27 protein-coding genes (1 of these 27 cut by a window edge) are annotated in these 57,671 nt (G+C 73.5%); 14 read left to right on the forward strand and 13 right to left on the reverse strand.

Annotated elements, in window-relative coordinates:
• Nucleotides 1–1,288: the 5' portion of a molecular chaperone DnaK gene (gene dnaK, locus HFP48_RS21370; protein ID WP_006945114.1), read on the reverse strand. The gene continues 557 nt to the left of window position 1, outside the view; 1,288 of the gene's 1,845 nt are visible here — the first part of the coding sequence; the start codon lies at nucleotides 1,286–1,288; its stop codon lies beyond the left edge, outside the window.
• Nucleotides 1,289–1,529: 241 nt separating this feature from the next.
• Between dnaK and HFP48_RS21375 the strand changes: the two genes are divergently transcribed.
• A complete protein-coding gene (locus tag HFP48_RS21375; protein WP_168579990.1) occupies nucleotides 1,530–2,027 on the forward strand; it encodes a hypothetical protein in 498 nt (165 codons plus the stop codon).
• Nucleotides 2,028–2,099: 72 nt separating this feature from the next.
• Here the strand turns inward: HFP48_RS21375 and HFP48_RS21380 are convergent, their stop codons facing one another.
• The 4 genes from HFP48_RS21380 to HFP48_RS21395 all read right to left on the reverse strand — a co-directional run bounded on the left by HFP48_RS21380 (nucleotide 2,100) and on the right by HFP48_RS21395 (nucleotide 8,813).
• Entirely contained in the window at nucleotides 2,100–3,002 is a 903-nt protein-coding gene (locus HFP48_RS21380; protein WP_168579991.1) for a hypothetical protein, read from the reverse strand.
• A 153-nt stretch (nucleotides 3,003–3,155) separates the two neighbouring features.
• Nucleotides 3,156–4,607 carry a dynamin family protein gene (locus tag HFP48_RS21385; RefSeq protein ID WP_006945111.1) on the reverse strand — a complete coding sequence of 484 codons (1,452 nt, stop codon included), beginning with the start codon at nucleotides 4,605–4,607 and terminating at the stop codon, nucleotides 3,156–3,158.
• Nucleotides 4,604–6,430: a dynamin family protein gene (locus HFP48_RS21390; protein WP_029545575.1), complete on the reverse strand. Its 1,827-nt coding sequence runs from the start codon at nucleotides 6,428–6,430 to the stop codon at nucleotides 4,604–4,606. Before HFP48_RS21390 ends, HFP48_RS21385 begins: the two co-directional genes overlap by 4 nt.
• A gap of 118 nt (nucleotides 6,431–6,548) precedes the next feature.
• Nucleotides 6,549–8,813 carry an IniB N-terminal domain-containing protein gene (locus tag HFP48_RS21395; protein WP_168579992.1) on the reverse strand — a complete coding sequence of 755 codons (2,265 nt, stop codon included), beginning with the start codon at nucleotides 8,811–8,813 and terminating at the stop codon, nucleotides 6,549–6,551.
• Between the two features lie 246 nt (nucleotides 8,814–9,059).
• On the opposite strand from HFP48_RS21395, the gene HFP48_RS21400 reads away from it, so the two are divergent.
• The 5 genes from HFP48_RS21400 (at nucleotide 9,060) to HFP48_RS21420 (ending at nucleotide 17,746) form a co-directional block, all read left to right on the forward strand.
• Nucleotides 9,060–10,874 carry an Hsp70 family protein gene (locus HFP48_RS21400; RefSeq protein WP_168579993.1) on the forward strand — a complete coding sequence of 605 codons (1,815 nt, stop codon included), beginning with the start codon at nucleotides 9,060–9,062 and terminating at the stop codon, nucleotides 10,872–10,874.
• 3 nt (nucleotides 10,875–10,877) lie between these two features.
• Nucleotides 10,878–13,346: a LuxR C-terminal-related transcriptional regulator gene (locus HFP48_RS21405; RefSeq protein WP_168579994.1), complete on the forward strand. Its 2,469-nt coding sequence runs from the start codon at nucleotides 10,878–10,880 to the stop codon at nucleotides 13,344–13,346.
• The gene (locus tag HFP48_RS21410) at nucleotides 13,337–14,893 is read left to right on the forward strand and encodes a hypothetical protein (RefSeq protein WP_168579995.1); all 1,557 of its coding nucleotides are present in this window, start codon (nucleotides 13,337–13,339) and stop codon (nucleotides 14,891–14,893) included. The genes HFP48_RS21405 and HFP48_RS21410 overlap by 10 nt, the downstream gene beginning before the upstream one ends.
• A 92-nt stretch (nucleotides 14,894–14,985) precedes the next feature.
• Nucleotides 14,986–16,314, forward strand: a complete 1,329-nt coding sequence (locus HFP48_RS21415) for a S1 family peptidase (RefSeq protein WP_006934299.1) — start codon at nucleotides 14,986–14,988, stop codon at nucleotides 16,312–16,314.
• 130 nt (nucleotides 16,315–16,444) lie between these two features.
• Nucleotides 16,445–17,746 carry a S1 family peptidase gene (locus tag HFP48_RS21420; protein WP_065922206.1) on the forward strand — a complete coding sequence of 434 codons (1,302 nt, stop codon included), beginning with the start codon at nucleotides 16,445–16,447 and terminating at the stop codon, nucleotides 17,744–17,746.
• A 382-nt stretch (nucleotides 17,747–18,128) separates the two neighbouring features.
• Here the strand turns inward: HFP48_RS21420 and HFP48_RS21425 are convergent, their stop codons facing one another.
• The gene (locus HFP48_RS21425; RefSeq protein WP_065922205.1) at nucleotides 18,129–18,803 is read right to left on the reverse strand and encodes a hypothetical protein; all 675 of its coding nucleotides are present in this window, start codon (nucleotides 18,801–18,803) and stop codon (nucleotides 18,129–18,131) included.
• A gap of 483 nt (nucleotides 18,804–19,286) precedes the next feature.
• Between HFP48_RS21425 and HFP48_RS21430 the strand changes: the two genes are divergently transcribed.
• Nucleotides 19,287–22,646: a heterodisulfide reductase-related iron-sulfur binding cluster gene (locus tag HFP48_RS21430; RefSeq protein ID WP_168579996.1), complete on the forward strand. Its 3,360-nt coding sequence runs from the start codon at nucleotides 19,287–19,289 to the stop codon at nucleotides 22,644–22,646.
• A gap of 139 nt (nucleotides 22,647–22,785) precedes the next feature.
• On the opposite strand, the gene HFP48_RS21435 is transcribed toward HFP48_RS21430, so the two are convergent.
• The 3 genes from HFP48_RS21435 to HFP48_RS21445 all read right to left on the reverse strand — a co-directional run bounded on the left by HFP48_RS21435 (nucleotide 22,786) and on the right by HFP48_RS21445 (nucleotide 25,442).
• Nucleotides 22,786–23,730 (reverse strand): type IV toxin-antitoxin system AbiEi family antitoxin domain-containing protein, encoded by a 945-nt coding sequence (locus HFP48_RS21435; protein WP_044475797.1) that lies wholly within the window; start codon nucleotides 23,728–23,730, stop codon nucleotides 22,786–22,788.
• Nucleotides 23,731–23,890: 160 nt separating this feature from the next.
• Nucleotides 23,891–25,042 (reverse strand): alkane 1-monooxygenase, encoded by a 1,152-nt coding sequence (locus HFP48_RS21440; protein ID WP_168579997.1) that lies wholly within the window; start codon nucleotides 25,040–25,042, stop codon nucleotides 23,891–23,893.
• Between the two features lie 196 nt (nucleotides 25,043–25,238).
• Nucleotides 25,239–25,442 carry a cold-shock protein gene (locus tag HFP48_RS21445; RefSeq protein ID WP_003938894.1) on the reverse strand — a complete coding sequence of 68 codons (204 nt, stop codon included), beginning with the start codon at nucleotides 25,440–25,442 and terminating at the stop codon, nucleotides 25,239–25,241.
• A 146-nt stretch (nucleotides 25,443–25,588) separates the two neighbouring features.
• Between HFP48_RS21445 and HFP48_RS21450 the strand changes: the two genes are divergently transcribed.
• The 5 genes from HFP48_RS21450 to HFP48_RS21470 all read left to right on the forward strand — a co-directional run bounded on the left by HFP48_RS21450 (nucleotide 25,589) and on the right by HFP48_RS21470 (nucleotide 31,995).
• Nucleotides 25,589–26,854: a pyridoxal phosphate-dependent aminotransferase gene (locus HFP48_RS21450; protein ID WP_029545602.1), complete on the forward strand. Its 1,266-nt coding sequence runs from the start codon at nucleotides 25,589–25,591 to the stop codon at nucleotides 26,852–26,854.
• 318 nt (nucleotides 26,855–27,172) lie between these two features.
• A complete protein-coding gene (locus HFP48_RS21455) occupies nucleotides 27,173–28,513 on the forward strand; it encodes a YibE/F family protein (RefSeq protein WP_230304516.1) in 1,341 nt (446 codons plus the stop codon).
• A 115-nt stretch (nucleotides 28,514–28,628) separates the two neighbouring features.
• Complete coding sequence (locus tag HFP48_RS21460) at nucleotides 28,629–29,891, forward strand: fused response regulator/phosphatase (protein ID WP_006934322.1); 1,263 nt, start codon at nucleotides 28,629–28,631, stop codon at nucleotides 29,889–29,891.
• Between the two features lie 11 nt (nucleotides 29,892–29,902).
• Nucleotides 29,903–31,555, forward strand: a complete 1,653-nt coding sequence (locus HFP48_RS21465; RefSeq protein ID WP_050035753.1) for a sensor histidine kinase — start codon at nucleotides 29,903–29,905, stop codon at nucleotides 31,553–31,555.
• On the forward strand, nucleotides 31,552–31,995 hold the full coding sequence (locus HFP48_RS21470) for a response regulator (protein ID WP_006934327.1): 444 nt from the start codon (nucleotides 31,552–31,554) through the stop codon (nucleotides 31,993–31,995). Before HFP48_RS21465 ends, HFP48_RS21470 begins: the two co-directional genes overlap by 4 nt.
• Nucleotides 31,996–32,032: 37 nt before the next feature.
• Here the strand turns inward: HFP48_RS21470 and HFP48_RS21475 are convergent, their stop codons facing one another.
• Together HFP48_RS21475 and HFP48_RS21480 are read right to left on the reverse strand one after the other, a co-directional pair.
• Nucleotides 32,033–32,458, reverse strand: coding sequence for an ATP-binding protein (locus HFP48_RS21475; protein WP_006934328.1), 426 nt, complete (start codon nucleotides 32,456–32,458; stop codon nucleotides 32,033–32,035).
• Between the two features lie 68 nt (nucleotides 32,459–32,526).
• Nucleotides 32,527–33,951, reverse strand: coding sequence for a chaperone protein (locus HFP48_RS21480; RefSeq protein ID WP_168579998.1), 1,425 nt, complete (start codon nucleotides 33,949–33,951; stop codon nucleotides 32,527–32,529).
• 155 nt (nucleotides 33,952–34,106) lie between these two features.
• On the opposite strand from HFP48_RS21480, the gene HFP48_RS21485 reads away from it, so the two are divergent.
• Nucleotides 34,107–34,622 (forward strand): protein tyrosine phosphatase, encoded by a 516-nt coding sequence (locus HFP48_RS21485; RefSeq protein WP_102799605.1) that lies wholly within the window; start codon nucleotides 34,107–34,109, stop codon nucleotides 34,620–34,622.
• Here HFP48_RS21485 and HFP48_RS21490 read toward each other — a convergent pair.
• Both HFP48_RS21490 and HFP48_RS21495 read right to left on the reverse strand, forming a co-directional pair.
• Nucleotides 34,593–36,281 (reverse strand): polysaccharide biosynthesis tyrosine autokinase, encoded by a 1,689-nt coding sequence (locus tag HFP48_RS21490; RefSeq protein ID WP_168579999.1) that lies wholly within the window; start codon nucleotides 36,279–36,281, stop codon nucleotides 34,593–34,595. The genes HFP48_RS21485 and HFP48_RS21490 overlap by 30 nt on opposite strands.
• Entirely contained in the window at nucleotides 36,281–55,270 is an 18,990-nt protein-coding gene (locus HFP48_RS21495) for a non-ribosomal peptide synthetase (RefSeq protein WP_168580000.1), read from the reverse strand. The genes HFP48_RS21490 and HFP48_RS21495 overlap by 1 nt, the downstream gene beginning before the upstream one ends.
• A 268-nt stretch (nucleotides 55,271–55,538) precedes the next feature.
• Here HFP48_RS21495 and HFP48_RS21500 point away from each other — a divergent pair, with 268 nt between their 5' ends.
• The gene (locus tag HFP48_RS21500) at nucleotides 55,539–57,320 is read left to right on the forward strand and encodes a DUF4012 domain-containing protein (protein WP_168580619.1); all 1,782 of its coding nucleotides are present in this window, start codon (nucleotides 55,539–55,541) and stop codon (nucleotides 57,318–57,320) included.
• Nucleotides 57,321–57,671: the final 351 nt, after the last annotated feature.

Consider the following 57,671-nt stretch of genomic DNA (forward strand, 5'->3'; position numbering starts at 1 on the left):
AGCCGAGCAGCTTGTTGTGCGCCGCGATCTCACGCTCACCCTGGAAGACCTGGATCTGCACCGACGGCTGGTTGTCGTCAGCCGTGGTGAAGGTCTCGGAGCGCTTCGTCGGGATGGTGGTGTTGCGCTCGATGAGCTTGGTCATCACGCCACCCTTGGTCTCGATGCCGAGGGACAGCGGGGTGACGTCGAGCAGCAGCACGTCCTTGACCTCGCCCTTGAGGACGCCGGCCTGCAGGGCGGCGCCGACGGCGACGACCTCGTCCGGGTTCACGCCCTTGTTGGGCTCACGGCCACCGGTCAGCTCGCGCACCAGGTCGGTCACGGCGGGCATGCGGGTCGAGCCGCCGACCAGGACGACGTGGTCGATGTCCTTGACGGAGATGCCGGCGTCCTTGATGACCTGCTGGAACGGCGCGCGGGTGCGGTCGAGCAGATCCGAGGTGATCTTCTGGAACTCGCTGCGCGAGAGCTGCTCGTCGAGGAACAGCGGGTTCTTGTCCGCGTCGACCGTGATGTACGGCAGGTTGATGGACGTCGACTGCGAGCTCGACAGCTCGATCTTCGCCTTCTCCGCGGCCTCGCGCAGACGCTGCAGGGCCATCTTGTCCTTGGTCAGGTCGACGCCGTGCTGTGCCTTGAACTTCTCGACCAGCCAGTCGACGACGCGCTGATCCCAGTCGTCGCCACCGAGGTGGTTGTCGCCGGAGGTCGCGCGGACCTCGACGACGCCGTCGCCGATCTCGAGCAGGGACACGTCGAAGGTGCCGCCACCGAGGTCGAAGACCAGGATGGTCTGTTCCTTCTCGCCCTTGTCCAGGCCGTAGGCCAGCGCCGCGGCAGTCGGCTCGTTGACGATGCGCAGCACGTTCAGGCCGGCGATCTGCCCGGCCTCCTTGGTGGCCTGCCGCTGTGCGTCCTCGAAGTAGGCGGGGACGGTGATGACGGCGTCGGTGATCTCCTCACCGAGGTAGGCCTCCGCGTCCCGCTTCAGCTTCATGAGCGTGCGCGCGCTGATCTCCTGCGAGGTGTACTTCTTGCCGTCGATCTCCACGGTCCAGTCGGTGCCGATGTGACGCTTGACCGAGCGGATGGTGCGGTCGACGTTGGTGACCGCCTGGTTCTTGGCGGGCTGGCCGACCAGCACCTCGCCGTTCTTGGCGAAGGCGACGACCGACGGGGTGGTGCGCGATCCCTCGGAGTTGGCGACCACTACGGGCTCGCCGCCCTCCAGAACGGAAACGACGGAGTTGGTGGTTCCGAGGTCGATACCGACCGCACGAGCCATAGTGTTTCTCCATTCTTCGCTGCGGCACACCGGTGTGCCGCATAGGTGTCCTTGCACAACCTGAGCCGGATCGGCTCAGCTGAGCGCAGTCGACTCAAGCTTGCACCCGCCCGGAATCCCGAGTCAAGTCAAAGTTGAGCCTGTGACGCTCAAGTTGTCTGCTTCCTCCAACGGCAGACCGCCCCGCGGTGTTCCCTTTGTGACTCGGATCACAAGAATTGCGGGAGGCTACGATCCCGGGGTGAGCACGCGCCCGCAGCCACCCCGCCCGGAGTTCTCCGTCACCCCGCTGCACCCCACCGCCTCCCCCGCACCGCCCGTCGGCGCCGCGGTCTCGGCCTGGGTCCTGTCGTTCGTCGTCTTCGCCGGACTGCTCGGCGCCGTCCTCCTCGACCGCGAACCCGTCCGGGACGCCCTCGAGCACTCGCTGCGCAGCGCCAACCCCGGCACCACCGCCGAGAGCATCGCCGACACCGTCGCCCTCACCCTCGCCGGTTTCGCCGCCGCCGGCCTGCTCCTCGTCCTGCTCGCCGTCGTCTTCCTCGAACTCCTGCGCCGCGGCCACCCCCGGGCACCCCTCGCGCTCGCCGTCGTCTCCGCCGCCACCGTCGTCACGGCCGTCGCCGCCCGCAGCGTCCTCGCCGACGCCGGCGACGCCACCGCCGGCGTCCTGCTGTGGGCTCCCCTGCTCTGGGCCGGGCTCACCGTCGTCGGCGCCGTCGCGGCCCGGCGTCGCTGACGCCGGAGCCAGCCACACAGCTGTCGGACATCGACCACCGTCGCAACCGCTGTCGATGTCCGGGAGTTGTGTCTACCGTCGGGCACGTTCGGCAGCCCGAGCCAGCCGCTCCAGCACGACGTCGAACCGGAACAGTTCGGCCCACGTCCAGCGCACCACTTCGAGACCCAGCTCCCGGATCGCATCCTCCCGCAGCTTCTCCCGCCGTACTACGTCGGCGGCCACACCCGGTGCCCCGCTTCCGTACTTGCCCATGCCGTCGAACTCGCCGACGATGCCGGGGTCCTCCCAGAAGAAGTCGACCCGGGCGACGAAAAGGCCCGCGGGCGTGCGCAGCTCGTGCTGCAGTTCCGGCGGGCGGGTACCTGCCTCACGCATCCGCAGGCGGCTGAGCGACTCGCCAGGGCTCTCGCTACGCCCGTCGAGGAGACCGGCGATCCGGCGCGCCGCGGCGATTCCCGCCCTGCTCCCGGCCGCGTCGAGCGCGGCCCGGAGGTCGAGTGCCGGGTGCATACGCATCGCCGAATCCCCGATCACCACCGCCTGCTCGGGCGGCAGGGTACGTGCGAGGTCGACGACGGTCCGGGCTGCGGAGGTGACGGGCACACCGTCGACGATCTCGACGTCATCGACGGCCAACAGTGCCGCGTGCGAGTGCAGATGCGTGGTGCGACGCGCACCCGTGGGACGGTTGTGCGTGAGGTGGACCCGGGAAAGGTCGGCGTCCCAGACGTCGAACCCGTGGACGATCGCCGCCGAAACATGGCTGATCGCGGCTCTCGATCCGAGCGCACACCGGACGGCGCGAATCCGGGCACGGTGCAGCTCGGTCGCGTCGAGCGTTTCAAGGACGGTGCGGGAAAGGTAGGCACCGGGAGCGATGCGCTGGAGTTCGCCCGTGCGCAGCGCCTGGCGAAGTTCTGCCTCCGTGGTCCCGGAGGCGAGGGCGGCGGAGCGGAGGATCGGATCGACCATGGCGTCGAGTCTGAGATCGATCCGGCCCGGTCGAGGCGACACGGAACCCGCAACCGCGAATCTGTGGATGAGTGCTCCGACTGTGGACAAATGTGTCCACATGCGTCTCGGACTTCGACAACCGTCGCGACCGTTGTCGAAGTCCGAGACCTGTCAGCCTGCGACGTCGGCGAGGATGCCTTCCCCGCTGCGCGCCGCCACGCTGCACGCGTTCGCGGTGAACCGGTCGAGCAGGGGATGCTCGGCGCGGGCACGCCAGGTGCGGACGGCGGCGACGCCGGCGGCGTGGATCTCCGCGGCGGTCGCGTCCGGCCCGAGACCCAGCCGCTGGGCAGGGCCGATACCGAAACCGCCGATCAGCCGCTGCAGTTCGAGCAGGTCGTTCTCGCTCAGCGCGACCCGGGTCGAGCGCAGGCGGCCGAGCAGGCGCAGCTCGGTGAAGCCGTGGACGTCGGCGAGCAGCCGCTGCACCGAGGCGAGCAGCGGGCCGTCGCGGTGGGCGCGCAGGACCCGTTCGAGCGACATCAGCGCCGAATGCGCCTTGAGCTGATCGGCGCGCTGGCCGAACTGCACGTCGATCACCTGACGCAGTTCGTCGAGCCCGCTGCGCGCCACCAGTTCCGCGGCCAGCGTCGGCGAGTCCCGTACCCCGAGATGGATCAGCGTGACGGCCATGCGGATCCCGAACAGGCCGAACCGGTCGACCAGGTGCGCCCGCGTCCCCGGATCGACAGGCAGCGCGATGTCGGGGCGCGCGAACCGATCCGCCGACAGCATCGCCACCTGAAGATCCTGCGACGGCACCTGCGCGAGCGCCTCGAACGCGGCGAACTCGCTCTGCCGCAACGTCCGCGCGCCCAGCGCGAGCAGCCCCGCGACCGGCACGACGGCCTGGCACAGTCCGGTGCGCTCGAGCTCGCCCGCGAACCGGGCCGCGACCTCCTTGGCGGACATCATCGCGTCCATGCGGCCGGCGCCGACCTCGTCGGCGCGGGAGACCACGCCGATCACGCCGAGCGGACCGGACTCGCCGCCCACGTGCTGGCCGATCCGGCCGAGGAACTGCACGTCGGCGGCACCGAGGGTGCGCATCAGGTAGACGACGGCGTCGGCGCCGGACGCTTCGTCGTCGGGGGTCAGCAGCTCGAACGTCCGGGCCGAGACGTCCTGTGACAGCGACGACGTGCCCGGAGTGTCGATGATCGTGGTCTGGGCGAGCGCACTGGCGGGCCACTCGACGTCGATGCGGTCCACCCGGTCCGCGGTCAGCTCGCCGAGGTCGAAGGTGAGCCGGCCGTCGCGGCGCTGCACCGGCACCGGGAGGATCCGGTCGCCGTCGTAGCGGGCGGTGACCGAGGGGGTCGAGCCGCTGCGGTACCACGTGACGACGCGCGTGCACTCGGTGGCGTCGGTGGGGGCGATGTCCTGCCCGACCAGGGCGTTGAGCAGCGTCGACTTGCCGGCCTTGAGAGAGCCGGCGAGCGCGACGCGCAGCGGCTGCTCGAGCCGCGCCGCACACAGCGCGAGCTGCTCGGCGGCGCGCGGGTCGCCGCCGTACCGGGCACGCGCGTGGGCGACGAGCTCGCGGGCCTGCTCGACGCTCACGCGCCGGCCCCGGCCAGCTGCGCGGCCCGCTCGCGGAGGGTCGTCAGCGCACGCACGTGCGTCTCGAGTTCGGCGATGCGGCGCTGCCGCTGCGCCTCCTCGACCGTCGCGGCCTCCTGCGCGGCGCGCAGCGACTCGGACAGCGACCGCAGCGTCTGCTCGGCCAGCTCGGTGAAGTGGTCGCGCAGCTGGCGCTGGATCAGCCGGAGCCGGTCCTTCGACTCCTTGCCCACCTGGAAGCCGACGTCGTCGGTGAACTTGCGGACGGCGACCTTGGCGTCGGCGCGGCGCTTGGCGATGCGCGCCTGCTTGTCGTCGCGATAGGCCTTGGTGCCGAGCACAACTCCCGCCCCGACGGAGATCGGGTTGACCAGCGCCATTCCCATGAGCGTGGTGATGAGCCCGAACATGAGCACGCCGCCGTAGGAGCCCTTCATTCCCACGAGCATCTTCTGGCCGACGCCGATGCGGCCCGACTCGAGGTCCGAGAGCCGGGAGACGGGCTCGAGCAGCCCCTCGAGGTCGCCGAGGCGCAGATCCGGCAGGTCCACCGCACCGCTGTCGGCGAAGTGCCGGGCGACGACCTCCGCGAGCCACACCGAACGTTCGTGGGCCCACACGAAGTTGTCGCCCACGGATTCGGCGACCTGCTCGCCCAGCCATTCCCCGATCCGCGGCCATTCCTCACCGGGGTCGCATTCGTCGACGGTGGCCTCCGCCTCGCGGGTGACCCGGCGCAGCCGGTCCCGCAGGTCGTGGTCGATGTCGGCGGCGAGGTCGGCGATGCCGTCGGCCAGGGTCTGCTGCCACTGGGCGGCCCGGGTGCGCAGCGCCTCCGCGGCGGTCTTGGCGCGCTGCAGTTCTGCGACGGCCGCCGCACCGGTCTCGGGGTCGCGCAGCGCCGCGAGCTCGCTGCCCAGGCCGAGCGCGACGTGTTCGACGACCGACTTCACGTCCAGCGCGACGGACCGCCGGGCGGCGTCGGCGCCGCGCGCGACGACCCGCTCACGGAGGAACCCGTACACCGATTCGAAGCCCGACTCCTCGTGCAGCGACGCGTCGTCGAGGCGCAGGGCGTGACTGCGCAGCAGCGACGAGACGGGCAGCAGGGGCACGTCGAGGCCGGCGCGCTGCAGGTGCCCGCGGTCGGCGGCGACGATCTCGCGCCAGTGCGGGTACAGGTCCGTCTTGGTGATCAGCACCGCTGCGGCCGGGCACAGCTGCAGCACCTGCCGCAGGAAGCTCAGCTCCGGCTCGGTGAACTCCTGGCTGGCGTCGGAGACGACGAACACCGCGTCGGCCGCCGGAAGCAGACCCAATGTTGCTGCGGCGTGCGGGTTTCCGTGCCCGCCGACACCGGGGGTGTCGACGAGGACGAGACCGTCGGCGAGCAGCGGGCTCGGCACGTTCACCTCGAGCCGCAGCACTTCCCGGCCGCCCGCGCGCGGCGTGCCGGGCGTGACGTGCTGCAACTCGTCGATGGGCAGGTCCACCCGGACGGGATCGCGGCCGGGCTCGGCGAGCACGAGTTCGGCGAAGGTGCGGTCGGCGTTCTGCACGACGGTGGGCACCGCGGTGGTCTCGTCGTCGCCGACCGAGCACACCTCGAGGTTGAGGAGCGAGTTCACGAACTGGCTCTTGCCCTGTTTGAGCTGGCCGACGACGACGACCCGCAGCCGGGGGTCGACGACGCGAGTGCGCGCCGCCTCGAGCCTGGCGGCGAGGTCACCGCGCTCGGCGGCGCGGATGTGTTCGGCGGCCGCGTCGATCAGTTCGACGAGGGCCGCGCGGCGAGCGGCGGCATCTGCGGACGACGTGTGCATGGTGATCGCTTCGACTCGCCTTCTGTCGGAGTGCGGGCTGCACCGAGATTATGTCCTCCGCGACGAACGCCGGCCCCGCGTGGTGCACGCGGGGCCGGCGCCGGGTCCGTGCGGTGGGTCAGCCGAGGAAGGTGTCGAAGTCGGAATCGGTGCCGACACCGGCGCCGGCGTCGATCCCGCCGTGCAGATCGGCGTCGGCACCGGTGTCGGCGGAACCGAACAGGCCACCGGTGCCGCCCGCGCTGCCGAAGACGTCGCCGGCGTCGATGGACGACCACGCGTCCGTCGTGCCGTCGAGGGCTCCCGAGAGCTGGCCACCGAGCTGCGAGGTGCCCTCGGCCGCGCCGCCGAGGCCCGTACCGAGCGCACCGCCGGCGTCCGTGGCTCCCTCGAGCCCGCCCGTGACGGCGCCGCCGACCTGCGACGCGCCGCCCGCGGCGCCGTCGAGGCCGCCGCTCAGGCTGCCGCCCAGGTCGGTCGCGCTGCCCAGGCCGCCCGCCAGGCCACCGGTCAGCTCGCCGCCGAGGTCCGCGGCACCCTCCAGGCCACCGGTCAGGCCGCCGCCGAGGTCCGCCCCGAGATCCGCGGCGCTCCCGAGCCCGCCGGTCAATCCACCGGCCAGGTCCCCGCCCAGGTCCGCTGCCCCGTCGAGCTCGCCCGACAGTCCACCGGCCAGCCCGCCACCCAGGTCCGCTGCCCCGTCGAGCCCGCCGGTCAATCCACCGGCCAGGTCCCCGCCCAGGTCCGCTGCCCCGTCGAGCCCGCCCGTCAACCCACCGCTCAGGCCGCTGCCGAGTCCGGCGCCGAGGTCAGCGACGGTATCCAGTCCCCCGGACACGTCGCCGGTGAGGCCGCCGACCGCCTCGCCGCCGCCGGCGAGCTGCCCGCCGAGGTCGAGCGCGCCGTCGAGGGCGTAGCCGAGCTGGCCGGTCAGGTCCGCGTCGGCGCCGAGACCGCCGCCGAGGGTGGTGGCCAGCTGGGAGCTCAGGTCCACGGTGGAGTCGAGCGTTCCGCCGAGGCCGGCCTCGAACACCCCACCCAGCGCGGAACCGAGGTTCGCGCCGGCTTCCCCGCCGACGGAGAACGCGGAGCCGAGCACCGCGGAGAGGGTGCCGTCGGCGCTCGATTCGACGGTCGTCGACAGGTCGAGCGCGACGTTGAGGGCGTTGCCGAGCTCCAGGGTCGCGGAGTTCTCGAGACCGAGCGCGCCGCCGAGGAGGCCGCCGACCGCGGTGCCGAGGTCCACGCCGCCGGAGGCGTCGCCGCCGAGGAGGGCGCCGAGGTCGATGCCGCCGACCAGCCCGCCGTCGGCACTGCCCTCGAGTACGGCGCCGAGGGTGCCACCGAGATCACCGGCGACGGAGCCGCCCGCCTCGAGCAGCGCGGACAGGGAGGCTCCGAGTCCCGCGGTCACGCCGGTGAGGGCGTCGAGGCCACCGCCGAGGTCCAGGCCACCGGCGAGCCCGGTACCGACCTCGAGCACGGATTCGAGGGCGCCGCCGAGCTGTCCGGCGAGGTCGGTGCCCAGGCCCAGCGTGCCGCCGAGGGTCGCGCCGACGGCCGTCGCGAGGTCCGCGCCACCGGCGAGGGCCGCCTCGACCGCGGTGGAGAAGCCGCCGCCCGCGGCGAGCGCGGTGTCGAGCAGACCGCCCAGGGCCCCACCGAGCTGGCCGCCGAGCTCACCGCCGACGCCGAAGGCGGCCTCGAGCGCACCCGACAGGTCCAGGGCGGTCCCGGCCGTCGCGCCGAGCGCCGCGTCGAGCGCTGCACCGAGGTCCGCGACGACGCCGGTCGCGGCGTCGAGCCCGAGGCCGCCGGCGAGGGCGCCGGAGAGCGCCGCGCCCAGGTCCAGGTCGCCCGCCAGGTCGAGCGCGCCGGAACCGATGCCGCCGAGCGCGCCACCCGCGCCGAGGGCCGCTCCGAACGCCGCACCGAGCGCGGCACCGAGATCGCCGCCGAGTTCCAGGGCCGCGCCCAGCGTGCCGGCGAGATCGGCGGCCAGCTCGGCCGCGAAGTCGGTGTCGAGGCCGAGACCGCCGCCGAGGCCACCGCCGACGGCACCCGCCAGGCCGAGCCCCGCGCCGCCGGCGAGACCGAGGCCCGCGCCGCCGGCCAGGCCACCGGTGAGACCACCGGCCGCACCGGCACCGATCGCGCCGGCCGCACCCGCCGCCCCACCGAGCGCCGCGGTCAGCTCGGCGGCCGTCCCCGCGAACAGTCCGCTGTCGGCGACCAGGGGCGCGACGGCGACGATGTCGGCGTGGCACACGTCGGCGAGACCGGCCTGGGCCAGGGCGGCGTCGGGGTTCGCGCAGTAGCGGGCGAGGGCCTCTTCGTCGCGCAGCAGGCTGAGGATGAAGTCGAGCACAGCGTTGGTGGACATCGCATCTCCTGAGGTCGGTGTTCTGCGATTCACGCTACGAACGGCCCGTCCCCCGCCCAAGGGGGCGGAGTCCCCCATCGGTCCGGGGCCCGTACGGGGGCGGGGGTTAGGGGATCGGGACGGATAGGGGGATCGCCCCCGCGCCGGGGCCGAAGGTCTCGAATCGGGCTAACGACATCGTGTCCGATTACGACATCCAACGCGACACGGCGGATCCGTCCGCCCCGACCAGGGGAGCGAAACGACATGGCAACAGGACTCGGAGTCACGATCGGTTCGGCGGACTCGGTGGCGGCCACCGCGTTCGATCGCGCCGACACGTACCGCCCGGTCGTCCTGTCCCGCGCCAGCGAGCTGCACCTTCCCGCCGACGACGCGCCGCACCTCGGTCGTCGTCCGGCCGCGCCGGGTTCGCTGGTGTTCACCGACTTCGTGAGCCGGGTCGGGGATCCGGTGGGGGTGCTCGCCGACAACGGGGCGTCGTACTCCGGGGAGGACCTCACCGCCACGGCGATCGGCTGCCTGGTGCACGAGGCGTCGCGTGACCTGCCGGAGGCGCCCACGATCACGGTGGCGCATCCGGCGCCGTGGGCCGGCTACACCGTCGATGCGTTGCGCGATGCGCTGTCGCGGGCCGGTCTGCCCGACGTGACGCTGATGCCCGAACCCGTCGCCGCGGTGCGCTGGCTCGACGCCGCCCAGGGCCCCCTCGGCGACGGCGTGGTCGTCGTCTACGACCTCGGCGCCCGCACTCTCGACGTCTCGGTGCTGCGCACCGGCGCCGAGCCGGTGCTCCTCGGCCGCCCGATCGGCAGCGAGGACGTGTGCGGCGGTCACCTCGACCACCTGGTCACCACCCATCTGCTGGACACCGTGCGCGACGACGTCCCCGACTTCGATCCGTTCGCCGCCCCCATGACGGCGGCGCTGGCCGAGCTGCGTGCCCGCGCGACGGCCGCGAAGGAACAGCTGTCGACCGACACCGAGACGGTCGTCGCGATCGACCTGCCCGGCGTGCGGCGGGACGTGCGTCTCGTCCGCGACGAGTTCGAGGAACTCGCCCGCGGCCCGCTGCAGGCGTCGATCGCGCTGGTGCACGAGGCGCTGCGCGGCGCCGGGGTCGAGCCGTCCGACGTGGGGCGGGTGCTGCTCACCGGTGGCGGCGGCGCGATCCCCCTGGTCGCCGAGCTGATCTCGGCGGAGCTGGGCATTCCGGTGGTCGCCGGCCCGCGGCCCGCCCACACCGCCGCCCTCGGGGCGGCCCAGCCGCCGGTGAGCTCCGCGGCCGCGGCGACCGTCACCCCGCCGGCGGACGACGATGTGCCCACCACCGCGCTGCCCGTGACGACCCTGCACGACCGGCCGACCGAGACGGTCTCGCCGGTTCGCCCGGCGATCGTCCCGGCCCCCGCCGCCGCGGCGGCGGCGCCGGCGCCTTCCCGTTCGCGGCGCTACGTGCTCGCCGTGGTCGCGGCCGCTGCGCTCGTCGTGCTCGGCGCGGGTGGTCTCGCGATGGGCACGCTCGGCACCTCCGACGCCTCGGAGACCGGTGCGGGCGTCGCCACCTCCGAGACCGTCCCGGGCGCGACCCCGGCCTCGGCGGGGGGCCCGGCGACGACCGCGACCACCGGGGCCGGCACGAGCGGCACCACCCCGGGTGCGGCACCGGGCACCCAGGCCGCGGCCACGGCGGCGACACCCGGGGCGCCGGGCGCCGTCGCCCCCGCCGGGAGCATTCCCGCCGGCACCCCCGCGCCCGGAGCGGCGCCGGGAGCGCCGGCCCCCGGTACCCCCGCGCCCGGCACCCCCGCCCCCGGCACCGTCGCCCCGGCACCCACGACCACGGTCGTCCCCGCCCCCGCGCCGGCTCCCGCTCCCGCCCCGGCGCCCGCGCCGTCCCCGAACTACGGCTCGCAGGTCGGTGACGCGCTCGGCGGCGCCGGTCAGGGTGCCGGCGCGGTCCTCGACGGCACCGGCAACGCGGTCGGCGGCGTCGTCGACGGGGTCGGTGGTGCCGTCGGTGGCGTCGTCGACGGTGTCGGCGGACTCCTCGGCAACTGACCGATGCCGCAGCCCACCCCCCTGCCGCGCGACGTCGCGCACGCCGTCGCCGCGACCCCGCCGCGGCTGCTGCTCACCGGTCCCGCCGGCAGCGGCAAGTCCGCATTGCTGTCCTCGGTGCGGCAGACGCTCGCCGGCCGGGGCCTCACCGTCGGAACCGATCCGCGTTCCCCCGCGCCGGCGGCGCTGGTGGTCGACGACGCGCACACCCTGCCCGCCGAATCGGTCCTCGCGCTCGCCGAGCAGGTGCGGCGCGGCGAGCGGCCGGTGGTCGTCGCGACGGAGCCGCGGCCGCACCGCAGCGATCTGCGGGCGCTGCTGTCCGCGTTCGGCGCGCACTCGGCGCTCGTCGAACTGCACCCCCTCAGCCCGCGCGAAATTGCCGGTCGCGCAGCAACTCTCGGTCTCACCCCGCGCCCGGAACCGATCCGCGCGGTGCACCGGCTGACCGGCGGCGCCCGCGACGTCGTCGACGCGGCCCTCGCGGCGTTGCGCGACGGCACCGATCCCCGGCGGGCCGCCGCGGCCCGCGTTCGCGACCGCCTCGGCGGCGGCGACCCCGACCTGCCCCGGGTCCTGGTCCTCGCCGGCCTCGGCGGCACCCTCGACCCGCTCGAGGTCGCCACCGTCCTCGGCGTCGACGCGGACCGCGCCCGCGAGCTCGTCGACGCCGCGCGGGCCAGCGGCCTGCTCACCGTCGACGGCGACGTCCCGATCCCCGCGGCCGCCGCGGTGCCCGCCGCCGTCCTCGGGACCCACGCCGTCCGCACGCTGGCGCACCGGCTGGCGGCGCTGCGCCTCGACGCGGGGCTGCTGACCGCGGACGCCGCCCGGGCTCTCGCCGAGGCCGGGGTGGCCGACGCCCGCCTCGCCGCCCTTCTCGTGACGCTCGCCGACGCGGCCGAGCCCGCGCAGGCCCGCACGCTGTACGACGCGGCGATCCGTGCCGGCGCCGACGCCGATGCGCTGGACGTGCGCCGCGCCGAGGCCGCCGGGCTCGCCGGCGACCTCGCCACCGCCGGACAGCTCACCGACCGTCTGCTCGACCGGGCCGGTGCACTGCCCGCCGGCGAGCTGGCCGCCGCCACCCGCATCGCCGCAACCGTCGCCGCGCGCCGCGGCATGCTGGGGCGCAGCGCGGATCTGTACGAGTGGCTCGGCCCCGAACGGGCCGGCGCCGACGCGCCCATCGCCGCGACGGTGCAGCTCGCCGCGGGCCGCCCGGGCACCGCCGCCCGGTTCGGCACAGAGGCCGCGGCGCCGACGTCGTCCGCGGCGGCCGCGCAGCTGCTGGCCGCGGGCCTGCGCGAGTCCGTCGGCGGCGACGGGCGCGTCGCGATGAACACCCTCACGCGGGCCCTGTCGGTGCACGGGGCGGCCGACCGGACGCGGCTGCTGCCCGACACCCCGGAGGCGATCACCGCGCTGCTGTGCCTGCACTCCGGCGAACTCGCCCACGCCGGCGCCGTGCTCGGCCGCGCCACCGCGGCGCCGTCCGTGCGGCACCGCCTGCTCGCGGCGTGGACGGCGCTGATCGGCGGCGACCTGCCGGCCGCGACGGCCGCCGCCGACGAGCTCGCCCCCCACGCCACCGAGCAGCGGGACCTGCTGTTCCTGCACGGGCTGCGGGTGGGCCTGGCCCGCCGAGGCGGCGACGTCGGCGCGCTGACCGCCGCCTGGACCGCGGCGCAGGGCGTGGTGGCCGAGTACTCGGTGGACCTGCTGAGCCTGCTGCCGCTCGGCGAGTTGTGGCTCGCCGCGGTCCGGCTCGGCGAGGCCGACCGCATCGCCCACCTGGTCGGTCAGGCCCAGGATCTCCTGACGACCCTCGACGAACCGCCGCTGTGGGGCGCGACGCTGCACTGGTACGGGGTGCAGGCGGCCATCGCCGCGGACCGGCCCGCGGAGCTGCTGCCGCACGCCCGGGCCCTCGGGGCGGCGGCGGAGACCACCGCCTACGCGGCCGCCCTGGCCCGGGCCGGGCAGGCCTGGCTGCGGGTGCTGCAGGGCGATGCCGACCCCGCGCGCGTGCAGGCGGCCGCGGAATCGCTCGCCGCGATCGGCCTGCCGTGGGACGGGGCGCGGTTGGCCGGCGAGGCCGCGCTGCGCGTCGACGACACGGCGACGGCGACGGCATTGCTCCAGGTCGCACGGGCCGTGCGGCACCCGTCGGCCGCGCCGCGCACCGCCGCGCCCACGCCCGCGGCCGACGCGCCGGCGGCGCCGAGTCCCCTGTCGGACCGGGAGGCGGAGGTCGCCGACCTCGTCGTCGCCGGCCTGACCTACCGCGAAGTAGGGTCGCGCCTGTACATTTCCGCGAAGACTGTCGAGCATCACGTCGCGCGCATCCGGCGGCGGCTCGGCGCCGGCTCGCGATCGGAGCTCATCTCGATGCTCCGTGCGCTCGGCCACGGCGCCGAGGTTCGGCAACCGGCAACCAGTGGGAACGGGGGGATTTCTGCATGTCCGTAGGCGTGGGCCTGAGAGTCGGCACCATCGTGTCCGCCGTGGCCGTCACCTCCGCCGAGGGCATCCGTCCCGACCCCGAGCCGGTCGAACGCCTCACCCGTCTGCACCTGCACTCCGACGGCACGGCAACGCTCGGCGTCCGTGACCCCGGCGCCGCCGACGAGTGCAGCTCCTTCTCCGGCTTCGTCGACCGAGTGGGCGAACCGGCCGGGGTGCGCGCCGAGGACGGCGTCCTCTCCCGCGCGGAGGACCTCGTCGCGACCGCGATGGAATGCCTGCTCGCCGACGCCGCACCCCTGGTCGGCGACGCCCCGGCGACCGTCGCCGCCGCACATCCCACCGCATGGTCGCCGGCGACCGTGGCGGTGCTGCGCAACGCTCTCGACTACGTCGGGCTGCGGCACGTCACCCTGATCTCCGACGCCGAGGCCGTCGCGGCCTGGTTCGAGGCCCGGGTCGCACAGCAGAGCGGCCGGCTCGTCGCCGTCTATCACCTCGACGCCGGCGGATCGACGGTGACGCTCGTGCGGTCCGGTGTCGCCGCGGGCCGCTCGTTCCGTTACCCCGAGGGGGACGCCCCGTCGGTACCCGCGCAGCTGTCGGCCGCGCTCGGCGCGTTCGGCTGGCTCGTCAGCAACCTCGACGCCGTCGTGATCAGCACCGAGGAGCCGGTGGACCCGTCGGCGGCGCAACTCGTCGCGCAGACAGTGAAGGCCGGTATGGGCGTGCGGTGCGTGCTGCCGCCGCAGCCGCAGCACGCGGTGGTGCGGGGCGCGGCGCTCGCCGCCGCGGCCGGTTCCGCGGACATGCTCGGCGCCACCCGGATCATGCCGGCGGTCCGCACCGGCGCCGCGGCGCGCACCCAGCTCGACCCCGTCGCCCCCGTCGAGCCGCCCGTCGCGGCCACGGCCCCCGTCGCGGCGGCCGGCACTGTCACAGCGGCCGGCATTGTCGCAGCGGCCGGCACTGTCGCAGCGGCCGGCACTGTCGCAGCGGCCGGCACCGAGGCGGACGCGGTGCCCGGGGGCCCGGACCGGGCCCCGCACAACCGGCTGGTCGTCGGCGGCGCCGTCGCGGCGGCCGTCGCGCTGCTCGTCGGGATGGGCGCCCTGGTGTTCTCGCTGCGGGACACCCCCGCGGACACACCCGTGCGGGAGGCGGGCGCCGCCTACGAGTCGCTGTCGAGCGCGGTGCAGGTGCCCCCGAGCACCGGCACCGGAACCGCCACCACCACCACGACCGCCCCGGACGCGGCGCCGGCCACCGTCGACTCCGGGCTCGTGGCGCTCACCCCCGCCCCCGGCACCGCCGCCGAGGCCGCGCCGCCGACCACGTCGGTCCGGGCCACGATGTCCCGGCCGGCCCCGTCCACCACCACGCGGTCGACCACGGTCGCACCGACCACGAGCGAGGCCACCCGCGAACGGGACCGGCCCGCCCGGACGACGACCCCCACGACCGTCGCGCCGACCGGGACGTCAACGTCGACGCCCCCCGAAACCACGGAACCGGACCCAACGGACACGACCGGTTCCGAGGCGGCAGGGTGACCCTCCCCGTCCCGTACGCTGTCACACGGTTGTGTCCGCTTCCGCGGCACGACCGCGCACGAAACCCGTCAACCCATTCTCGAAGGGCCCCCATGCGTCACTCGTCGGCGTCGCGCGCCGCTGCTCGTACCACCGTTCGCCGTGTCGTCGTCGCGGCGGCGTCGGCACTGCTGCTGGCCGGGCCGCTCGCTGCGACCGCCCACGCCGCCCCGGCCGATCAGCTGCCCGCGGATCAACTGCCCGCCGAACTCGTCGAGGCCATCAGCCGCGACCTGAAGATCAGCGCCGACGAGTACCTCGCGCGATCCGAACGCGCGCAGGAACTCGCGGACTACGCGCGCAGCTTCCGTGCCGAACGGCCGGAGGACTTCGCGGGGGCATGGCTGGGCACCGACGGCCGGCCCGTCGTCGCGGTCACCAACCCCGACGCCGCCCGGCAGGCCGAGAACGACGGCTACCACGTCACCGTCGCGCCGGTGTCCGCGGACGGGCTCGAGCAGTCCCTCGCCGAGCTGAACCGCTGGGTCGCCGCGCTCCCCCGCGAACTGTCCTCCCAGGTGAACGCGACGTCGATCGACGTGTTCAACAACCGCCTGATCGTCGACATCGCCAACAGCCCGGCCGGCCGCGCCCTGAACCTGCCGACGCTCATCGCCAACGTCCAGGTCATGCTCACCCCGGGCCAGCCGCCGAACGAGCCCGGCCCGCTCGGTGGCGACACCTACATCACCGCCGACGGGGACGTCCGCTCGACGCCGCTCGACCGCATCGGTGTCTGCTCGTTCGGCTTCAACGCCGTCGACGCCGACGGATCGGCCGCCAACATCACCGCCGGCCACTGCGACGCGGTCGCCCGCGAGGACGGCGGCTCCACCGTCTACCTGCCCAACCGGGAGAACATCGACGAGAGCCTGAAGATCGGCGCGTTCACCCGCTCGACCGTCGGCGAGGGCAGCACCCTGGACTACGGCATCATCGGCCTCGACCAGGCGGGCCAGGACGTCGGCCTGAACCGGCCCGTCATCCGCGGCGGCAACGGCTCGACGCTGACCGTCACCGGCACCGCCGCGCCCGTCGCCGGCGCCCCGGTGTGCAAGTCCGGACAGTCGTCGTACTTCACGTGCGGCATCGTCGCCGCCGACCGGATCGAGACCCAGCTGGTCCGTGCCGACGGCACGAGCACCACGATCCGCGGCTTCGCGACCACCGCCTGCACCCTCTCCGGCGACAGCGGCGGCGCCATCGTCACCGGCACCCTCGCGCTCGGCGTGATCAGCGGTTCCAACAGCTCCGGCGCCCCCGACTGTGTGGAGGCCAACCTCGTCCTCGCACCGCAGGGTGGCACCTCCAGCCTGGGCATCTCGATCCAGGACATCGAGGCCGAGACCGGCGCGCGGGTGCGCACCGGCGCTGCAGCCTGACCGGTCCCGCGCCACGCCGCGCGGCTGGGTGTTCGCGCGGCCGACCCCATATGATCGTCCCGTCCAGCACCGGCCCGCCCGGGGCCGGCATCTTCGCGCACCGTCGCGGAGATCAACGAGGAAGGCATCCATGCGACGCTCCTTCGCCCGTCGAGCAGCGGTTTACGGTTCGGCAGCGCTCATGCTGCTCGGCCCTGCCGCCGCCATCGCACAGGCCGACCCGGCCCCGATCGAGGCGACGGCGCTGCCGAACGAACTCGTGGAGGCGCTGGCCCGGGACCTGCAGATGAGCCCCGAGCGGTACCTGACGGATGCTGCCCGCAGCCAGGAGCTGGCCCGCTTCGCCGAATCGGCGCGGGAGGAGTTCGCTGCCGTGTTCTCCGGCGTGTGGCTCGAGCGGGACGGCACGCCGAAGGTGGGGCTGACCGAGGGCGAGGGTTACGACGCGGCCCGCGAGGCCGCCGAGGACGCCGGATTCACCGTCGAGGACACCGACCGCACCGAGACGCAGCTGCGCGACGAACTGAAGGCGCTGAACGACTGGCTGGCCACCCAGCCGCCCGCCGTCGCCGACCTGGTGCGCGGCGTCGCCATCGACGTCGTGAACAACGACGTAGTGCTGCGTACCGAGAACGTCGCCGGGATTCGGCTGCCCGACTTCCTGCAGGGTGCCCGGGTGCTGTTCGCGCCCGCGCCGCTCGTCCCGGAGCCGGCCGCCGGCGACCTGCGGCCCGTCGCCGACCTCGCCGCCCCGACGGCCCTGTTCGGCGGGGACGCCTACGCCGCGCTCGGCGCCGGCGAGGGCCTGCGCTGCTCGCTCGGCTTCAACGCTGTCGACGGCTCGGACCGCCCGGTCAACATCACCGCCGGGCACTGCGACCCGAACCGGCCGTCCGCCGGCACCCAGTTCGCGTCGAAGGTGTACCAGCTGCTCGGTGAGGAGCTCGGCCAGCAGCTCGGCACCTTCGAGAAGACCAGCCTGGACGGCCGCGACTACGCCGTGATCCGGCCGACCGCCGAGGCCCAGGGCCGGTTCGAGAACAACGGTGTGCGGGTGCCGCTGGCGGCGCCGCTGCCGATCACCGGCGTCGCCGAGCCCGTCGTCGGCGCGCCCGCGTGCAAGTCCGGCGTCCGCTCGGGCTACAGCTGCGGTGTCGTGACCGCCTCGGGCCAGACCGTCGAGGTCGGCCACCGCGTGCTGGAGAACGGCTTCTCCACCAACCTGTGCGCCCTGCAGGGCGACAGCGGCGGCACGATCGTCACCGGCACCCTGGCCCTGGGCATCTCCAGCGCCTCCAACGTCGGTCAGTACGGCATGTGCGAGATTGCCGGCGTGGTCAGCGGCCTGCTGGGCGAGTCGCCGGAGTTGTTCGCGACGCCGATCTCCGCGGTCCTCGCCGAGAACCCCGGGCTGCGCGTGCGCACCTGGTGATCGCCGCTCCCTGAGAGCTCCACGAGGGCCCGCCTCCGGCCGGAGGCGGGCCCTCGTGCTGTGCGGCGTGTCGCGCCGAGCGAGACGACGGGAAACCAGCCGGCCGGTTTAGGATCCTGAGGTCCCGAGGTCCGGCCGCGGAGTGTGCTCCGCGGCCGGACCGTCGCATATCCCGGCGTCCGTTGACGGCGGTTCGACGAGAAGGTGAGTGACTGTTGTCAGCAGACCTAGCAACGGTTGGCGTCGACGTAGTGGTCTACGCCGTCGAGATCGTGGTGCATCTTTTCCGGCTGATCACGCTCCAGTCCTGACTGGCCCGGAGAACGACTGCGGCCCCGCCACCGGATCGGTGGCGGGGCCGCAGTGGGCTGAGGGGCGAGGGTTACTTCTCGGCCCACTCCGTGGTGCCCGGAGGCGCCATGAGGGTGTTGATCAGGCCGATGCCGGCGACGACCAGCGTCGGACCACCGGCAACGATGGTGCCGATGATGCCGCCGATGGTGGCACCCGGGATGCAGCCGACACCGACACCGACAATGCAACCTGCGATGGCACCGATGATGGTGCCCACCAGGCCGCCGACGGCGGTGGCGATGCCGAGCTGGGACGCGAAGTTCTGCTGCGCCTTGAGGTTCTCCTCGGGCGACGCGACGTCGCTCAGCTTGAGGCTGACCGGGTTGAGGCCCGGAGCGACCTTGTCCTCGGGCTCGACCGGGGTGGCCTTCGACGGGTCGGTGACCGGCGTCAGGGTGAGGGTCTTGCCGTCCTCGCTGATCTCCCGCTCGAAGGGCAGCTGCAGGTCGCCGAGCTGGATGGCCAGCGGCAGGCTCACGACCGCGTTGCCGTCGCTGTCCTGCAGCTCGACGCTCTTGCCGTCGCCGGACACGGCGAACGAGCCGGCGTCGATGACGGTGACGACGGAGTCGCCCTCCGCCTTGGTCTCGTAGTTGATCTTCTCCGGTGCCGTGACCGCCGGTGCGGCGTAGGACGTGCCGGCGGTGACGCCGACGGCGGCGATGGTCATCGCCGCGACGGCGGCGAGCTTCCTGAACTTCATTCGATTCCGTTCTGTGACTTCGGCGCACGCCCCCGACGGACGCCCCCCAAGTTCTGACACCAATGTGCCCCTGCGCACCGTAGGCCCTGATCGCGGGTGCGCGAAGCACATCTCGCGCAGCATCATAACCGACATCACACGGATCCTCGCGTCCGGAATGTACCTAATCCGTTGCCACTCCGTTGCCGGACTCACGAGTACCTATGCCGAAGCGTGACCAGCTACCGCACGTTAGGTTTGCCTGACTCAATGAGTCGAAAGGTTTAACGCTTAACGTGAGCGGACACTCACGCTACGGCGCGATGCGGCAATTCGGCCGCCCCCCACGCGGTCGACCTCTGCTCAGCACCGCGCCGCAGCACCGCGAGACTAGACTACCGGCCGGTAACTTCCTATAGCTACCGGCTGGTAACTTAGTTCGGGTTAGGATGCGTGGGCTTATACCAGGCGGCGCGCTGCCGCCCCCGACACGAAAGGCCACCTATGAATGCCCTGACGATCACGTTGGGCACGATCGGCGTGCTGCTCAGTCTGGTGTGCTGGTACTCGTTCATCGGTGGCGCGATGAAGATGGTCAACGTCGTCCGGATCGGCCAGCCGGCTCCGGATCGGTGGCGGCCGTTCTTCCCGCGCTTCAAGCAGATGCTCGTCGAGTTCGTCGCACACACCCGGATGAGCAAGTTCCGCACCGTGGGCTGGGCCCACTGGCTGGTGATGGTCGGCTTCATGCTCGGCGCGATCGTCTGGTTCGAGGCCTACGGCCAGACCTTCGACCCGGCGTTCCACTGGCCGCTGATCGGCAACACCGCCGTCTATCACCTGATCGACGAACTGCTCGGCCTCGGAACCGTGATCGGAATCACGGCGCTGATCATCATCCGGCAGCTGAACCACCCGCGGAAGCCCGCGCGGCTCTCCCGCTTCGCCGGCTCCGACTTCCGGGCCGCGTACTTCGTCGAGACCGTCGTCCTCATCGAGGGCCTCGGCATGATCTTCGTCAAGGCCGGCAAGATCGCGACCTACGGCCACGCCAACCCGTGGACCGACTTCTTCACGATGAACCTCGCCAAGCTGCTGCCGGCGAGCGCCGTGATGGTGTCGATCTTCGCGTTCGTCAAGCTGATGTCCGGCATGGTCTGGCTGTACGTCGTCGGCCGCAACATCACGTGGGGTGTCGCCTGGCACCGCTTCGCCGCGTTCTTCAACATCTACTTCAAGCGCGAGGACGACGGTGGCGTCGCCCTCGGCGCCGCGAAGCCGATGACGTCGAAGGGCAAGGCCATCGACATGGAGACGGCCGATCCGGACACCGATACCTTCGGTGCCGGCCAGATCGAGGACTTCTCCTGGAAGGGCTGGCTCGACTTCACCACGTGCACCGAGTGCGGTCGCTGCCAGTCGCAGTGCCCGGCCTGGAACACCGGTAAGCCGCTGTCGCCCAAGCTGGTCATCACCTCGCTGCGCGACCACGGCTACGCCAAGGCGCCCTACCTGCTCGCCGGTGGCCGCAAGGACCTCGGCGGCGACGAGGTCGGCCTGGTCGACGCCGAGGGCAACGCGGACGAGGCCAAGCTCGGGAAGGTCCCGGCGGCAGCCCTGGCCGAGGCCGATCGCAAGCTGGTCGGCGAGACCGTCGAGGGTGAGCTCGCGCCCGTCATCGACACGGAGACGCTGTGGAGCTGCACCAACTGCGGCGCCTGCGTCGAGCAGTGCCCGGTGGACATCGAGCACGTCGACCACATCATCGACATGCGCCGCTACCAGGTGCTCATCGAGTCCGACTTCCCGTCCGAACTCGCGGGTCTGTTCAAGAACCTCGAGAACAAGGGCAACCCGTGGGGCCAGAACGCCAAGGACCGGCTCAACTGGATCTCCGAGCTGGACTTCGACGTTCCGGTGTTCGGCCAGGACGCGGACAGCTTCGCCGACTACGAGTACCTGTTCTGGGTCGGCTGCGCCGGCGCCTACGAGGACCGGGCCAAGAAGACCACGAAGGCCGTCGCCGAGCTGCTCGCGACCGCCGGCGTGAAGTTCATGGTTCTCGGTGCCGAGGAGACCTGCACCGGTGACTCGGCCCGTCGCGCGGGCAACGAGTTCCTGTTCCAGCAGCTCGCGATGCAGAACATCGAGACCCTGAACTCGGTGTTCGAGGGCGTCGAGGACTCCAGGCGCAAGATCGTCGTCACCTGCGCGCACTGCTTCAACGCGCTCAACAACGAGTATCCCCAGGTCGGCGGGAACTACGAGGTCGTGCACCACACCCAGCTGCTGAACCGCCTGGTGCGGCAGAAGAAGCTGGTGCCGGTGGCGTCGGTGAGCCAGGACGTGACCTACCACGACCCGTGCTTCCTCGGCCGCCACAACAAGGTGTACGACGCACCGCGTGAGCTGATGGCCGCGTCCGGCGCGAAGCTCACCGAGATGCCGCGGCACGGCGAACGGTCCATGTGCTGTGGTGCCGGTGGTGCCCGCATGTGGATGGAAGAGAAGATCGGCAAGCGGATCAACATCGACCGCGTCGACGAGGCACTGTCGACGAATCCGTCGAAGATCGCCACCGGCTGCCCCTTCTGCCGCGTCATGCTCAACGACGGTGTCACCGCGCGTCAGGAGAAGGGCGAAGGCGAGGGCGTCGAGGTCGTCGACGTCGCCCAGCTCATGCTCGACTCCATCACCCGTCTCGAGCCCGCGACGCTCAGCGAGAACATCAAGGTGATCCCGCGTGAGCGGCCCGTCGCGGAACCGGTGGCGACCGCCGGCACCCCGGAGGCCGCCGTGGCCGCGGAGGCGACCGCCGAGACGGTGAGGAAGGAGCGCGTCGAGGAGATCGAGGAGGCGGCCGCGACCCCGGCGGCCCCCAAGACGGCCCCGGCCGGCGGCCTGCAGATGAAGGGCGCCGCCAAGGCTCCCGGCTCGAAGCCGGGCGGGCTGCAGATGAAGGGCGGCCTGAAGGCCCCGGGCGCGAAGGCTCCCGCAGCCGGCGACGGTGCCGCGGCCGGCGACGGTGCCGCGGCCGAGGCTCCCGCGGCCCCGGCCGCCAAGCCGGGCGGACTGCAGATGAAGGGCGGGCTCAAGGCCCCGGGCGCCAAGAAGGCCGCTCCGGCCGCTCCCGCTGCCGAATCCGCTCCGGCCGAGGCCCCGGCGGCCCCGAAGGCCAAGCCGGGCGGACTGCAGATGAAGGGCGGGCTCAAGGCCCCGGGCGCCAAGAAGACGGCTCCGGCCGCGGCCGCCCCGGCCGCGCAGGCACCGGCTGCCGAGGCCCCCGCGACGGCACCGGCCGCCGAGGCCCCCGCCGCGCCGTCGGTTCCGAAGGCCAAGCCGGGCGGCCTGCAGATGAAGGGCGGGCTCAAGGCTCCGGGTGCGAAGAAGGCCGCGCCGGCACCGGCCGCCGAGGCCCCCGCGACGGCACCGGCGGCCGAGGCCCCCGCGAAGGCACCCGCCGCCGAGGCACCCGTCACGGAGGCTCCGGCGGCTCCCGAGCCACCGAAGGCGAAGCCGGGTGGCCTGGCGTTCAAGGGCGGAGCGAAGGCTCCCGGCGCCCGCAAGGCCGCCGCGCCGAAGCCTCCGGCAGAGAGGCCCGCGCCTCCGGCGGAGAAGCCCGAGGCTCCCGCGAAGGCACCGGAACCGGCGCACGCACCCCCGGGTGAGGCGCCCGATCCGGATGCACCGCCGGAGAAGGCACCGGCCCCCGAGGCGCCGTCGACCAACGGCACCGAGGCCTCGCCGACCAATGGCACCGAGGCCTCGCCGACCAATGGCGCCGAGGCACCGGCCCCGCCGCAGGCCAAGCCGGGAGCGCTGGGCTTCAGGTCCGGCGCCAAGGCCCCCGGCCGGCGCGGATAGCACCCACGGCGACGCCCCTCACCCGCTCGGGTGGGGGGCGTCGCCGTTTCCCGGAGCAGACATCCCTTGCACCGTCCTTGCACCTCCTGCCTACGCCTGCAACGGAGGCAAGCACGCAACGACGGGTGCAAGCTCGACGTCAGGCCCTGAACGTCCCGGTGGGCCCCGGCCCACGTCCGGCCCGGGCGATCGCCTCCCGGATGCGGTCGGCGACCACCGAGGGTGTAGCCAGCTCGTCCCACACCCAGCGCACCACGGTCCAGCCGGCGTCGCGCAGACGATCCTCGCGCTGCTTTTCCCGCCACACCGTCTCCTCCGGGGTGATGTCGTCGCCCCGATACTTCACGCGACCGTCGAACTCGCCGATCACCCCGTGTTCCGGGAGCAGGAAATCGACCCGGGCCAGCCACCGACCGCGGTCATCGTGGATCACCGCCTGGGTCATCGGCATCGGTAGCCCGTCGCGGACAAACAGCACGCGACTGCGGGACTCGCCCACGCTCTCGCTACGCCCGTCCAGGAACCGCGCCGCGCGCAGGCCCTTCGCGTGGCCGGGATGGCGGGTGTTGCGAGCCAGTGCGCTGATCACGTCGGCGGTGGTGAGCCCGCACAGCCGCAGCGCGTGATCCCCTGCGACGACGGCCTGCTCGAACGGCAGGGTGCGGGCGAGGTCGGCGACCGTGCGGGCGACGGTGAGCACGCGCGCCCCGCCGACGTCGGTGACCTCGTCGGGAGCGAAGGGCGACGCGTGCAGGTTCCGCCCCGGCGTGCGCTTCGCTCCGCCGATGCGGTTACGGGTCAGGTGGACCTCCCCGAGCGGGGTGTTCCAGAGGGCGAGGCCGTGCAGGACGGCGGCAGAGACGTGGCTGAGCGCGGCGTCGGAGCGGAGCCCACCGGCAACGGCGACGGCTCGCCGGTGGTGACGGCCGTATTCGTCGAGCTGTGCGTAGCTCTCGGCCGGCAGATAGGCGCCGCGGTGGATGCGGTGCCAGTGCCCGCGGCCGCACAGCCGCCGGATCTCGCGATCGGTGACGCCGCGCTCGCGTGCGGCGGCGCGCCGGATGATGTCGTGTTCGTCGCCCATGACGGTCACGGTGCCGTATCCGGGCGGGCGCACACCGCATCAAACGCAGGAGGCGGCCCGATCTGTGGACGAACCGCCCGGCTGTGGACAGCCGGGCGTGCACCCGAAGCCACGTCCCGACAACCGGATTCGACTGCTCCACCTGGTGCGAGCACGCGGGTCAGCCGTGCCGGGCGAGCAGCTCCTCGCGGCGCTTGGGATCGAGGTTCACGCGCGAGATGTCACCGTCGTAGTGGTCGAGCAGGCGCGGGTCCATCACCTTGCGCCACAACGGCGGAACGAACGACAGCAGGATCATGACGGCGTAGCCGGCGGGCAGCTGCGGCGCCTCGTCCATCGTGCGCAGCGTCTGGTAGCGCCGCAGCGGATTGGCGTGGTGGTCGCTGTGCCGCTGCAGGTGGTAGAGGAACAGGTTGCTGCAGCTGTGGTCGCTGTTCCAGCTGTGCCGCGGCGCGACGCGCTCGTACGTGCCGTTCGGACGCGTGCCGCGCAGCAGACCGTAGTGCTCGAGGTAGTTCGCGGCCTCGAGGAACATCACGGCCAGCACGGCCTGCACCACCAGCCAGGGCGCGACGGACCATCCGAAGACCGCGATCAGCCCGGCGTACAGCACGACGGTCAGGGCCCAGGCGTTCAGGACGTTGTTGCGCGGGCTCCACCAGGGCAGCCCGCGACGGGCCAGGCGCTCACGCTCGTACCGCCAGCCCGACCGGAGGCCGCCGAACACCGAGCGCGGCAGGAACTCCCAGTACGTCTCGCCGAACCGCGCCGTCGCGGCGTCCTCCGGGGTGGCGACGCGCAGATGGTGACCGTGGTTGTGTTCGACGAAGAAGTGCCCGTAGCCCGACTGGGCGAGGGCGATCTTGGCGAGCCGGCGTTCGAGGTCGGTGCGTTTGTGCCCGAGTTCGTGCGCGGCGTTGATGCCGACGCCGCCGACCACGCCGACGGTGGCGGCCATCGCGAACCGCTCGGGCCAGCCCATCGGCGCGACGGTCCACACCCAGCAGGCGAAGACGAGGCCCACGTACTGCAGCGGCAGGTACAGGTAGGTGCACCAGCGGTAGTACCGGTCCTCCTCGAGGTCGCGCACGACCTCTTCCGGCGGGTTGGCCTTGTCGACGCCGGTGAACCGGTCGACGAGCGGGACGATCACCGCGATCAGCAGCGCACCGAACGCCCAGAAGACACCGAGGTGCAGGTACTCGACGAGCAGCCACGCGACGAACGGGCTCAGCGGGACGGCGAGCCCGCACAGCCACAGGTACCGTTTCCGGTCCTTCCAGCGCGCCCCCGCGCTCCCGTCCCCCACCATGTACACCAACCCCCTGGTTGTCTCGCCCGTCCCCCGAACATCACGGTTCTTACATCCCATATGTCTGCAACGCGCCGGGATGTTACCGAATAGTAGGACAAACGAGACGAACCACCCACGAAGTTGTGACCGGTCCGAATACAGCGACGGCGCCGCACCGTAGGTGCAGCGCCGTCGAACCGTCGGGACGACCCGCTCAGATGGGACGGACTCCCTGGGCCTGCGGGCCCTTCTGTCCCTGCCCGATCTCGAACTCGACCCGGGCACCTTCGTCCAGCGACTTGAAGCCGGAGCCCTGAATCTCCGAGTAGTGGACGAACACGTCGGGTCCACCGCCGTCCTGCTCGATGAAGCCGAAACCCTTTTCGGCGTTGAACCACTTCACAGTTCCCTGTGCCATACCGTGCGACTCCTCAATCCACCCGCGCGTCACCCCGACGCAACGGTCACAAGTGGTCATGATTGCACTTTTCGGGCCGATCGTCGCGGTGGACGCGGCGATGCAGGCGAAATCCGGCTGAAACCCGGTTGCGGCCGGGTGGCACCATGGACGCCGTGAGTACAGGAGAACAGGGCCACCTTCATCACCGCATCACCCGCAAGCTCGAGCAGTCCGCGAAGCTGCAGAACGTGCTGTACGAGATCCGGGGGCCGGTGCACGCGCATGCCGCGCGGCTCGAGGCGGAGGGGCACCGCATCCTGAAGCTCAACATCGGCAACCCGGCGCCGTTCGGGTTCGAGGCACCCGAGACGATCGTGCAGGACATGATCGCGGCCCTGCCCAACGCCCAGGGCTACTCGGAGTCGAAGGGCATCGCGTCGGCGCGCCGGGCCATCGTCACCCGTTACGAGCTCGTGCCGGGCTTCCCGAAGCTCGACATCAACGACGTCTACCTCGGCAACGGCGTCTCCGAGCTGATCACGATGACGATGCAGGCCCTGCTCGACGACGGCGACGAGGTGCTGATCCCGGCGCCGGACTACCCGCTGTGGACGGCGATGACGTCCCTGGCCGGCGGTACGCCGGTGCACTACCTGTGCGACGAGTCCAACGACTGGAATCCCGACATCGAGGACATCGAGTCGAAGATCACGGAGAAGACCAAGGCCCTGCTGGTCATCAACCCGAACAACCCGACGGGTGCCGTGTACTCGCTCGAGGTGCTCGAGCAGCTGGTGCAGCTGGCCCGCAAGTACCAGCTGCTGCTGCTCGCCGACGAGATCTACGACAAGATCCTCTACGACGACGCCAAGCACATCTCCCTGGCCACCCTCGCGCCCGACCTGCTGTGCCTGACCTACAACGGCCTGTCGAAGGCCTACCGGGTCGCCGGGTACCGGTCGGGCTGGATGACGATCACCGGCCCGAAGGACCACGCCGGCGGGTTCCTCGAGGGCATCGACCTGCTCGCCTCGACCCGTCTGTGCCCCAACGTGCCGGCCCAGCACGCGATCCAGGTGGCGCTCGGCGGGCATCAGAGCATCGAGGACCTGATCCTGCCCGGTGGCCGGCTGCTCGAGCAGCGCGACGTCGCGTGGGAACGCCTGAACTCGATTCCCGGCGTCAGCTGCGTCAAGCCGCGCGGCGCCCTGTACGCCTTCCCGCGCCTCGACCCGGAGGTGTACGAGATCCACGACGACGAGAAGCTGGTCCAGGACCTGCTGCTGCAGGAGAAGATCCTGATGGTGCAGGGCACCGGCTTCAACTGGCCGGATCCGGACCATCTGCGGATCGTGACGCTGCCGTGGGCCCGTGACCTGGCGGTGGCCATCGAACGCTTCGGCAACTTCCTGTCCAGCTACAAGCAGTGACCGCGGTGACCTGCTCGCGACACGCCCGGGATGCACGACACGCCGACCGTTGTCGAAAGTATATGTTGCGACGAACGAACGGCGTCACCGCAGGCAGAGCCGTCGACTCCCCCCGAAAACGAGCGTGCGGCCGGACCCCGGTGAGGACCGACACACTGTAGGTACTACCCCGGGGGCCGACAGAGCCAGTACGTTTGTCTACGGCACCTCAGCGTGCTGGGCTCCCTGATCACGCCATCCCCCCTGTGCGAGATCAGGTCGACGGTGGCGGGGACACCCCCCCCCTGCTCCCCGCCACCACCAGCCCTTGTCCCCCGGATGCGGCCGGGCTTCCGCGATGCGACCTCGCCGCGATCTCGTCGTTACCCTGATGCGGTGACTCGCTCAGAGCCCCCCGGCCACGGACACGGACACGGCCACGGCCACTTCTCCGGGCCGATCCCGGTCGGACCCACCGCCGCGAAGGTCGTCGTCGGACTCCTCGTCGCGATCGGCGTCGCCGTGTTCGCCGGCGCCGTCGCGCTGTGGCCCAGCGGGCAGGCGGTCGACATTCCGGCCCCGTTCCAGACCACCGGCGGCGGAGCCGTCGTCACCGAGGCCGGCACCGTCGTCGAGCAGGACATCGGCCCGTGCGGGAGCAGTTCGGCCGGCCGCCCGTTCACCGGCGACCCCGTCCCCCCTGCGACCGACGCCTACCAGTGCCAGCGCAGCATCGTCACCATCGATTCGGGCCCCAACGAGGGCACCCGCACCCTGCTCGAGATCGGGCCCGGCCCGGGGCAGCCGGACCTGCGCGTCGGCGAGGAGATCCGGCTGGTGCGGCAGGTCGACCCGTCCGGCGCCACCCAGTACTCGTTCTACGACTACTCCCGCGGGCTCCCCCTCGCGCTGATCATCACCGCGTTCGCCGTGGTCATCGTGGCCGTGGCCCGGTGGCGTGGCCTGCGCGCCCTGATCGGCCTGCTGATCGCGTTCGGGGTGCTCGTGGTGTTCATGCTCCCCGCGCTGCTCGACGGCAAACCCGCCGTACCCGTCGCGCTGGTCGGCGGCGCGATCATCCTCTACGCGGTGCTCTATCTCGCGCACGGGGTGAATCTGCGCACCAGCTCGGCCCTGCTGGGCACCCTTGCGTCGATGCTGCTCGCCGCCCTGCTCTCGTACCTCGCGATCTGGATGACACACCTGACCGGGCTGTCCGAGGAACAGAACACCGACGTGCAGCTGTATCTCGAGCAGGTCAGCATCACCGGCCTGCTCCTCGCCGGCTTCATCATCGGTTCGCTCGGCGTCCTCAACGACGTGACCATCACCCAGGCGGCGTCGGCGTTCGAGCTGGCGGCGCTCGATCCCACGGCCTCGCGCCGGAAGGTGTTCTCCTCCGCGATGCGGGTCGGCCGCGACCACATCGCCAGCACCGTCTACACCCTGGTGCTGGCGTACGCCGGTGGCGCCCTGCCCCTGCTGCTGCTGTTCAGCGTCGCCGGCCGGTCCATCTCGGACGTCCTCACCGGCGACGCCGTCGCCATCGAGGTGGTGCGGGCGTGTGTGGGCGGCATCGCGCTCGCTCTGTCCGTTCCGCTCACCACCGGCATCGCCGCGCTGCTGGCCCGGCCCGGCGCCCCCGAGCCCGTCGCACGCAAGGGCCGCCATGCCCGGTGACCGGTTCGTCGTCCGCGGGCGACGGCGGGCGGGTGAACGATAGGTATTCTTCCTCTGTTGTCGTCCGGAGCGAGGGATCCGGGATCACGGCACGCGAGATCGAAGGGCAGGGGCCATGTTCTCCGAGCAGCACGGGCCTGCCGGCGCACCACCAGGAAGTAGCAGCAAAGGTACATCGGTCGCTCTGGAGACCGACTGGGACCGGGAGGAGCCGTCGGTCCTCCTGATCGAGGACGACGCCGGCGACGCACTCATCGTCGAGGAACTGGTGGCGGACAGCGCGCAGGGCATGCGCCTGGAATGGGTCCAGACGATGGCCGCGGCCCGCGCGGAGCTGGCCGACGGACTGCCCGACTGCATCCTGCTGGACCTGCATCTGCCCGACGCGCAGGGCATGGACGCGCTGGCCCGGGTGCAGCAGTACGCCGCCGGCGTTCCGGTCGTGGTGCTCACCGGCCTCGCCGAGGAGCAGACGGGGCTGGCGGCGGTGACCGCCGGCGCGCAGGACTATCTCGTCAAGGGTCGGGTGGAGCCGGACATGTTCGGCCGGACCGTGCGCTACGCGATCCAGCGCAAGCAGGCCGAGCATGCCGCCGTCGCGCTGCAGGCCAGCCGGCTGCAGGCGCGGGAGAACGCCCGCCTCGAACGCGGCCTGCTGCCGTCGCCGATGCTGCGCGGCACGGGCGACGTGGACGTCGTGGCCCGCTACCGGCCCGGGCGCGAGCAGTCCCTGCTCGGCGGCGACTTCTACGACGTCGTGCAGACCGAGGACGGCACGGTGCACGTGCTCATCGGCGACGTCAGCGGGCACGGCCCCGACGAGGCCGCACTCGGGGTGAGCCTTCGGATCGCCTGGCGCACCCTCGTGGTCACCGGCGTCACCGGGGTCGCGCAGTTGCAGAAGCTCGAGCAGATCATGGTCGCCGAACGGGCGAACGAGCGGCACTTCGCCACCCTCACCAGCCTCGCCATGTCGCCGGACCGGCGCCGGGTGCAGGTGATGCGCGCCGGGCATCCGGGCCTGCTGCTGCACAGTTCCCAGGGGGTGGACTGGGTCGAGGCGCCCGGCGGACCCGCCCTCGGACTGCTGCCCGGCGTCTCGACGTGGCCCGTGCACGAGCTGGAACTGCCGGAAGGCGGCGGCATCGTGATGTTCACCGACGGGCTGTTCGAAGGCCGGATCGGCGACGGCGGCGAACGCCTCGGCGAGGAGGGCCTGCTGCGGCTGGCCCGCGAGGAGGGCCACCTGGCGCCCGAGGCGTTCGTCGACACCCTGATCGACCGGGCCGAGGCGCTGGCGGAGAGTCACGGAGGACTCGCCGACGACGTGGCCGTGGTACACGTGCGCTGGAGCGAGAAGGTGACGAAGCAGTCATGAGAGACCCGTCGATGCCCGAACCCAAGGTCGAGCGGGTGCGCTCGCGGCTGACGGTCCAGAGCTGGTTCCAGGTCGCCTTCGCGGTCCTTGCCGTGTTCGTCGTTCTCGGCACCATCGTGGGCGGCTACTTCATCCAGCGCACGGCCCAGATCACGGACGAACTGGTCGACCAGATCCAGCCGGCCCGCGCCGAGGCGTACCGCCTGCAGGCGGCGCTGCTGGATCAGGAGACCGGCGCCCGCGGCTACGCCGCCACCGCCGACGTCGAATTCCTCGAGCCGTACCTGGCGGGCAAGCGGATCGAGCAGGAGGCCGCGGACCGGATGCGGGAGTTCACCGCCGGCCATCCGGAACTGCTCGCCGCCGTCGACGAGATCGAGGCGGCGGCGGCGGCGTGGCGCGCCGACTACGCCGACCCGCTCGTCGCGAGCGTCGTCCCCGGCGTCCCCCAGCCCGTGGATCCCGCGAGCACCGAGCGGGGCCGGACCACGTTCGACGCCATGCGCACCCTCTTCGAGACGCAGAACGCCGAACTCGTCCAAGCCCGCGCGGAGGGCTACGACAACCTCATCCACGCCAGGACGATCCGCAACTCCGTGCTCGTGGCGATGGTGGCGGGATTCCTGCTCACCGGCCTGCTCATGGTGATCCTCGTGCACAACCTCGTCGCCATGCCGCTGGTCAGCCTGCGCGCGGCGACGCGGCGCGTCGTCGCGGACGGCAACTTCGACCAGCACATCCGCCCCCAGGGCCCGAAGGACATCCGGGCCCTGGCCCAGGACGTCGAAGCCATGCGCGGGCGCATCGTGTTCGCGCTCGCGGCCGCCCACACCCAGCACCAGCGCCTCGCCAGCCAGAAGGCGGACCTCGACGCCCAGGCCGAGGAACTGCGCCGCTCCAACGCCGAACTCGAGCAGTTCGCCTACGTCGCTTCCCACGACCTGCAGGAGCCGCTGCGCAAGGTCGCCTCCTTCTGCCAGCTGCTCGAGAAGCGTTACGGCGACAAGCTCGACGAACGGGGCACCCAGTACATCGCGTTCGCCGTCGACGGCGCCAAGCGCATGCAGGTCCTCATCAACGACCTGCTGGCGTTCTCCCGCGTCGGCCGGGTCAACGACGCCCACGTGCGCGTCGATCTGGATCAGCCGCTGGACAAGGCAGTGGCCAACCTCGCCGCCGCCGTCGACGAGTCCGGGGCGCGCATCGAGCGGCCCGAGCAGCTCCCCGAGATCACGGGCGATCCGACCCTGCTGACGATGCTCTGGCAGAATCTGCTGGGCAACGCGATCAAGTTCCGCCACCCCGACCGCGCACCCGTCGTGCGGATCACGTGCGACCGGATCGACGGTGAGGACGACGGTGACCGGGCGGGCGCCGGCCGCTGGCAGCTGTGCGTCACGGACAACGGCATCGGCATCGACGAGGAGTTCGCCGAGAAGGTATTCATCATCTTCCAGCGCCTCCACGGCCGCGACGTCTACACCGGCACCGGCATCGGCCTGGCGGTGTGCAAGAAGATCGTCGAGTACCACGGTGGCAGGATCTGGATCGACACCGAGCACACCGGCGGCACCCGGTTCTGCTTCACCCTGCCCGCCCTGCCCGACGAAGAACCCGAAGAGCACGCCCCGGCCGACACCGATCTCGAAGGAGCCCCCGCATGACCCCCGCAGAACCCATCGACGTCCTCCTGGTCGAGGACGACCCGGGCGACGAGCTGATGACCCGTGAGGCCTTCGAGGACAACAAGATCGGCAACGAGCTGCACGTCGTCCGCGACGGCGAGGAGGCGCTGGACTTCCTGTACCAGCGCGGCGAGCACGTCGGAGCGCCGCGTCCCGACCTGATCCTGCTCGACCTCAACCTGCCCAAGTACGACGGACGCCAGGTCCTCGAGAAGATCAAGTCCGACCCGGACCTGTCCGACATCCCGGTCGTGGTGCTGACCACCTCGGCCGCCGAGGAGGACATCCTGCGCAGCTACCGGCTGCACGCCAACGCGTACGTCACCAAGCCGGTGGACCTCGACCAGTTCATCGGGGCGGTCCGGCAGATCGACGAGTTCTTCGTCCAGGTGGTGCGGCTGCCCCGCCGCCGAAACTAGCGATGCCGGCGACTACGGTCGCCGACAACTACTGCCGCTAGATACTCCAGCGCATGGTGACGACGGTCCCGGTGTCGGCCGGGGCCACGGTCGCCGTGTCGGCCAGGGACTTGATCAGCGTGAGACCGTGCCCGCGCGAGCTGGTGCCCGGGTCGGTGTCGTTCGCGCGCCAGCTGCCGCGGTCGATGATGGCGACCTCGACCTGACGGTCGCCCGGAATCAGCGTCGCCTCGAGGTCGAGGGTGCCCGACGCACCGTCGCGGTAGGCGTGCTCGACGGCGTTGGCGAGGGCCTCGTAGCTGGCCAGCAGCACGTCGCGGGTCAGCTCGGGGCGCACGTGCACCGCGTCGAGCCAGCGCTCCAGGGCCCGCCGCAGCACGGTCAGCTGACCGGGCTCGGCGCGCACGCGCCGATAGGCCAGCGTGACCGAGTCGCACAGCGGGGTGTTCTGCGGCGAAAACATCGTCTGTACTCTAACCCGTCGCGCCGGGCGCCATCGGCCACGAGGCTCCCCGGCGGCGGAGGGGTCCGTCAGATCGGTAGCCGCAGCTCCGGCGGCACTTCGATCGTGGGCAGGGGCGGCAGCGGCGGCAGTGTCGGTACCGGGATGTTGAGCCCGGGGATCAGCGGCGGCGGCGGAGCGGTGGCCACCGGCGGGGGCGGCACCACCCGCTCCGTCGTGGACTCCTCGGTCGGTGGCACGGTGGTCGTCGTCGGCGCCGGTACCGGCGCGACGGCGGGTGCCGGCTGCGGGGTCCGCGGCGGCGTCGTCACGATCACCTCGGTCGGCCGGGGCTCCGACTCGTCGTCGCCGGCGAAGGTGTTCTGTGCGCCCAGCGCCAGCCCGATCATGGCCACCACGCCGAGGGCGGTGCCGGCCAGCCCGGCCCCGCTGATCTGGCGGCCCGACACGTGCGGGCCGGGCGCGGTCGTCGCCCGCTTCCACGCCGGCGTCCGCTCCGGCGGCCCGGCGTCGTCCACCGCGGCCGGCGCGGGTGTCTCGGTCCGCGCGAGCCGCTCGGTGCGCTGCGGCGCCACTCCGCGCGGCGGGACGATGCGTTCGGTCGCCCCCGGCGGGACGATCAGTTCGGTGACCGCCGACGCGGTGGGGCCCGCGGCGACGGCGCGCAGGGCGCCGCCCTTGGCCAGGACGATTTCGGGTTCGTGCGGCACCACGACGGGCAGCTTCATCCACGTCTCGAGCACCCGGCGCACCAGCCGGACGTGGGCGCCGCCGCCGAGCAGCACGATCGTCTCGGGCCGGGCGCCGGACCGGTGCACGACGTCGCGCAGGAACCGCGCGGAACCCTCCACGAGCGGGGTGATCAGCGGGTCGAAGGTCTCGAGGGACATGAGGATCACGCCGGCGGTGCCCGGCACGGCGACGGCGTCGCTGCCGGACAGCTGTTCCTTGGCCGTGCGGCACTGGGCGACGAACTCCTCGTCCTCCGGGTCGTCGGGTCGCCACACCCCGTCCGAGCCGAGCTGGTGCAGGCGCACCGCGTCGTCGAACAGGCGGCCGGAGACGGTCCTGGTGCGTTCGGTGTGCACGGCACCGGTGGTGCGGTCGACGACGGTGACGGTGAGCCCGGAGGCACCCAGGTCGTAGAGCACCGCGACGTCACCGGGGAGCTCGCCGGTGGCCCGCAGGTAGGCCAGGGCCGCCTCGGACTCGCCGACGAGGGTGTAGCGGTCGAGTCCCTGCTCGGCCATCGCGGCGCGGAGCCGCTCGGCGTCGGCGGCGTCGCGGTACACCAGGCCCACCCGCTCGACGGTGTCGCCCGCGATGCCGGCCTGCACGAGCACGCCCACGGTCTGCGCCGCGAGCCGTGCCGGATCGTCCTGCCTGGTCTCCACCACCTGGAACTGGTAGCCCGCGGCGGGCGCGGCCGGATCGATCGGACGAACGATCCGGACGGCACTCGTCCCTGCGGTCACCCCGAGAACCGAACTCATCAGCCGCCTTCTGATTGTGTTTTGCGCCGCACATCCACCCCCGGCGCATCCCGACCGCCCGATGCTACCGAACGGTCCGGACACGCCCACCCGGCGAATCGGACACACGCCGTCACAACCGGACGAGCGAGCCGTGTGCTGCCTAGGATCGAGCGATGCGGGTTCTGTACGTCTGTACCGGGAACATCTGCCGATCGCCCACCGCCGAGCTGTTGACCACCGCATACGCGACGGAAACCGGCCGGAGTGAGTTGTCCGCGCACAGCGCCGGCACCCGCGGCATGGTCGGGCGGCCCATGGAGCCGACGGCCGCGCTCGTGCTGCGCCAGCTCGGCGGCGAGCCCGACGGTTTCGTCGCCCGGCGCCTGTCGCCGCACCTCGCCCAGGACGCCGACCTGGTGATCACGATGGCCGAGTCGCATCGGGGGGCTGTGCTGCAGGCGGCGCCGCGGATGCTCAAGCGGACGTTCACGCTGCGCGAGGCCGCGCGGCTGCAGCAGCTCAGCGGCGCCGAGACCGTCGCCGAGCTCGCCGCGGCCCGGGCGCAGTTCCCCGCGCCCGGACCGGAGGACGTCACCGATCCGATCGGTCTGGACGAGGACACGTTTGTCGCCGTCGGGACCGAGATCGCCGATCTGCTGCTACCGCTGCTCGCCCGGATCCACGACTGACCCGTTGCGCGGGCCCTGCATGGGCGACGGCGCGACGGGCCGCGACACCGCCGTCGGCACCGCCTGCTCGCGGTAGGCGGGGTCGGCGGTGTACGCCTGCGGGGCCCGGTAGTGCTGTCCCGGCTGCGCGTCGTCGTGGTCCGGCCCGCCCCGGTGCGGCTGCTCCGGCCGGTACGGTTCCGGCCGGTTCTGCTCCTCGCGGTAGCGGCGTCCGCCGGTGGTCTGTGCAACAGGACCCGGCTGCACGGGAGCCGACCCGGCCGGGGCGGGCGTCGACGCAGCGGCCGGGGCCTTCTTCGCCGACTCGTCGGACTCGTAGTAGTACCGGTACTCGTAGGCGCCGCGGCCCTTGTTCGGCGTCATCGTGATGATGGTGCCGAGCAGGTGCGCGCCGGCGCTGCCCAGGTTGCCGACCGCGCGGCTGAGCTGCTCGCGGGTGGTCTTGCCGTGGCGAGCGATGAGCAGCGCGCCGTCGGTGGCCGCGGCGAGCACGACCGAGTCGGTTACGGGCAGGACCGGCGAGCCGTCGATGATCACGTACTCGAAGCGCGCCCGCAGGTGATCGATGACGTGCTTCGCGGTTTCGGAGCCGAGCAGCTCGCTGGGGTTGGGCGGCAGCGCCCCGGAGGCCAGCACCCACAGGCCCTCGTACTGGCTGGGCTGCAGCACGTCCTCCAGACCGGCCTGGCCCGACAGCACGGTGCTGAACCCGACGTCGCCGACGACCCCGAGGTACTTCGACACCCGCGGCCGGCGCAGGTCACCCTCGACGAGCACCACGGAATGGCCGGCCTCCGCGAGCACCAGCGCGGTGTTGATGGCCGTGGTGGTCTTGCCCTCGGCCGGCAGGGCGCTGGTGACGACGATGACGCGCGGCGGGTTGTCGACGTCGAGGAACTTGAGGTTGGTGCGCATCTCCCGGTACGCCTCCGCGCTGCCGGAGTTCGACTCCTGGAAGTCGATCGCCGCATGCTCCTGCCGCTCCTTGTCGAGGGGGATGGTGCCCACCAGGCCCGTCCCGGCGAGCTCCTCGACCGTCTTGCGGTCCTTGACGGTGTTGTCGAGCCGGTCGCGCAGCACCGCGAGGGCGATGCCGAGGAGCACGCCGACGGCGAGGCCGAGCGCGAGGTTGCGCTTCGTCTTCGGCGACACCGGGGTCACCGGGGTGTCGGCGTGCTGCTCGACGACGACCCGCGCGGTGGGCTCACCGCCGTTCTCGGGGGTCTCGAGCTCGCGCGCCATGACGACGAACTCGTCGGAGAGGGCGTTGGCGAGGTCCCGGGCCCGCTCCGGCGACTCGTCGTCGACCTTGACGTCGACGAGGACGGTGTCCGGGGCGGACGACGCGGTGACCTTTCCGGCGAGCTGCGACGGCGTGACGTCGGACAGGCCGAGCCGGTCGAGGGTGCGCTGCGCCAGCGTGGTGCCGGTGAGCAACTTGGTGTAGGAGGCGACGCGCTGCTGCGAGAACAGGTTGCCCTGGTAGATCTCGTTGACCGAGGCCCCGGAGGAGGTGGAGACGAACAGCCGGGTGCTCGCCTGGTAGATCGGGGTGGTGAGCAGGGAGGCTCCGAGCGCACCGAGTACCGCCACCACGGTCGTCACGGCGACGATCTTCCATCGCGCCTGCAGGATGCGTAGGTAGTCGTGTACTTCCATTACGGTGTCTCCCTCGTTGCTGTGACACTGTCGGTGCACCCTACGGGCGCGGAAATCTGTCGTTCGGTCAGGTGCCGGGCGAGCGTGGGGCCGATCAGGGCCAGCGCGCCGGGGGTGGTCAGGTCGGAGTGCGGGTAGGGCACGTCGTGCTCGGTGACACGGCGGACGTGGCGCCGCCAGCTCGCCGCGAGGTCGGGTCCGGTCGGCCCGCCGGGCCGGGCCCGGAACAGCACTGCGTCGCCGTCGAGGACGCGCGGGGTGTGCGCGGTGACGGCCTCCTCCAGCGCGGCGCCCGCGGCCAGAGCCCGCTCCCGGATCTCGGCGACGAACGTCGGCGGCAGGCCGGGCACCTCGAGCTCGACGACGGGCTCGTCGGGCAGCGCCGCGACGTCCGGGAGGGTGTCGGGGGTGAGCGTGTCGAGCAGGATCAGCGACGCCACCTGCTGCCCCGCCTCGTGCAGTTGCACGGCCATCTCGTGCGCGATGGTGCCGCCGAGGGACCAGCCCAGCAGGTGGTAGGGGCCCTCCGGCTGGACGGTGCGGATCCGGTCGACGTAGCGGGCGGCGAACTCGGCGACGGTGCGCGGCAGCGGCGCGAGCCGGGTGGCCTGCAGCCCGTACAGCGCGACTCCGGGCAGGTGCGGCGCGAGTCCCGTGTAGCACCACGACATTCCGCTGATCGGGTGGACGCAGAACAGCGCGGTGCCGCCGGGGCGCCCCGCGAGCGGCACCAGCGTGGCGAGCGGGTCGGTGTCGTCGCCGCCGTGGTCGATCCGGTCGGCGAGGTCGGCGACGGTGGGTGCGGTGAGCAGCCATTCGAGCGGGACGTCGCGGCCGAGTTCGGCCCGCAGGTCGGCGGCGACGGCGACGGCCCCGAGCGACGTGCCACCGAGGTCGAAGAACCCGAGGTCGGCGGACACCGATCCGGGGGGCCGGCCGAGGTGCCGGGCGAACACGGCGGCGACCGTCTCGGCCGTCGCCCCGTCGGGCGGCACGAATCCGTCTGCGGGCGAGTCGAAGTCGGGCCGGGGCAGCGCGGCGCGGTCGACCTTGCCGGACGGCAGCAGCGGCAGCGCGTCCACGACGGTGATCGCGGCGGGCCGCAGCGCGCGCGGCAGGTGCGCGGCCACGCGGGTGCGCAGCGCGGCGGCGTCGGCGCTGCCCTGCGCGTAGGAGGCGAGGACGGTTCCGCCCGCGGGGCCGGGCACGGCGACGGTGACGGCGGCTTCGACGCCGTCGGCGGCGGTGAGCACCGCGTCGATCTCGGCGGGTTCGACGCGGATGCCGTGCAGCTGGATCTGCTCGTCGACGCGGCCGAGGACGTCGAGCTCGCCGTCGGCGGTGACGCGCGCGAGGTCGCCGGTGCGGTACAGGCGCGTGCCCGGCTCGCCGTGCGGGTCGGCGACGAATCGTGTTGCGGTGAGCCCGCTTCGGCCGTGGTAGCCGCGGGCCAGGCCCGCCCCGGTCACGTACAGTTCCCCGATCACCCCGGCTGGGACGGGGTGCAGGCGCGCGTCGAGGATGTGGGCGGTGGCGCCGGCGACGGGGGTGCCGACGGTGGGCCGGGCGCCGGGGTCGAACGGCCCGCCGAACGACACGGCGATCGTGAACTCGGTGGGCCCGTACCCGTTGAGCAGGCGGTGCCGCCGCCAGCGTTCGACGACGGGCGCCGTGAGCGCCTCGCCCTCGGACAGGACGGTGACCGGGCGCCCCAGCGCGTCCGGGTCGACGGTGGCCAGCACGGTGGGGGTGGCGACCACGTGGGTGACGTGCTCGTCGACGATCAGCCGCTGCAGCGCCGCGCCGGCATAGACGTGGTCGGGGGCGACGACGAGGGTCGCGCCGTGCGCGTGGGCGGCGAGCAGTTCGAACACCGACGCGTCGAAGGTGTGCGACGCCGCGTGCAGCACCCGGCTGCCCGGCGCGACGCCGAGGACGTGCCGCTGCGCGTCGACGACGGCGGTCAGGCCGCGGTGCGGCACGGCGACACCCTTGGGGGTGCCGGTGCTCCCGGACGTGTAGATCAGATACGCGGTGTCGTCCGGATGCGGCTCCGCCGCGGTGTCGTCCGGATGCGGCTCCGCCGCGGTGTCGTCCGGATGCGGCTCCGCCGCGGTGTCGTCCGGATGCGGTTGCGGCTCAGTGTCGTCCGGATGCGGCTCCGCCGCAGGGATTTCCCGCGCCTCCCACTCGCCGGTCAGGTCCACCCAGTCGATGCCCTCCCCCACCGGTTCGGCACCTGCCACGGTCAACCCGACGGTGGCGCCGCTGTCGCGCAGGACGGTCTCGACGCGGGCGGGCGGCTGCGCCGGGTCGACGGACACCCACGCCGCGCCGGTCCGGGCGACGGCCCACACCGCGAGCGGCCAGCATTCCCCGCGCGGCACGGCCACGGCGACCACGTCGCCGCGGGTCACGCCGCGCGCGCGCAGTTCCCCGGCGACGACGTCGGCGCGGGCGGCGAGCCCGGCGTAGGTCCAGGCGACGGCCCCGGCCCGCACGGCGATGGCGCCGGGGTGGGTGCGGGCGGTGGCGGCCAGGAGCTGCGGCAGCGTGCGCGGCGCCGCGGCGGGCGCGGACAACGGCGCCGGCGCGGAGGCGGCGAGGTCGCCGACGGCGGTGCCGGGGTCGGCGAGCGCGGCACCGAGCAGCGCGACGTAGTCGTCGAGCAGCGCGCCGGCGGTGGCGGGGTCGAACAGGTCGGTGGCGTACACGAGACGCACGTCGATGCCGCCGTCGCCGTCGCGTTCGGTGACGTCCCAGGTGAGATCGAACTGCGCGGCCGGGGTGCCGGCGTCGAATTCGCGCACGCGCAGGCCGGGCAGCTGCGGCAGGTCCTCCCCCGCGGGCACCGTGCGGTGGGCGAGCAGCACCTGGAACAGCGGATGGTGGGTGCCGCGGACCGGCGCGACCCGCGCGACGACCCGGTCGAACGGGACGTCCGCGTGCGCGAGGGCGTCGAGGTCGGTGGTGCGGATGCGGCGCAGCAGGTCCCCGAACGGCTCGTCCCCGGCGACGGTCGTGCGCAGGGTGAGGGTGCCGACGAACATGCCGACGAGGGCGTGCAGGCGCGGGTCGGCGCGCCCGGCGACGGCGGTACCGACGGCGATGTCGGCGCGGCCGCTGCGGCGGGCGAGCAGCGCGGCGAGCGCCGCGTGCAGCACCATGAAGCCGGTCGCGTCGTGGGCCCGCGCGACGTCGCGGACGCGGCGGTGGGTGCCGGCGTCGAGGTGGGCGGTGACGGCGCCGCCGCGGTGGCTGGGCCGCGCGGGCCGGGGCCGGTCGGTGGGCAGCGGCAGCGGCGTGTCGGGCAGGCCCGCGAGAGTCGTTGCCCAGTGGTCGAGTTGGCGGGCGGTGAGGCTGTCCGGGTCGGCGGGGTCGCCGAGCAGGTCGCGTTGCCAGCGGGCGTAGTCGCGGTAGCGCACGGGCAGCGGCCACCAGATCGGTTCCGCCCCGGCGAGGCGGGCGGCGTAGGCGTGCTGCAGGTCGGTCAGCAGCGGCGCGACGGAGCCGCCGTCGAACGCGATGTGGTGGACCGCGGCGGCGAGCACCCATTCGTGGGCGCCGAGTTCGATCAGCCGGATCCGCAGCGGCGCGTCGGCGGTGAGGTCGAACGGCGCGGTGATCACCTCGGCGACGGCGGCGGCCGGGTCGGTGCCCGGAACCGCTTCGAGCACAGGCGGATCGACCTCGGCTGCGACGCCGTCGGGGTAGGCGGTGCGCAGGATCTCGTGCCGGGCGGCGACGTCGGCGACGGCCGCGGCCAGTGCGGCGGTGTCGAGGTCACCGGTCAGGTGCAGCGCGACGGGCACGGTGTAGGCGGCGCTGCCGGGCTCGGCGCGGCCGAGCAGCCACAGCCGCTGCTGCGCGGGCGCGAGCGGGGTGGGGGCGTCGTCGTCATAGCGGCGCAACGGGATCCGAGTGCGGTCGCCGTCGCGGATGTGGGCGGCGAGTGCCGCGAGGGTCGGTGCCTGCAGCACGGCGCGGACGGGCACGTCGGTGCCGAAGGCGTCGGCGAGGCGGGCGGCGAGGACGACGGCGGACAGCGAGTCACCGCCGGCGGCGAAGAACCCGGCGTGGATGTCGGGCCGGGCGCCGAGCACGCTCTCGGCGACGGTGACGACGAGGTCCTCGACGTCGGTGAGCGGCCGGTCGTCGGCGGGCGCGTCCCCGGCGGTGTCGAGGTCGCGCAGGGCTGCGGTGTCGACTTCGCGCAGGGCTGCGGTGTCGAGTTTGCCGTTGACGGTGGTGGGCAGTTCCGGCAGCAACCGCAGCCGCGTCGGCATGCGGTGCGGCGGCACCACGTCGGCGAGCCCGGCGAGCACGCGGCTCGGCTCGACACCCGGATCGGCGGCGGCGAAGGCGACGAGCGCACCGCCCGCGGCCAGCGCGACGGCGTGCCGGATGCCGGGCTGCGCGAGCAGGGCGGCCTCGAGTTCCCCGGGTTCGATGCGCACGCCGCGGACCTTGAGCTGCCGGTCGGTGCGGCCCCGGAAGGCGAGGGTGCCGTCGGGACGGCGGTGCACCAGGTCGCCGGTGCGGTAGCGGCGGGTGCCGCCGGGGGCGGCGACGAACCGCTGCGCGGTGAGCGCGGGGGCGCCGAGGTAGCCGAGCGCGACGGATTCCCCGGCCAGGTACAGCTCGCCGACGGCGTCGTCGGGCACCGGGCGCAGGCGGGCGTCGAGCACGTGCGCGACGGTGCCGGGGACGGGCCGGCCGATGCCGCCGCGGCCGTCGACGTCGGTGAGGGTCGCGACGATGGTGGCCTCGGTGGGTCCGTACGCGTCGAGCATGTGCCGGCCGTCGGTCCAGCGGGCGGCGAGCGCCGGGGGCAGGGTTTCGCCGCCGGACGCGACGACCCGCAGGTCGGGCAGCTCGTGCGGGTCGAGGGTGCCGAGCACCGCGGGGGTGGACAGGTAGTGGGTGATGCGCTGCGCGCGCAGCAGCCGCTGCAGGTCCTCCCCCGCGTACACCTCCGGCGGGGCGACGACGAGGGTCGCGCCGGTGGTGTGGGCGAGCAGGATCTCGAGCAGGGCCGCGTCGAACGCCGGGTGGTAGCCCTGCAGCACGCGGTCGCCGGGTCCGACGCGGTAGCGGCGGGCGGCCTCGGCGGCGAGCGGGGCGAGGCCGGCGTGGGTGACGGCGACGCGCTTGGGCGCCCCGGTCGAGCCCGAGGTCGACACGACGTACGCGACGTTCGCCGGCGCCGGGCCGGCCGCGTCGGGGGCGCCGGTGAACGCGGCGCCGGTCTTGGTGATCGCCCACAGCCGCAGCACGTACTCGAGGCCGCGGGGCCGGTCGATGGGCACGACGGTGCCGGGGCCGGCGCCGGCGGCGCGCAGTTCGTCGGCGAGCGCGTCGGAGCGGGCGTCGAGTTCGCGGTAGGTCAGGGCGGTGTCGCCCTCGCGCAGGGCTTCCCGGTCGGGGTGCGCGGCGGCGGTGGCGCGCAGCAGGTCCGGCAGGGGTCGGGCCGGGGCGGGGGCGGCGCCGGTCAGCGGCGCGGCGGGACAGTCGACGGGCAGGTCCCCGACGGTGGTGCCGGGCGCGGCGACGAGGTGCCGCAGGACGGCGACGAACCGGTCCGCGAGCCGCCGCGCGGTGGGTCCGGCGAACCGCGACGCGTCGTGCACGAGGGTGCCGGCGTAGCCGTCCGCGGCGGGCGCGAACGCGAACTGCAGGTCGAATTTCGGTGCACCGCGGACGATCTCCTCGGCCTCGACGGTGAGGTCCCCGATCCGGGTGGGGGCGAGGGTGAAGTCCTGCAGGGCGAGCGCGACCTGCGGGGCGCGGCCGGGCAGGCCGGCGAGGATCTGCTCGTAGGGCACCCCGGCGTGGTCGAGGGCGGCGACGTCGAAGTCGCGGACCTGCGCGAGGAGCCCGGCGAACGGCATGTCGGGTTCCACGCGGGCGCGCAGCACGAGGGTCTCGAGGAACGGGCCGACGAGGTCCTCGACCTGCGCCCAGCGGCGGGCGGAGACCACGGCGGCGACGGCGACGTCGTGTCCGGCGCCGACGCGGGCGAGCAGCACCGACAGCGCGGCGTGCAGCACCATGAACTCGGTGGCGCCGTGGGCCCGCGCGAGCTCGGTGATCCCGGCGCGCACGTCGGCGGGCACCTCGAACGCGACGGTCCCGGCCTCCTGCTCCAACGACTCCGTCTCCGAACAACCTGCCTGCGTGGGTAATTCGACCGGATCGAGCCCGTCGAGGGCGCGCCGCCAGTGCGCGGCGTCCGCCTCCGGGATCCCGCGCGCCTGTTCCCACAGCGCGTAGTCGGCGTACTGCAGCGGCAGCGGCTCCCACCGCGGCGCCTGCCCGGCCGCGCGGGCGGCGTAGGCGACGGCGAGGTCGCGCAGCAGCGGCGCGAGCGACGGCCCGTCCGCCGCGGCGTGGTCCACGGTCAGGCGCAGGCGCCGTGGTGTCGTTTCGGTCCCCTCGAGGTCCCAATGGACACCACGGTCTGCCAGGACCTGATGCGGACCCTGCTCGTCGACGACGATGCGGGTGCGCAGGATCTCGTGCCGCGCCACGACGTCGCCGAGCGCGGCCTCGAGGGCGGGCACGTCGAGCGGGCCGGTCAGGCGCACGTCGGCGCGCAGCAGGTAGGCGTCGGGGTCGAGGCGGCTGAGCCCCCACAGGCGACGTTGCGCGCGGCTGAGCGGGATCCGGGCGGGGCGCGGGTGGACGGGCACCGGCCCGGCCTCGACGTCGAGTCCGCCGGCGTCGAGCGCGGCGGCGAGCCCCTCGACGGTGGGGTGCTCGAAGATCAGCCGCAGCGGCACGGCGACGCCGGTCTCCTCGCGCAGCCGGCCCACGAGCACGGTCGCGAGCAGCGAGTTGCCGCCGACGGCGAAGAAGTCGTCGGTCCTGCCGACCGGGGAGTCGAGCAGTTCGCCGTAGACCCGCGCGACGAGCGTCTCGGTCCCGGTGCCGGGCTCGTCGCGCCCGCCGAGGTCGAGGGCGGGCAGCCGCGCGACGTCGAGCTTGCCGTGCGCGGTGCGCGGCACCGCGTCGAGCGGCACGACGGCGACGGGCACGAGGTGGGCGGGCAGGCTCTGCCGCAGCCGCCCGCGCGCGTCCTCGGCGTCGACGCCGGCGGGCACGACGTAGGAGACGAGCGCCCCGTCGCGCACGACGGTCGCGGCCTGCTCGACGCCGGGCACGGTCCGCAGCGCGGCGTCGACCTCGCCCGGTTCGATGCGCACGCCCCGCAGCTTGACCTGATCGTCGCTGCGCCCCACGAACCGCAACGCGACCCCGCCGCCCGTGCGCGTTTCTGGTAGCTCCGACGACCGGAAACGCGCACGGGCCCAGCGGGCCAGGTCGCCCGTGCGGTACCGGCGACGACCGCCGTCGGCGGCGACGAACCGCGTCGCGGTGCGGCCCGGGTCGTCGCGGTACCCGTCGGCGAGCCGCTCCCCCGCCAGGTACAGCTCGCCGGCCACGCCGGTGGGCACGGGCCGCAGCCGTTCGTCGAGCACGACGGCCTGGACCCCGCGCACGGGGGTGCCGATCACGACGTCCGCGCCGGGCACCAGCGGCGGCGAACAGGTGGCGAAGACGGTGGCCTCGGCGGGGCCGTAGCCGTTGTAGAGGCGACGGCCCGCGCCCCACCGGGCGACGAGCTCGTCGCTCACGGCCTCGCCGCCCAGCATGAGCACCCGCAGGTCGGGCAGCGCCCGCGGCGGCACGGTCGCCAGCGCCGACGGGGTGACGCACGCGTGCGTGATGCGCTCGCCGGCGAGCAGGTCGGCGAGGGCGTCGCCGCCGTACGCGTCGGGCCCGGCGACGACGAGGGTCGCGCCGGCGGTGCCCGCGACGAGCAGCTCGAGCATCGCCGCGTCGAAGCTCGGCGACGCGACGTGCAGCATCCGGTCGCCGGGCGCGGCGGCGAACCGCTCGGCGAGGTCCTCGGCGAGGGCGCTCACCCCCCGGTGGGTGATGGTGACGCCCTTGGGGTTTCCGCTGGTTCCGGAGGTGAACACCAGGTAGGCGGGCGCGCCGGAGCCCGGGTCGGCCACCTCGACACCGTCACCGTGAAAGCCGTCACCGTGAAAGCCGGCACCGTGGGAGCCGGCGACATCGAGCCAGGTCACGGTGGCGGGCAGCAACCCGCGGTGCGCGGCGCCGGTGACGCCGACGGTCGCGTCGCCGAGCATCGCGGCGAGCCGCGCGGCGGGCTGGGCGGGGTCGACGAGCATCGGGGCGGCGCCGAGCCGGGCGATGCCCCACACCGCGACGACGGAGTCGAGCGAGCGGGGCAGCGCGCACGCGACGGCCGTGCCGGGCCGGGCGCCGGCGGCGTGCAGCCGGGCGGCGAGCGCGTCGACGCGCGCGAGCAGCTGCGGGTAGGTCAGTTCGGTGTCGCCGTCGCGCACGGCCACACCGTCGCCGCCGCGGGCGGCGCCGGCGGCCAACCACTGCCACAGCGTCCGCGCCGGGGCCGGCTCGGGGCCGGCGGCGGGGACGAGCGCGGCGCGTTCCCGCTCGGTGAGCAGGTCGATGTCGCCGATCCGCACGGCCGGGTCGGCGACGGCGGCCCGCAGGATCGCGACGTACCGGTCGGCGAACGCGGCGACGGTGCCCGCGTCGTACAGGTCGGTGGCGTAGGCGAATTCGAGGTCGACGCCGGTGCCGGTCTCGGTGACGACGAGCTGGACGTCGAAGTTGGCGTGCTCGTCGGCCACCGGCAGCACCCGCGCGGTCAGGCCGGGCAGCTCGAACGCGTCGACGGTGGGGCGGCGCAGCGACAGGGCGACCTGGAACAGCGGATGCCGGGCGGGGTTGCGGGCGGGATTGAGGCGTTCGACGAGGGTCTCGAACGGCGCGTCGGGGTGGGTGTAGGCGGCGAGGTCGCGGGCGTGGACCTCGGCGAGCAGGTCGGCGAAGGTGGCGTCCGGGTCGACGGGGGTGCGCAGGACGAGGGTCCCGGCGAACATGCCGACGAGGTCGTCGAGCTGCGGGTCGCCGCGCCCGGCGACGACGGTGCCGACGGCGATGTCGTCGCCGGCGCCGTGCCGGGCCAGCAGCACGGCCAGCGCCGCGTGCAGCACCATGAACGTCGTCGCGCGACCGTCCCGCGCGAGCCGCGAAACACCTTCGGCGACGACGGGATCCACCGCCACCCGGTGGGTGGCACCGCGGCCGGTCGGGCGCGCGGGCCGCGGCCGGTCGCCGGGCAGGGTCACCTCGTCGGGCAGGCCGGCGAGCACGGTCGCCCAGTGCGCGAGCTGCCCGTCGGCGTCGGCGCGCTGCCAGCGGCTGAAGTCGGTGTACTGCACCGGCAGCGGCGCCCACCGCGGCGCCTGCCCGGCGCGCCGGGCGGTGTAGGCGTCGACGATGTCGCCCAGCAGCGGGGTGAGCGACCATTCGTCGGCGGCGATGTGGTGCACCACCACCGCGAGCACGTGCCGCCGCGGCGCGAGCCGGTACAGCCGCATCCGCACCGGCGTCTCGCGGGTGAGATCGAAGCCGGGGGCGGCGAATTCGCGGACGAACTCGTCGAGCCCCCCGGCGGGCACGGCGACGGGCTCGAGTCCGGGCCGCGCGACGGGCCGCACCACCTGCGCGGTGGGGTCGGGGTACACGGTGCGCAGGGTGCGGTGCCGGTCGAGGACGTCGGCGACGGCGGCGGTGAGCGCCGCGACGTCGAGCCGGCCGTCGAGCCGCACCGCGAACGGCAGGTTGTAGCTGCCGGATCCGGGGTCGAGCCGGTTGACGAACCACAGCCGCTGCTGCGCCGGCGACAGCGGCGCCGGGGCGTCGTCGCCGGCCGCGACGAGCGGGGCACGGCGACGGCCGGTGCCGGCGCGGGCGGCGAGGAGCGCGGCGAGGCCGGCGACGGTGGCGGCGTCGAACACGTCGCGGACGGTGACGTCGACGTCGGCGATGTCGGCGAGGCGCCCGGCGAGGCGGGTCGCGAGCAGCGAGTTGCCGCCGAGCGCGAAGAAGTCGTCGCCGGCGCCGACGGGCCCGGCGCCGAGCAGTTCCCGGTACACCTCGGCGACGAGTTCCTCGAGCGGCCCGTGCGGGGCGAGGCCGCCGGTGGGGGCGACGGCGGGTGCGGGCAGGGCCGCGCGGTCGAGCTTGCCGTTGGCGGTGCGCGGCAGCGCATCCAGCGCGACGGCGGCGGCGGGCACGAGGTAGTCGGGCAGGGTGCGGCGAAGCTCGCGCAGCGCCCCGGTAGGTGAGCCGCCGACGAGGTAGGCGACGAGCCGGTCGTCGCGCAGCACCACCACCGCCTGGGTGACGCCGTCGCAGCGCAGCAGGGTGGCCTCGATCTCGCCGGGTTCGATGCGGTAGCCGCGCAGCTCGAGCTGGTCGTCGGCGCGGCCCCGGTGGTGCAGCACCCCGTCGCGGCCGCGGCGGCCGAGGTCGCCGGTCCGGTAGCGGCGGGCGCCGCCGGGCGCGGCGACGAACCGGGTGGCGGTCAGGCCGGGGCGGCCGCGGTAGCCGCGGGCGAGTTGGCCTCCGGCGACGTAGAGTTCACCGACGGTGCCGGGCGGGGTGCGGCGCAGCGACCGGTCCAGGATCTGCACGTCGAGCCCGGGCAGCGGCCGCCCGACGCCGGGCTCGGCGGCGGGGCCGCGGGTGACGTGCACGGTGGTCTCGGTGATGCCGAACATGTTCACCGCGCGCACGTGCGGCCGGTCCGCGAGCCACGGCCGGACCCGCCCGGGGTCGAGGGCTTCGCCGCCGAAGATCAGCAGCCGCAGCGTGGGCAGCGCGGTGTCGACGGTGGCGAGCTGGCCGAACGCGGTGGGCGTCTGGTTGAGGACGGTGACGCCCTCGCCGTCGAGCAGCGCGGCGAACGCCCCGGGGTCGCGGGCGGTGTAGTGGTCGACGACGACGAGGCGCCCGCCGGTGGTCAGCGCCCCCCACATCTCCCACACGGAGAAGTCGAACGCCGGGGAGTGGAACAGGGTCCACACGTCGCGCGGGCCGAACCCGACGTCGCCGGTGGCGGCGAACACCGCCGCGGCGGCCTCGTGCCCGACGAGCACGCCCTTGGGGGTGCCGGTGGAGCCGGAGGTGTAGATCAGGTACGCGCCGGCACCGGCAGGCACGGCCGCATCGAACGCGGCGCCGGCGTCCAGGCGTTGCCGAACCTCGGGCGCATCGACGTGCAGGAGAGCCACATCCGTGTCGACCGCGAACCCGGTGTCGCACAGCACCGCGGCGGGGGCGGCGTCGTCGAGCAGGGCGCGCAGCCGCGCCGGCGGGTGGGTGACGTCCAGCGGCAGGTACACGGCGCCGGCGCGGGCGACGGCGAGGATCGCCACCACCAGGTCGAGCGAGCGGGGCAGCGCGACGGCGACGACGTCCTCGACGCCGAGCCCGCGCTCGGCGAGCATTTCGGCGAGCGCCCCGGAGCGGGCGTGCAGCTGGGCGTAGGTCAGGGTGTCGGCGCCGTGGGTGAGCGCGACCGCGTCGGGGCGGCGGCGTGCCTGCTCGGCGACCAGCGCGGGCAGCGTGGCCGTGTCGGGGGCCGGCCGGGGTGCGGACGCGTCGTCGTCGGGGCCGAGCAGGTCGATGCCGCCGACGGCGACGGCCGGGTCGGCGGTGACCACGTCGAGGATGCGCAGCAGGAACGGCGCCCACGCGGCGACGGTGTCGTGGTCGAACAGGCCGCGGTCGTAGGTGAGCACCCCGTCGAGCCCGGTGGGGGTGCCGACGGCGGAACGGTTCTCGCGGACGGTGACCTCGAGATCGAATCGGGCCGTGCCGGTGGACATCTCGCGGACCCCGGTCACGCCGGGCACGTCGAGGCCGTCCAGCGCGAAGCTCTCGTAGGCGAGCATCACCTGGAAGACCGGGTGGTGCCGCGACGCGGAGGCGCCGAGGGCGTCGACGACCCGGTCGAACGGCACGTCGGCGTGCGCGAACGCGTCGAGGTCGACGCGGCGGGCGTCGGCGAGCAGTTCCGCGAACGTCGCGCGGGCCGGCACGGGCAGCCGCAGCGCGACGGTGCCGACGAACATGCCGGCCACGTCGTCGAGCATCGGGTCGACCCGCCCGGAGACGGGGGTGCCGACGGTGACGTCCTCGGCGGCGGCCAGGGTCGCGAGCAGCACGGCGAGCGCGGCGTGCACGACCATGAACGTCGTCGCGTCGTGGGCGCGGGCCAGCTTGTCGACGGCGGCGTGCAGTTCGGCGGGCACCGAGAAGCGCACGCGCCCGGCGGCACCGTCGCCGTCGCCGCGGGGACGGTCGGTGGGCAGGGCCAGCAGCGGCGGGGCGCCGGCGAGGGTGCGGGTCCAGTGCGCGAGCTGGCGGGCGGCGAGGCTGTCGGGATCGGCCGGGTCGCCGAGCAGGGTGTGCTGCCAGCGGGCGTAGTCGCGGTAGGTGACGGGCAGCGGCGGCCACGCCGGGGTGCGCCCCTCGCGCCGGGCGGCGTAGGCGAGCGCGAGGTCGCGGCCGAGCGGCAGCAGCGAGAGCCCGTCGACGGCGATGTGGTGCAGCACCACCGCGAGGGTGTAGCCGGCGCCGGTGCGGTAGAGGCGGGTGCGCAGCGGCGGGTCGACGGTGAGATCGAAACCGGTGCAGGCGAATTCGGTGAGGGCGTCGTCGAGGTCGGCGGGTGTCGCGTGTGGCGCGAGGTCGAGGGCGACGCCGGGCAGCACCCGCTGCGTCGGCCCGTCCGGGCCGTCGGGGTGGACGGTGCGCAGCACGGCGTGCCGGGCGATCACGTCCGCGGCGGCGGTCGCGAGGGCGTCGAGGTCGGTGCCGGCGGCGAGGTCGACGGCGAACGCGACGTGGTCGCCGGGGGCGGCGTCGGCGACGTCGAGCCGGTTGGTGAGCCACATCCGCTGCTGCGCCGGCGCGAGCGGCACCGGACCGGTGTCGTCGGTCGGCAGCAGCGGAAGGCGTTCGCCGGCAATCGGATCGGACACGGCGACGGCGAGGCCGGCGACGGTGGGGTGCTCGAAGATCTCCCGCACGCCGACGCGGTGGCCGGCGACCGCGCCGAGGCGCGCGGCGAGCTGGGTGGCGAGCAGCGAGTTGCCGCCGAGCGCGAAGAAGTCGTCGTCGGCGGCGACGGTGGGCACGTCGAGCAGGTCGGCGACGGCACCGGCGACGAGTTCCTCGGCGGCGCTGCGATATCCGGTGCTCGGACGGTCCGGGTCTGCGGTGGGTCCGGGCAGCGCGGCGCGGTCGATCTTGCCGGTACTCGTGAGCGGCAGCGCGTCGAGGACGGTGACCGTGGCGGGCACCATGTGCCGCGGCAGCCGCGCGGCGACGAACTCCCGCAGCTCGGCCGGGTCGAGGCGGGCGGGGTCGGGACCGTGTACGTACGCGACAAGCGCCTCGCCCCGCACGACGGTGACGGCGGCGGCGACCGCGGGATGCCCGGTGAGGGTGGCGTCGATCTCGCCGAGTTCGATGCGGAATCCGCGGAGCTTGACCTGATGGTCGACCCGCCCGACGAACTCGAGGGCGGCTCCGCCGCCGGTGTGTCCTTTGGGCTGCTCCGGCCGCCCGAAGGGCACACCGCTCCAGCGCACCAGGTCGCCCGTGCGGTACATGCGACCGCCGCCGAACGGGGACGCGACGAAGCGGCTCGCGGTCAGGCTCGGCATTCCGAGGTAGCCGCGGGCCAGGCCCGGCCCGGCGAGGTACAGCTCGCCGACCACGCCGACGGGCACGGGCCGCAGCCGCGGGCCGAGCACGAGCGCGGTGACGCCGTCGAGGCCGGTGCCGATGGTCAGCCGCTCCCCCGGCACGAGCGGCGCGCTGGCGGTGGCGAGCACGGTGGTCTCGGTGGGCCCGTACACGTTGAGCATGGTCCGGCCGGGCGCCCACCGGGCCGCGGTCTCGGCCGGCCACGCCTCGCCGCCGACGGCGAGCACGCGCAGCGCGTCCAGGCCCGCGGGGTCCAGTTGCGCAGGCACGGCCGGGGTGGAGAACCAGTGCGTGATGCGCTCGGCGCGCAGCAGTTCCAGCAGGTCCTCGCCGCCGTACACGTCCGGCGGCGCGACGACGAGCGTGCCACCGACCGCGGCCGCCATGAGGTATTCGAGCACCGACGCGTCGAACGTGGGCGACGCGGCGTGCAGCACCCGCGCCTGCGGGTCGAGGTCCATCCGGCTGCGCAGCGCCCCGACGAGCGGCGCGAGCCCCCGGTGGGTGACGACGACCCCCTTCGGCACGCCGGTCGAGCCGGAGGTGTAGACGAGGTAGGCGGCGTGGTCGGACCGCAGCGTCCGCGTCCGGTCGGCGTCGGTGATCTCACCCGACCGTGCGGATCCGGCGTCCGGGTCGACGAAGTCGACGCCGTCGGGCAGCGACGTACCGGGCCGGGCGACGACGTGCCGCACCCCGGCGTCGGCGAGGATCCGGGCGATCCGCACCGCGGGCTGCGCGGGGTCGACGGGCACGAACGCCGCCCCGGTCAGCGCGACGGCGGCCACCACGCGCACCGAGTCCACCGACCGCGGCAGCAGAATCGCCACCCGATCCTCCGGGCCGAGACCGCGCTCGATCAGGTGCCACGCCAACGGTGTTGCGGCGGCGATCAACTCGACCGGCACGCCGCACGGCGCCGCGACCAGCAGCGGGTGCGCGGCGAGCAGCTCCGGCAACGTCGCGACCGGCCCGGGGTCTGCCAGGACGACCTCGGGAGCGCCGAGTTCGAGATCGCCGACGGGTGCCTGCGGCGCGGCGACGGCCGCGTCGAGCACCGCGTGCAGGCGGGCCACCGCGGCGGCGACCGTCGCGCGCTCGAACAGGGCACCGTCGTAGATCACCCGTCCGCACAGCGAGCCGTCGGGCAGCTCGCGCACCGCGATCTCCACGTCGAACCGGGCGCGGCCGGACGGGATCTCCTCGGCGCGCACCCTCAGCCCGGGCAGCGCGAGGTCGGGCACGGCGACGTTGTCGTAGGCGAGCATCACCTGGAACGGCGCGAAGCCGAGCGCGTCGACGACGCGGTCGAACGGCACCGTCGCGTGCGCGTAGGCGTCGAGGTCCGCGCGACGGGCGGCGGCGAGCAGCTCGGTGAACGACGCGGCCGGGTCCACGTCGAGCCGCAGCGCGACGGTGCCGACGAACATGCCGACGAGACGCTCGAGGTCGGGGTGCTCGCGGCCGGCCGTGCCGGAGCCGACGGCGACGTCGCGCCCCCCGGTCCACGCCGACAGCCACACGGCGACGGCGGCGTGCACCGCCATGAACGCGGTGGCGTCGTGCGCGGCGGCCAGGCGGCGCAGCGCCTCGAACCGCGCGGCGGGGACGGCGAATTCGAGCGATTCGGCCGCTCCGGGGCGGCCGGGGCGGGGACGGTCGGTGGGCAGCGTCGGCGCCTCGCCCAGCCCGGCGAGCGTGGTGGTCCAGTGCGCGAGTTCGCGGGCGGCGAGGCTGTCCGGGTCGTCCGCGTCGCCGAGCAGGGCGCGGTGCCAGCGGGCGTAGTCGGAGTACCGCAGCGGCAACGGCTCCCACCGCGGGCCGTGCCCGGCGGCGCGGGCGGCGTAGGCGGCGGCGAGGTCGAGGGTCAGCGGCACGAACGACGCGCCGTCCACGGCGATGTGGTGGGCGACGACGGCGAGCACGTGCCGGTCCGGGCCCACGCGCAGCAGCCGCACCCGCAGCGGGATGCCGGTGGCGAGGTCGAACGGTGCGGCGGCCCACTCGGCGATCAGGGCGTCCACGTCGGCCGGGTCGACGGGTTCGACGTCGAGCGCGGGCAGCACCTCGGCGACGGGCCGGACCCGTTGCCGCGGGCCGGGTTCGGTGAACACCGTGCGCAGGATCTCGTGCCGGTCGAGGACGTCGCCGAGCGCGGCGCGCAGCGCGGCCACGTCGAGGGTGCCGTCGAGGTGCAGCGCGAACGGCAGGTGGTAGGCGGCGGTGTCACCCTGCGCGAGCAGCCACAGCCGTCGCTGGGCGGGGGCGAGCGGCGCGGGCGTGTCGTCGTCCGAGCGGGTGGGCGCGGGCATCGCGGCGGCCGGTCCGGCGTCGACGGCCGCGGCGAGTCCGGCGACAGTGGGGTGGTCGAACACGTCGCGCAGGTGCACGTCGCGGCCGAGCGCGACCCCGAGCCGCGCCGCGAGCTGTGCCGCGCCGAGCGAATGCCCGCCGAGGGCGAAGAAGTTCGCGTCCGCCCCCACCCGGTCGACGCCGACGATCTCGCACATCAGCTGCGCGACGAGCGTCTCGGTCGGGCCGGTCGGGGGCCGCGAGCCGGTGGCCGTGTCCACCGCGGGGGCGGGCAGGGCGCGACGGTCGATCTTGCCGCCCGGGGTGAGCGGCAGCGCGTCGAGGACGGTGACCGTCGCGGGCCGCAGGTAGGCGGGCAGGCGCTCGGCGAGGCGGGCGTGCACGTCGTCGGGCTCGACGTCGCCGACGACGTAGGCCGCGAGGGTGTCGCCGTGGACGACGACGGCCGCGCTCGCGACGTCGCCGAGGGCGGCGAGCGCCGCCTCGACCTCGCCGGGTTCGATGCGGTAGCCGCGAATCTTCACCTGCCGGTCGGCGCGCCCGACGAACTCCAGGACGTCCCCGCCGCCCGTGCGCGTTTCTGGTAGCTCCGACGACCAGAAACGCGCACGGCTCCAGCGCACCAGGTCTCCTGTGCGGTACACGCGGCCGAACGGCGACGCGACGAACCGGGCCGCGGTCAGCGCCGGGTCGCCGAGGTAACCGCGGGCGACGGCCGGCCCACCCAGGTACAGCTCGCCGACCGCGCCGACGGGCACCGGGTGCAGCCGCGCGTCGAGCACGACGGCCGTCACGCCGTGGACGGGTGCGCCGATGGGCACTCCCCCACCCGGCCGCAGCGGCTCGCTGAGCGTGGCGAGGACGGTGGCCTCGGTGGGCCCGTACGCGTTGAGCATCGTGCGCCCGCGCGACCACCGGTCGGCGACGTCGACCGCCAGGGCCTCGCCGCCCGCGTCGAGCATCCGCAGCGCCGGCAGGTCGGCCTCGGGCGTGACGGCCAGGACGGCGGGCGCGGTGATCGCGTGGGTGACGGCCTGTTCGCGCAGCAGCGCGGCCAGGTCCGGTCCGCCGACCACGTCGGGCGGGCAGACCACGAGGGTGGCGCCGGTGTCGAAGGCCAGCAGCAGTTCCTGCAGCGACGCGTCGAAACTCGGGGCGGCCAGGTGCAGCACGCGCGACGCGGCGTCGGCCGGGTACCGCTCCCGCAGCGTCGCGACGAGTCCGGCGAGACCGCGGTGGCCGACGGCGACGGCCTTGGGGGTGCCCGTGGAGCCGGACGTGTGGATCACCCACGCGAGGTGGTCGGGGTGCAGCGGACGCAGCCGTTCGCCCGCGTCGAACGGCGCCGGCGACACCTCGCCGCCCGCCGGATCCACGCGGGTCACGCCGTCGGGCAGGGCGACGTCGTCGCCGCACACCGCGACGGGCACGTCGCGCAGCAGTTCGGCGAGCCGCAGCGCCGGCGTGTCCGGATCGATCGGGGTATAGGCGGCGCCGGCCTTGGCGACGGCCCACAGCGCGACCACCGAGCCGGCCGAGCGCGGCAGCAGCACCGCGACCCGGTCGTCGGGTCCCGCGCCGCACGCAATCAGCCTGCGCGCGAGCGCAGTTGAACGCTCGTCCAGTTCCCGGTAGGTCAGCGCGGCGGCGCCGTCGCGCACGGCGACGCGGTCCGAGCCGGCGTGCGCGGTGAGCACGTCGGGCAGCAGGCGTACGTCCTCGACGTGCGGGCCACGCGCGGGGACGAGGTCGGCGAGTTCGCCGGTCGCCGCGAGCGGCAGGTCGCCCACCGCGTGGTCGGCCGACCGCGCGAACGCGCCGAGGAAGTCCAGGAACCGCCGGTGGTGCCGGGCGAGCGTCTCGTCGCCGTACCGGCGCGGGTTGGCCTCGAAGTCCACCCGCGTGCTGCGCCCGGCGATCCCGGCGTACACGTTCACCGACAGGTCGTCGACCGGGCCGGTGGAGAGCAGGTTGTAGTTGCCGGTGATGTCGCCGTACGCGTACTCCGGGTTGAACATCATCAGGTTCACCACGGGCCCGAACGCGCTGCGGGTCTCCCGGTGATCGCCGACGGCGTGCAGGTCGCGCAGCATGTCCTCGTAGCGGTACCGCTGGTGCCGCAGCGCCCCGGTCAGCTCCACCTGCACGCGCCGCACCAGCTCGGCGACGGTCACGTCCGGTTCCACGCCCACCCGCAGCGGCACGATGTTCGAGATCGAGCCCGCCGAGCGGCGCAGCGGCGCGGTGGTGCGGGCCGAGACCGGCAGGCTCAGCGCGACGTCCGTGGTGCCGGTCATGCGGGCCAGGTAGGCGGCGAAGGCGGCGACAACGATCGGGACGTCGGTGGAGTTGGCGTCGCGGGCCAGCTCGGCGACGGCGTCGGTCACCTCGGCGGTGAGTGCCGCGCCGACGTGTCGGCACGGCATCGTGGGGGCGGCGGAACCGGCGGCGAGCGTGACGGGCGGCGGCAGGTCCACCAGGCGCTGCCTCCAGTGCTCGCGGTCGGTGGCCTGCCGCGTGCTGCCGACGTAGGCGAGCTCGTGTTCGGCGATTCGCTCGAGGCTCAGCGCCGCGAGCGGCGGCGGTTCCTCCCCGCGCGCCCACGCCGTGTATAGCTCGGCGCTGCGGCCGAGCATCACCATGCCGCCGTGCCCGTCGAGGGCGAGGTGGTGGATGTAGGTGAAGAGGTAGAAGTGCTCGTCGGCGAGCTGGATCAGCGTGGTGGCGATGAGCCGATCGTCCAGCGGGTCGAGCGGACGGGTGTAGGTCTCGTCCATCCACCGTCGCGCCTCGGCCTCGGGGTCGTCGTGGCCGCGCAGGTCCAGGTAGCCGGGGTAGTCGTCGACGTCGGGGATCACCCGTTGCCGCGGCTCGCCGTCGACGATCTCAAGGAACAGCGTTCCGGATTCGACCTCGCGGGCGGCCTGGTTGCAGGCCGCGCGGATCAGGTCCGCGTCGAGCGGGCCGTGCAGGTCCAGGTACTGGGCGATGGTGAACGGGACGTCCGGGGTGAGCTGCTGAGCAAACCACAGTCCACGCTGACTCGTGGACATGGCAAAAGACGGCACCGCACCCCCTCGTGTTTCCCTCGAGATCGACGGGTGTGCAGTGGAACCCCTCGATCGACCACGGCGTGGACGCCTCCCTGCATCCATCACCGTCGAATACATCGACCCTAACGATCCTCGGCGTTACTCACCACTCGAACCGACCAGCCGACCGGTTTCTCGGTTATGGTCACCCCGGAGGAATCGAAGGGGGTTTGACCGCGTGAACGATGTTACCGACGAGTCACTTTCGCCGGAACCACGGCGGCGCAAGGTGCGCCGACGCAAGACCGACGAGCAAATCGCCGCCGAGCGCCACAAGCGCCGGACCGTCGCGATCGGTTGCACCGCAGGAGCAGTCGTCGTCGTCGGACTCGGCACCTGGCTGGCTTACGAAGGGCTGCAGGCGAAGTCGAGCCTCGAACAGGCACGGGAGTATGCCACCAGTTCGAAAGAGGCTCTACTGGCGGGTGATACCGAGACGGCCCTGCGCACCGCCGGCGACGCCGACAAGTACGCGAAGCAGGCCCAGGACTCCACCCACTCGCTGCCGTGGAGCATCGCCGCGGCCATCCCCTGGCTCGGCAGCCCCTTCGCCTCGAGCCAGCAGATGAGCGACGTTGTGACAGGCCTCACATCCGACGTTCTGGTGCCCGCCGTGGACGCCGGCTCGGCCGTCTCCCCCGATCAGCTGATCCTCGACGGCGCCCGCATCAACCTCGCTGCCCTGCGCGACGCCGCACCCGTCCTCGAGACCACGGCAGCCGCGGCCGCCGAACTCGATGCCCGGGCGCAGAACATCGACGCCACCTACCTGGGCCTGATCGACGACGCGCGCGTCCAATTGCAGGATCAGACAGGCGAATTGTCCGGTTTACTACACAACACCTCTCTCGCGGCCGAGATCGCGCCGGCCATGCTGGGCGCCGACGGGCCGCGCAGCTACTTCATCGGCTTCCAGACCAATGCCGAGGCTCGCGGCACGGGCGGCCTGCTCGGCGGGTTCGGCATCGTGCGCGCCGCCGACGGTGCGGTGCGGGTGGACGACCTGGCGAGCAACCGGGAACTGCGGACGAACTACCAGCCCATCGACCTGGGACCGGACTTCGCCCGCACCTACGGGCACAGCCGGCCGACAGTCGACTTCCGCAACAGCAATGTCAGCTCGCATTTCCCGTACGCGGCGCAGATCTGGCAGTCCCTGTGGCAGCAGGAGTCGGGCGAGCGGGTCGACGGCGCGGTGGCGACCGATCCGGTGGCGCTCAGCTACGTACTAGAGGTGGTCGGCCCGGTCACGATGCCGGACGGCGAGAAGATCACCGCCGACAACGTCGTCGAGCTCACCGAATCCACGGCGTACTCGCGGTTCGGCGACAACCAGGCGGCCCGCAAGCAATACCTGGAACGGGTGGCATCGGCGGTCGTCCAGAAGATGACGGGCAGCATCAGCCGCCCCCAGGCCCTGCTGGAAGCCCTCGGCCGCGCGGCGAGCGAAGGGCGGCTCGCCGTGTGGAGCGCCAACCCGGACGAGCAGGCGGTTCTTGCGGGAACACCGCTCGGCCACACGGTTCCCGAGGACTCCGCCCCGTACGCGGGCGTGGTCGTTAACAATCTCGGCGGCAACAAGCTGGACTACTACCTGCGACGCGAGATCGAGTACACCGCCGGCTCTTGCGACGGCGATACCCGGAGCTCCACGGTCACGGTGCGTCTGAGCAACGACCTACCGGCCGGTGACTTCACCAACTACGTAGCCGGAATGTTCGACAACCCGATCGGCGCGCCGTTCGGCGCCAACCTGACCGATCTGTCACTGGTCGCCACCCAGGGGGCGAGGCTCGACAAGGTGACGGTGAACGGGACAGCGGCCATGAGCTTCACCGGTAAGGAACTGGGGCACCCCGTCTACAGCGTGCAGCTTCCGGTTCCGCGCGGCGAGACGGCCGAGATCGTCTTCGAGCTGACGGAACCTGTCGTCGAGGGCGAGGCACGTATCCCGGTCCAGCCACTCGTCGACGAGCCGGAATTCAGCGTGGAGGTGCCTGTCTGCGGATAGGGCTAACTGGGCGGCTCTACAGCCACCGACCCGGCCCGCCTCGCTTATAGCGACGGAAGGACGCCCAGAAACCCCATGCTGCGATACCGAATCCGACAAAGGACAGAAGGTCGGATTCCGTGAGACCGTGGCCAGGATTGAACACGTACAGCACCCGGCCCTCGAGGGGGCCACTCAGCGCGAGCCACAGAAACGACGCCACCGCGACAGCCGTGCTCGATAGTGCGTTCGGGCGAGCCAGGCACCATGCAGACGCCGCGAAGAGCGAGCACATGAAAACCAGAGCATGAAAGATTTCCGGACTGACGATCGTGCACCCCTGATCTCACGCTGCGTACGATGCGATGAGCT

The sequence above is a fragment of the Rhodococcus sp. DMU1 genome (assembly GCF_012272955.1).
Taxonomy (GTDB): domain Bacteria; phylum Actinomycetota; class Actinomycetes; order Mycobacteriales; family Mycobacteriaceae; genus Rhodococcus; species Rhodococcus aetherivorans.

What these genes read in the sequence shown, in the direction of transcription:
- HFP48_RS21415 (WP_006934299.1), top strand. Translation starts at nt 14,986, where the DNA reads ATGCGTCACTCGTCGGCGTCGCGCGCCGCTGCTCGTACCACCGTTCGC.
- HFP48_RS21435 (WP_044475797.1), bottom strand. Translation starts at nt 23,730, where the DNA reads ATGGGCGACGAACACGACATCATCCGGCGCGCCGCCGCACGCGAGCGC.
- HFP48_RS21465 (WP_050035753.1), top strand. Translation starts at nt 29,903, where the DNA reads ATGCCCGAACCCAAGGTCGAGCGGGTGCGCTCGCGGCTGACGGTCCAG.
- HFP48_RS21430 (WP_168579996.1), top strand. Translation starts at nt 19,287, where the DNA reads ATGAATGCCCTGACGATCACGTTGGGCACGATCGGCGTGCTGCTCAGT.
- HFP48_RS21460 (WP_006934322.1), top strand. Translation starts at nt 28,629, where the DNA reads ATGTTCTCCGAGCAGCACGGGCCTGCCGGCGCACCACCAGGAAGTAGC.
- HFP48_RS21445 (WP_003938894.1), bottom strand. Translation starts at nt 25,442, where the DNA reads ATGGCACAGGGAACTGTGAAGTGGTTCAACGCCGAAAAGGGTTTCGGC.
- HFP48_RS21450 (WP_029545602.1), top strand. Translation starts at nt 25,589, where the DNA reads ATGGACGCCGTGAGTACAGGAGAACAGGGCCACCTTCATCACCGCATC.
- HFP48_RS21400 (WP_168579993.1), top strand. Translation starts at nt 9,060, where the DNA reads ATGGCAACAGGACTCGGAGTCACGATCGGTTCGGCGGACTCGGTGGCG.
- HFP48_RS21390 (WP_029545575.1), bottom strand. Translation starts at nt 6,430, where the DNA reads ATGCACACGTCGTCCGCAGATGCCGCCGCTCGCCGCGCGGCCCTCGTC.
- HFP48_RS21495 (WP_168580000.1), bottom strand. Translation starts at nt 55,270, where the DNA reads ATGTCCACGAGTCAGCGTGGACTGTGGTTTGCTCAGCAGCTCACCCCG.
- HFP48_RS21490 (WP_168579999.1), bottom strand. Translation starts at nt 36,281, where the DNA reads ATGGAAGTACACGACTACCTACGCATCCTGCAGGCGCGATGGAAGATC.
- HFP48_RS21410 (WP_168579995.1), top strand. Translation starts at nt 13,337, where the DNA reads ATGTCCGTAGGCGTGGGCCTGAGAGTCGGCACCATCGTGTCCGCCGTG.
- HFP48_RS21475 (WP_006934328.1), bottom strand. Translation starts at nt 32,458, where the DNA reads ATGTTTTCGCCGCAGAACACCCCGCTGTGCGACTCGGTCACGCTGGCC.
- HFP48_RS21380 (WP_168579991.1), bottom strand. Translation starts at nt 3,002, where the DNA reads ATGGTCGATCCGATCCTCCGCTCCGCCGCCCTCGCCTCCGGGACCACG.
- HFP48_RS21425 (WP_065922205.1), bottom strand. Translation starts at nt 18,803, where the DNA reads ATGAAGTTCAGGAAGCTCGCCGCCGTCGCGGCGATGACCATCGCCGCC.
- HFP48_RS21485 (WP_102799605.1), top strand. Translation starts at nt 34,107, where the DNA reads ATGCGGGTTCTGTACGTCTGTACCGGGAACATCTGCCGATCGCCCACC.
- HFP48_RS21470 (WP_006934327.1), top strand. Translation starts at nt 31,552, where the DNA reads ATGACCCCCGCAGAACCCATCGACGTCCTCCTGGTCGAGGACGACCCG.
- HFP48_RS21455 (WP_230304516.1), top strand. Translation starts at nt 27,173, where the DNA reads ATGCGGCCGGGCTTCCGCGATGCGACCTCGCCGCGATCTCGTCGTTAC.
- HFP48_RS21405 (WP_168579994.1), top strand. Translation starts at nt 10,878, where the DNA reads ATGCCGCAGCCCACCCCCCTGCCGCGCGACGTCGCGCACGCCGTCGCC.
- HFP48_RS21440 (WP_168579997.1), bottom strand. Translation starts at nt 25,042, where the DNA reads ATGGTGGGGGACGGGAGCGCGGGGGCGCGCTGGAAGGACCGGAAACGG.
- HFP48_RS21480 (WP_168579998.1), bottom strand. Translation starts at nt 33,951, where the DNA reads ATGAGTTCGGTTCTCGGGGTGACCGCAGGGACGAGTGCCGTCCGGATC.
- HFP48_RS21395 (WP_168579992.1), bottom strand. Translation starts at nt 8,813, where the DNA reads ATGTCCACCAACGCTGTGCTCGACTTCATCCTCAGCCTGCTGCGCGAC.
- HFP48_RS21420 (WP_065922206.1), top strand. Translation starts at nt 16,445, where the DNA reads ATGCGACGCTCCTTCGCCCGTCGAGCAGCGGTTTACGGTTCGGCAGCG.